The following is a 57,671-nucleotide window of genomic DNA, read 5'->3' on the forward strand; positions in this document are numbered from 1 at the left end:
GCCAGGCACACCAACCCAAAGGTGGTGATTCAGAAAATCTATCAGCACCTGGCTGGCTATCACACCGACGACCAGGCCGATGAGTTGGGAACAGATCCCATATTTACGACCCTGCTTGAGAAGAAGCACCTGGCTTCCCAACCGCGGCTGTCCCGCTTTAATCAACGCGTGGATGCCGACACCGTTCAATCGCTGGAAGCCGTCAATCAAGCTTACCTGGATCGACTCTATGCCCTCAGGCCCAGTCAGCAGGTAGTGCTTGACGTGGATTCAGCCAATTTTGAGACCGCCGGGCATCAGGAAGGCGCGGCCTACAATGCCCATTACCAGGACACCGGCTACCATCCGCTTCTCCTGTTTGACTCGCTGACCGGCTACTGCCTGAAAGCCGAACTACGTTCCGGCAATGTCTACACCTCCCGTGGTGTCGTCGATTTTATCCGTCCGGTGCTGGCACACTATCGCTCGCTCAATCCCGGACAGGATCTGGCCGTCCGGGGAGACAGTGGCTTCGCCGTTCCCGGGCTGTACAGCTTGTGTGAGGAAAAAGAGGTTTTTTACGCCATCCGTTTGAAGGCCAACCCCCGGTTGGCTGAAAAAGCACAGCGGCTTGTGGAAGCCCGTCAGAAAAAGCACGCCATGCCAGTCGGTTCTCCAGTCGTGTTTTATCGTGAATTTCAGTACCAGGCGGCTTCCTGGGATCAGGCCCGGCGAGTTGTTGTGAAACTGGAGCGCCCGGAAGGTGAGCTCTTTTTCCAACCGACCTTTATTGTCACGAATATGAGCCTTCCCGCTAAACGCGTCATTAAATTCTATCAAAACCGGGGCACGATGGAAAACCTGATCAAGGAAGGCAAGAACGGTTTTGCCTTTGATCAGCTGAGCAGCACCCGTTTTGAAGCCAACGCGGTGAAACTGCAGATTCGTATGCTGGCAAGCAATATTGAAGCCGGGTTTCGCCTGCTCTGTCTGCCGAAATCCGCTAAAAAGAAGCGGCTTTGTATGGATACTGTGCGCCTTCGCCTGATCAAGATTGCCGGCAGGCTCGTTCATTCCGGCCGTTCGCTCATTTTCCGACTCTGCAGTCACTGTCTTTACCAAAAGGCCTTCCGGCAGACGCTGGATCAAATCCATCGGTTGCCGGCATTGGCATAGTGTCCAGACCATCAATCTTAAAAAATTCAGAATTTCTGTTGGAAACGACGGGATTCGTCTGCCCTGAAAACGAGAAAATGGCTGTCCGCATGTTCCATGCGGGCCAACAGGCATTCAAAATCATCGTTAAGTTGTTCGCTTAGTAAAAATCTGTAAAATCCTTTGCGAAATTACCACCTAAACCATAGAAAATAAGCTGCTATGAATAATTCAGGATTACTTAATTAAATAATTCTTTGTATAAGCGGACATCTCCTTCATCAAAAACTTAAAAATTTGTCAAATAATTAAACTTTTTCAAAGGAAAAATGTTGTTATCGCTCGGTACTTCCTTTTTTATCCCGCAGTAACCCCCCACTGATTGAAGTTTCACTTTATTGACTCCAGAAAGGAACAAGGGACATCGACCCATAAAAGAAGCCCGGCATAGATGACCCATGCCAGGCGAAAAACATACAATGCAGCAGTCTGATGCCAGATTTGACAAATTAATTCACTGCCCTGTTTTTATCTTCCCTTCTTTTAATCCGAATCAAATCATATTGGACGAGTTTCATCCCCTGCGAGGAAACACGTTCAAAAAAATGTTCGGGAATTCCCTGATAAAGCGACCTGTCCAGTGTAAAGGAAAGGGGTACGTTACAATATATTTCTGCAAGTTTTCTCGATACCCGAAGCATGTCCAGGTTCGTGGAGATTTTATTTCTCTGGCCTTTCGGCAGAAGATTCAGCTGATTAAGGAGTGAGTCGATACTCCCGAACTGACGGATCAGTTTGAAAGCTGTTTTTTCTCCAATCCCCTGTACCCCGGGATAGCCATCGCTTGAGTCTCCCATCAGCGCTTTTACATCAATGAACTGACGCGGAGTCACACCATACTTATCCGAAAATGCGTCGAAGGTATAGCTTCTGTAATGGCCGTACCCTTTTTGAAGGATATGAACGCCAATGTGATTATCCAACAGTTGAAGTAAATCGCGGTCAACAGTAAAAATGGAGACATCTGCCATCTCCTGATATTTTTTTGCAAGCGTTCCTATACAGTCATCTGCTTCATATCCGCTCAAACCAATATTCGGTATGTGAAAGGCTTCTGTCATTTGTTTTGCCAGTGCAAACTGCGGAATCAGTTCGACAGGTGGCGCTGCCCTGTTTCCCTTGTACGCCTGAAACAAGTTGTGACGAAAAGTCTTTTCCTTCATATCCCAGCATACAGCTATATGTGTCGGTCTGCGATATTCTATAGCAAGAAGCAGATGACGGAGGTATCCCTGTACAGCATTTGTCGGCATTCCACGATCATTAAACATGAACTGTCCGGTTACAGCAGTGGCATAGAACGCCCGAAAAAGTAAAGCCATCCCGTCAATAATTACCAGTCTCGGTTTTTCAGTCAAAAAATCTCCCCATTCCTGCTCATCTATCGTTCATTATTATATCATGACTTCTGATGTCAGTTTTTCGGGAGGTCGCATCGTCATCTATGAATTACCTGACATGAAGGGTTACTGTGCCAACACCGTGGTCAAATGTTGCGACATAGTCACCTTTCTTAAGTTTCTCAGGAAGGCAGAATGTCCCGGTAGACACTGTCGTGCCTTTTGTCACTTTTTTCCCTTCGCGTGCCAGTCTGGTTACAAGCCATTTCAAAGCTTTCACCGGGTTCCCAAGCACTTCGGAAGAAACACCGGTCATGAATGGCTGACCATTGAACGTAGCGGACGTATGTATATCAGACAACTGATCCACCGTTAGTTCAGGCGCTTTCGGTCCGACGACAACCCGTCCGCAGACTGCACTGTCTGAGATAACCAGTTCCAGTGGTAATTTCGGAAACCAGTCTTTGAAGCGAGAATCAGGGACTTCGATCCCCGGTGCGATACTTGTTTTTTTCAGCAGTGTTTCTTCATCGTCATCATCAGACAAATCTTCCTCAGCTGTAAATTCCAGTTCAAGTTCAAGCAAGGGTTCGTTCAATTCAGAAAGGGAAAGTTCAGTACCATCATTCAGCACAGCCGATGCAACAATCTGCCCATAAAGCGGCGAATCAGAATGAAACATATCCTGTGTCTGTTTACTGGTCAGACTGATTTTATATCCTTTAACAGCTTCTCCCTTCCGGCTGTTAAAGGCATGCTGCACATCATAGGCACTTTCAGGATCGAGCCCGGATTGACGATAGTCCTCCCACCGAAGTGCCCTTCCTGTTTGATAAGCCTGATAGAGATCCTGTGCTAATTCTTCTGTTTTTTCCACCATGTGTAAACTTCCTTTCTGTTTTCTTTCTATATTTTAAATTTTTAGTGTATGGTTCATTATAGTACTTGAGCTTCATCTGTCAACGGAATCATAGAAATTGAGGGTTTTAAAAATCACGATTTTGAGATATGCTAAATTTAATTTCTTTGAAAATATAGAGAGAAGAGGATGAAGACAGAAAAGTGTTTACAGGGAGGCAATTTTCATATGTTTTTGCCATTCTTATTTTAAGTCTGTTCAGTGTTTTTGTAATAGTGGAGATCGTTGATAAGACGCGGCTATCCGATCCGGAATATGCTGCGTCTCAGTCTGAGGTCAAGGCGTACAATCAGGAGATACCCACCGTTTTTATTCATGGATGGAAAGGTTCAGAGCGTTCTTTCCAAACCATGTTCAACCGATTCTCTGCTCATTATCATGGACCGGAACGGGCATTTGTTGTCCGGATCGATCCGGACAGCTCGGTTACCGTCAGTGGAAATATGAAAAATAAGCGGATCCCGCTGATTCAGATCCTGTTCACCGACAATCATGCCTCGATGGAGCAGCAGGGTATATGGCTGCGTTCAGCCTTTCGCGTTCTGAAAGCCAAAGGGATTGACAGAATGAACGTTGTCTCTCATTCCATGGGCGGAAAAGCTTTTACCTGCTACCTTGAGACCGCCAGGAATCCAAATGCATATCCCAAAACGGAGAAGTTTGTCGCTATTGCTGCTCCTTTCGACTGGATCGGTGGCCCGAATAAAACAGATTTTTCGCTCGGCCAATTAAAATCGAATAGTGCACTTTATAAATATCGTGCACGAATTCCCCATGATCTCCATGTTCTTGCGATTGCCGGTGTGAACAATCGTCATACCGAGAGTGACGGCGTTGTGCGTCTTCAGAGTGCGTTCTTCGGAAAGTATTTTTTCAATCCGAAATATTACTCTGAAAAGATTATTTATGGAAGAAATGCACAGCACAGCAAACTTCATGAGAATCCGGCTGTCGATCAGCTGATCGCAGATTATTTATGGAAAATTAAACCAAAAGGATGAGTTGCATTGTGTACGTTACCTGTTGTTAACATCAAGAATTTGCGTTATAAAAATATCCTTTCAATCGACCGGTTATCGATAAGTTCCGGTGTGGTTACCTGTATCATCGGGGAAAGCGGAAGTGGAAAGTCAACACTTCTGAAAATGATCGATAACATGATCAGCCCCGAATATGGAACGATTGAGGTACTTGGAAAATCAATTGATGCATGGAACCCGATTGAACTCAGACGACGGATTGTCATGATGTCTCAGACTCCTGTTATGTTTCCGGGAGATGTGAGGGAGAATCTCCTGATCGGCCTTAAGTTTTCAGATATGCCTCCTGTTTCAGACAGTCGCCTGAAAGAATTACTTGATATGGTCAGGTTACACAAGTCTCTGGATGACGACAGTGATTCCTTGTCGGGCGGCGAAGCACAGCGCGTATCCCTGGCAAGAATTTTGCTGATTAATCCCCCGATCCTTCTGCTTGATGAACCATCATCAGCCCTGGATGAAGAGACAACTGCCTTTGTTCTGCAAAAGGTCGTCGATCATGTGAAAGCCAGTAAGAGTACGTTGATTATGGTGACTCATTCTTCCGCAGTCGTCCGGGAATTTGCTGAACAGGTCATTGAAATTGAAAATGGGCACGTGATTAAGGAAGGTGGAACAGTTGAACGGTAATGATCTGCCGCTCTGGCAGCTTGGTTCTGCCTATGTCTTTATTATTGTACTTCTGATCATCGTCAGGATCAGAAAAATTCCACGGGAAAAAGAAATTTTGATTGCCACAATCCGAATGACTATTCAGCTGATGATTATTGGCTATATCCTTGCATACATATTCGGTCATGCAAATCCCCTGTTTACGATCCTGATTCTGATTTTCATGCTGGTATTCGCCATCTACAATATTTACCGGCGCGTAAATGATCCGCTCGATCGGGAATTAAAGAAAAAAATAGCACTTTCAATGAGTATCGGTGTCGTTGGCACACTGGCCTACTTCGTTCTTGTTACACTCAGTGTCTCTCCCTGGTATAATCCGAGATTTGTGATCCCAATCGGGGGATGATCATCGGTAATACAATGACAGGCGTTTCACTGGGTGTAAACACCTTACTGGATGGAATGCGCACAAAGAGAAAGATGGTTGAATCTGCTCTTATGCTCGGAGCAACGCCAAAGGAAGCCGCACGTCCGATTATCAATCAGGCCTTCGACAGCGCCATGCTTCCGACCATCAATTCGATGGTTGGCATGGGTATTGTCTTTCTTCCAGGTATGATGACAGGACAAATTATTGCAGGTGCTTCTCCTTTGTCAGCCATCCGATATCAAATTGCCATCATGCTGGGTGTTGTCGGCGGTGCCTCGCTGACTGTTCTTCTATTTGTTCAGATCGGTTACAAAGCTTTTTTCAACGAACGCTGTCAACTGAAAGAGCGTTTGAAATAAGCAAGAGTTGAAGTAAAAATATACCGATTATCATCAAGTCGCGGGCAACGCCAGCGGCTTGTTTTTCTTTGCAAAAAACATAAAAAAAACGGTGGTCAGAAAACCGGAATTGATGTGAGCCCCAAAAGTTGGACACAGTTTTAAGCTGCTTGCTCAGGGATTTAGCCATCGGCATATTGCTTCGAGCTGCGGATGTTCGAAGAATACCGTTGGCAGTGTCCTGAGGCGGGCTGGAGAGAAAGGAGTCTCATGGCCACTGGATAAGGAAATGGATAATCCTGAACTTCAGAGTATTCTTTTTCCTGAAAAGCATCGATCTGAGATGAGACGTCCACCGGACTGTAACTATCTCCACCAGGAAATGGCTCGAAGCGGAGTGACCCTGTCATTACTTTGGCATGAATATGTAGAAACGTGCAGACAAAACAAGGAGATCCCTTACAGTTATCGGCAATTCTGTCGTTTTTACAACAGCTATGTGATAAAGACCAAAGCAACCATGAGAATTAAAAGACAGCCTGGTGAAGCCATGGAAGTGGATTGGGCAGGTCAAACTGCTTCAATTCAGGATTCATCACCGGACAGACCATTCCTGCTTACGTTTTCATATCTGTGTTACCTTGTAGTCAATATGCTTACGTCGAGGCATTTCTATCCATGGATACACCAAGCTGGATAACCGCTCATATCCATGCCCTGCAGTTTTTCGGTGGGGTTCCCCGAATGATTATTCGGACGTGCGGACGTTTTTCTGGACCAACACCGCGAACAGGAGGACGACCAGGCCCTGGGTGAGCTGTTCTACCTCATGGTCGATGAACTCACCGATATCACCTTTACCGAAGCGATCCGACAACTCATCGACTTATTCCAGGAGGCCTTCGAGAATGAACCCGTTTTGTCTGAGAAAGCCATGGATCAAATTATGGAAAGGTTTCTGAAAAAACTGCCGTCCAACTATCAGAAACAGCTGACCAAAGTGGCAGCCTGAGCTAATTTATCCAGGAAGAACATAGAACCAGCGAGAAATAGGGCCACTTTTCTATCCTTCAAGTTGTAGTTAAATAATATGAATCATCTGAGCTTGATTCAGGTGGGGATTATTTATGCAAGGTGTCGATTATTTGACGCTTACTCAGAATAGAGATCCATAATGGGTTCAAGATAGAGCCGTTCTTTGATGGTTTGGTGACCCCATCGAAATTCCGATACATCAGCGAACAGTTTCTGGTAAGGACGATCGGTCATAAACCGGCGTTTCAGGTGATTCTTAGCGATCTTACCAACGGTCCCCTCATAAGAATTGTATTTACGGATCCGTTTGGTGTACGCCATCGACTGAAGGCCTTCTGCTCTCATGATGCGTTGAACCTTTTTGTGATTCACCGTGAAATGGCGGCTGTTCAGGTCCAGAATCACACGCCGATAGCCATAATCCGGATTATCCAGTTTCACATTCATAATTTCGGCAGTGATTCGCCCCTCACTCATCTTCATCCTGTTGTTTGCGATAGAGCTGGTAGTAGTACACACTCTTAGACAGCTTCACCACCTGCAGAATATGGGTCAGAGAGTAGTTCTGCCTTAGCTCCGTAACGATTTGCGTTTGTTCCGCTCGCGTTGCGCTCTCTAGTGAACTAAGGTATCTAGTTTTTTTAAGTATTCATTCTCAATCCGAAAAGCTCATTTTCCAATTCAAGATCCTTGAGCCGCTGCGCGTCAGACTGAAGCGGATTTTTGGCCTTGTCGTTCTTACTGGCTGTACGGTCCAGGTGCTTATGTTTCCCCATTGGCGGGCGTCCTCGCTTATTTTTTAGTCCATCCACACCCCCTTGTTTCAAACCGTCGATCCCATTGATAGATCGTAAACGGTGAAGAGATATTGAAATGAAGAGCTGTACTTTGAGTGGTGAATGGTTCTCCCTCATTCGTTGTAATACTTTCAGCTTAAAATTGCAGGTATATTCCGGCCGTTGATCACAACTTTTAATTCCTGCCATACCTTTTGCCTGATAGCGATGCACCCAGCTTAAAACGGTTTTATCAGATGGAATATGACACTTATAACACAATGAGGCACATCCCATCCCTTCGAAATACTCACCAAACACTTTCACCTTAAAATCAATGGAATACTTGGTCATTGTAAAGCCCCCTGAAGTTGAATTTTGTTGTCCAACTTCAGGGGGTCAGTTCAAATTTTCGGATTTCCGTCACCGCATAAAGAGCATAAAAGACAAATCTGACTTTTGACGATCAGATCAATGCACTTTTTGGATTATATCTGTTTTTCGAAGTGTAATCGTTTATTGACAGCATAGAAAACAGCTGTCCCAACCAGCATGACAATGGCTTCGCCAGCCGCAAGCGTCAGCCAGTTGAGAAGAAAAGGAACATTTTCTGTCACACCGGCCAATGTCAGTTCCCATGCAATAATGCACATCGTGACGGAAAATACAGCCGTATTGATCAGCATTCTCGCTACCACGTTCTTCACCCTGCTAATCAAAAGGATTGAGATCAGAAGAGCCACAACGGATTGCCCGGTACCAAATATCAGATCATATGGAAGCAGAGGCGAAAAGAATAGATTAGCCATAAATACGCCGACGACAATACCGATAAAATACTTCTTATTAAATGCGATCAGGTGATTCAGCATTTCCGGGAGTCGCAGCTGAAGTGCATAAAAAGCAACCGGCTGGACAGCAAAAGTGAGAACAATATACACAGCTGCTACCAGCGCATTAATTGCAATAAATCTGATTTTCATTTATTAATCCCTCCTTAGTTTTTTGATAAACGTGGGATGGTTTCGAACCACGTGGGCATGCGCCCAAACCACTTCATTTTAATACAGTTTTAAAAAAAGTCAATGTAGAAAAACGTGCTAAATAACAAGTCGCGAGGCCCCGCCGGAGGATTATTTTCCCTGCCCCTTTTTCCACAAAAAATCTTTCTTAAAGCACAAAAAAACAGCCTGTTCCCGAATGGTACAGGCCGTTTCACAATCATCATTTAGTTTTCGCGATTATTTGCCAGGAAAATCATAAGAATGAAACGGATAAGTTCCATCGCAGAGACAAGTGCTGCGGCTACATAAGTCATTGCTGCAGCGGACAGAACTTTCTTAGCCCCTCTCCGTTCATCTTCCTGTATGATTCCGAGTGACACAACCTGTTTTAAAGCCCTGCCAGAGGCATCAAATTCTACAGGCAGTGTGACCAGCTGAAACAAGACAGCAGCAGCGAAGAAAATCACGCCAAGTGTAGCGAGTTGCATAGCTCCGAACAGGAACCCGGCGATAATCAGAAAATAGGATAGATTGGATCCCAGATTTGCAACCGGAACCAAAGCTGATCTCACGCGCATAAAGGTGTAATCATTTGCATCCTGAATGGCATGCCCGACTTCATGAGCGGCGACTGCAGTCCCGGAAATTGTTGCGCTGTGATAAATGTCGCTTGACAGATTGACTGATTTATCACGGGGATCATAATGGTCGGTCAGTGTTCCCTGAACTTCTCTGACAGTGACATCATACAACCCGTTTTCATCCAGAATTTTTCTTGCTGTTCGCGCACCGGTAAGTCCGGTCGAATTACTTACCTGTGCGAAACGGCTGTACGTTGATTTGACACGCATCTGCGCCCACAAAGGGATTAGCAGCAAGATGGCCATGTAAATTAGATATTGTAGCATGCACATTCCTCCAAGCTCTCTATAAAGTCAATTTTAGTCAGACTTTGCTGTTTTGTCAAAAACTTTTCGTTTAATGTTTAAAAAGTTCATCTCTTCTGTCTACGTACCACTGTTGCATGATACTTTCTCCAGGATACGTAAGTAAGAACAGCAATCAGGGCTCCTCCGGAAACGAAAACCAATAGATCAGATCCGGGATTTTCAGGCAGGCTTTCTTCACGAGTAAAAATCTGATTTAAATCTTTTTCAACTTCCGATACTTTAGCAAGCCATTCCTTCTTACTGATGTTTGACGATGTCTCCTGCGACAGTTGGGCAATATGTTCATCTGTCGTCATCAGCTTATCATTCGTGCTGTCAATGTAAAGTGAAGGATAAACTGAGTCATAAACATTTAGAAATTGATTAAATTCTTTGCGGATAACCGCCGGATCCCGGTCATTTTCTACCGCTTCTTTTATCGTGTTCATAAGCTGTGCTATCCGTGGATACATGTTTTTCCATAATGGATCACTGTTCGAGATAGAAGCATCAGTACCCAGCCGTAACGCCAGTGCCGCTTCTTCAGCTTCCTTATTATTTACGTCACTCCGAAGAAGAAGTTTCAGACGGCTGGACAGGGTCTCAAGAACCCGTCGCTCGTCTTCAGCAAATTGCTGCCTTTTATCGGCAAGTGCCACATGATACTGATCGAGTAAATTTTTCGATATCCTGTTTTGGTTTGCGGCGGTATATTGATAGATACGATCCGACAGCACGATCAGTTCTGCGTTATCCGTCTTCTTCTGTTTTTCATCAGGAATATAAAATCCGGAAATGAATATCAGAAACAGTATCAGGCAAAACAGAAAAGCTGTCTGTTCAGATTTCATAACCTGTCCTCCCCTGGAATCCTTGTACAACTATATGAGAAGACAGGAGCAAGTAGACCGAACGACAGCTGTGCACCATATTGTATACGCTTACATCAGATGATATAATAAATAATTGTCCGGCTCAGTGTTTATGTTTTTTCAGAGTTTGAAGCTTAGCTGTAAGGTGATAAAACCCTTCTTTATCACCCTGATCAAGTGTCTCATTAATTGCTTTATATAATCTTTTCTCAGCGCAGGCTTTTTCAGCAGCTCCTGCGACGTGTTCGGCAGCTTCTCCATATTTCTCATGAACTGATTGATGAACGCCCGGGGTATCCTCCAGCACGTCAATATATTCCGGCAATCCATGTATGGATCGACATTCCATTCTGATAAACACGGCCTCTTCCTGATTCAGTCTCAAATCATGGAATGTCTTTTCCGGATCGTGGGTAATAACATGGTGCTTAACATAAGTAAAAATTTCACCAGTTGGGTTGTCAGTAGAAATAGTGATCGTTCTGTTACAACCTGCCAGATTATCCGAAAAATGTATCAGTTCAAGTAATTGATCATGACCTGCTACATAATTGAGCAGCCAGATCGTTTCCCTGTTTTTTACCACTTTTTGATCCAGCAACCACTTTATAAACGTCTTCTTCTGAGTTACCGATACGATCTGATTCATTTGATCATCCCCTCTGATTGTCTCGCAAAGTGACAGAAAGATCTGATACAAATTTATTCGCCCTTTACAATGAATCATCCTGCTTCAGTCGCTCGATAAAATCGGCCAGTTCCTGATTTTCAGGATTTAATCTGACAGATTTTTCAAGAGCCTGCAATCCTTCCCTCCTTTTTCCCATATCTCTCAGATAGCCACCGTATTCTTCCAGAAATTCGGGATTATTGGAAAAAGAATCAGCACTCAACTGGTAGTATTTCCATGCCTTCTTCAGTTCATCAGTTTTGTTATATGCCGTTGCAAGAAACCAGATCAACATGGGATCGTCCGGTTCCTGTTTGCCAAGAAGTTCAATAATTCCGTCGTAATCCTCATCCTGAGACTTTAATTCAACAAGTCTGGTCAGTGCCTCAACATTTTCCGGATCCAGCTCATACCACTTTTTAAAAAATTCGCCAGCTTTATCCCGCTGATGAACCTTTATGGAAAGTTCCCCTGCTTCCCGGTATAACCGGTCATTGTATTGATCAAACTGAAGGCCTGCTTCTGTAATTTTCAGAGCCTTGTCGAGTTGACCTTCGTGTTCATAAGAATGGGCGAGAACCGGATAGAGTGTGCTGTATCCCGGATCCAGACCTCTCAGTTCTTCAAGCGCTTTTATCGCTGTTTTATCATGATGAATTTTAGCAGCCGTTACACCGTATCCAAAAAGACCGTCCAGTGTTTTTTCCTTTTTCAGCCCCTTTCGATAGGCTTTCAGGGCCCTTTCAAACTCGCCGTAAAGGCTGAGTGCCTCTGCCAGTTTCAAGGATACATTCTGATCAGCAAGCTTCGGTTCGTTTTGTACTTTTTCAAGATAAAGGACCGCTTTTCCGGCATCGCCGATGGACAGGTAAAATTCTCCAAGGGCAAAAAGCAGAACCGGTTCATGGGGTGCTATTTTGAGTGCACCAATGAGTTTATTCTCGGCAACCTCATCCAATCCTTCCTGCTGGTACAAATCAGCAAGCATCATCTGAGCGCTCAGGTAATTTTCGTCCAGTGGATGAATTTTTGACAGGTACTCGATGGCACGGTCTTCTTTATTCTGATCGATAAGTAAATCCGATATCTGCAAGAGAAGATCGCTGTCATTCGGATATCTTCCGAGCAGCATGCTGTAAACCTTTAATGCCTCATCCTGAAAGCCATAATCATGAAAGATGGCCGCGGCTCCATATAAAGTGTCATCATCTCCATGCTGAATCAGTTCACGAAGGACTTTTAATCCTTCGTCAGTCTGTCCGCTCTCCAGCAAAGCGTTTGCTGTTTCCAATTTATTCATTGATCCTGAACCCCCTGCGCGTCAGCCTGGACACATGTTCTCCTACTATCATATTAGTCAATGACAGGCCGGACATCAAGAAGTGAGCCCTGTAAATCGAGAAGAATTTCCGAACTTCATATGTTCACAGGAACCGTTTATACAGTGCGATCCAGGTACAGACTGAAATAACAGGAAAAGCAGCCTCACGTGTACAAGGCTGCTTAGAAATTTTTAAATGATCGGCCGTTTTCAAACGGTCCTTCTGCCCGCAACTTGTTCTGCTGCCGGCAGCGTATCCTGCAGATAATGTTTAATCTCATCCAGAGCTTCCTTGCGGTTTTCGCTGCGCAGCCCATCTGCTCTTTTCTCTATCTGAGATACAATAGCGCTGCCGACGATGAACCCATCGGCATAATTTCTGAGTTCATCGACCTGAGCCCTGGAGGAAATGCCGAATCCTACGGCAATGGGAAGGCTGGAAGCTGCCCGGACACGTTCCAGAAAGGGAAAGATATCGGGGTGAAAGTGGCTGCGTACCCCGGTCACACCAAGGGATGAAACACAATAAATAAATCCCTGTGCAGCCTGGCAGATGGCAGTCAGACGCTGATCCGATGTCGTTGGGGCGACGAGTGAAATCAGGCTTATTTGGTGTACCCGGCACTGTTCCGACAGTTCATGGCTTTCTTCAAACGGAAGATCTGGTACAAGCAATCCATCAACCCCGTTCTCTTTTGCTTCATGAAAGAACGTTTCAGTACCCAGCTGAAGCAGAGGATTGACGTAAGTAAAGATAATGACCGGAATCTTCACTCCGCTTTCACGCATCCGTTTAACAAGACGCAAAGCCTTTAGCAGGGTCATGTGATTCTCCAGTGCCCGTCTGGATGCCCACTGAATCACGGGTCCGTCAGCCAGCGGATCTGAATAGGGTATACCAAGTTCCAATGCACTTGCCCCGAAATCCTGAAGCACAGAAGCCAGATCCACTGTGGCTTCCGCATTCGGATCACCGGTTGTAATAAATGGTATAAACATCATGCCTCTTTCTTTATTCACATATTCGTTCATACGGCTCATTCTTCCAGCCCCCTTTCCGATTTTCTTTTTTCAAGTACATGCCATACGGTATGAACATCTTTATCCCCACGCCCCGACAGGCAGACCAGTATTGACTGAGATCTGTCCATCTTTCTGGCCACTTTCATGGCGAGCGCAAGGCCATGTGCACTTTCAATTGCCGGAAGAATACCTTCGTATTTACTCAGCTTCAGCAGTGCATCGATCGCTTCATCATCTGTAATTGCCTCATAATGAGCCCGCCCGGAATCCCTCAGAAAGGCATGCTCCGGACCGATTCCGGGATAATCAAGCCCTGCAGATATGGAATAAGGTTCAGTGATCTGCCCGTTCTTATCCTGAAGGAGATAAGTCATCGCCCCGTGTATAACACCTAAACTGCCCTTTGTCAGGGTCGCTGCATGTTCTCCTGTTTCCGTACCTTTTCCGCCGGCTTCTGCTCCATACAGTTTAACCTTATCTTTAAGAAAAGCGGTAAACAGCCCCATGGCATTGCTGCCTCCACCTACACAGGCACATGCTGCATCGGGGAGCCTGCCCGTCATATCCATCATTTGCTTTCTGGCTTCATCACCGATAATCCGCTGAAAATCACGAACAATCATCGGATAAGGGTGCGGACCGACAACTGAGCCGTCAATGTACGCCGTATCTTCGACATGAGCAGCCCAGTATCTCAGTGCTTCATTGATTGCGTCCTTCAAGGTTCCATTCCCATTTGAAACGGATACGACTTCAGCTCCAAGCAGTCTCATTCTGAAAACATTCAATGCCTGTCTTTCTACATCTGTCGCACCCATAAATACTTTACAGGGCATTCCGAAATAGGCAGCCACTGTAGCTGTAGCCACACCGTGCTGACCTGCTCCGGTTTCAGCGATCATATTTTTCTTTCCCATCCTCCTCGCCAGGAGTGCCTGACCAACTGCGTTATTTATTTTATGAGCACCGGTGTGGTTGAGGTCTTCTCTCTTTAAATAGATTTTTGCACCACCTGTTGCAGCACTCAGCCTCCGGCACAGGGTAACGGGAGTGGGACGCCCCGAGTATTCCTGAAGAATCTGATGGTATTTTTCCAGAAAGTGCGAGTCATGAATCGCCTCGTTAAACCCCTTCTCCAGTTCCAGCAGCGCATGCATTAATGTTTCCGGTACATACTGGCCGCCGAATTTTCCATAACGGCCCTTCCTGTTTATTGGCTTCATTGTCTCAGTCTGAGGCTGTTTGAGCATCGTTTATCCACACCTTTTCTTCGATTTTCCGCATCAGATGACAGTCTTTCCGAAAATGGCTTTCTATACCGGATGAGATGTCAATCCCCGAAGGCTGGAAAGCAAGAAGATGTTGGATATTTTCCGGCTTGACACCTCCGGCAATCAGACAGGGAACATGTTGTTCTTTTGCTTCAGCTTCATAAGCAGGGACACTGTTCCAGTCAAATGTTTTTCCGGTTCCGCCCATCATACCCTTCACTTTTGTATCGATCACAAATCCGTCGACCATTCCACTGTACGAATGCATCATTTCTACTGTATCCGGTCCGTGATGGATGGTTTTCCAGACGCTTACGCCAGTCGTTCTGCGTATATCAGCGGTTTCCCGCGGAGATTCATGACCATGCAGCTGGATCACATCCAATGCTACATATCCGAGCACGTCTGAAATCTTTTCTATAGAATCATCAGCAAATACGCCAACCAGCTTCTTCCCGCCGCTATCACCCAGTTCTTTCAGCCAGCGTGACACTTCCGGCGCCTGTACTACTCTTTCACTTCTTACCGTAAAAATAAAACCTATAAAATCTGCCCGGCTTTGCACTGAACATTTCAGGTCGCTGAATGAATGATTGCCACAATATTTAAGTAGAGGGCGCAATGTCGCTCACTTCCCCGCCGAACAGATCACGAATTTTATCAGATGGCGAATGGGCACGGATTAGAGTTTCTCCGACAAGGGCGGCATCCGCACCACACATTTTCAGATAGTTTACATCATCTGCCCGTCGTACACCGGATTCAGCAATGAAAATCACATCATCTGGAATCAGTTTGCGGATTTGCTCCGTCACGGTAAGATCCGTTTTGAATGTTTTCAAATTACGGTTATTAGCACCCATTATCTCCGGTGTGAAAAGGGACAGAACAGCATCTGCCTCCTCCGGCCGATGCACCTCTACCAGACATTCAATATGACGTTCCTGTGCAGCCAGATAAAACTCATGCAATTGGTTCGGATCAAGTGCGGCAGCAATTAATAAAATGGCATCTGCCCCGGCACGGTCCGCTTCCTCAATCTGCCGGTCATCGATGATGAAATCCTTTCTCAGAACAGGAAGTGAAACGGATTGTACGACTTTGACCAGATTCTCCAGCGAACCATGAAAATACGTTTGATCTGTCAGCACACTGATGGCATCCGCACCCGCCTGTTCATAGGATCTTGCGATTGCGTCCGGATCGAGCTGCTTTCTGAAAAAGCCTTTTGAAGGAGAGGCCTGTTTGACTTCGGCAATTAATCCGAGGGCATGCCGCGGATGACCGAGTGCCTTTTTCAGTGAACGCTTCTTTCGTCTGATTAACCTCTCCGGCATTTGAAACCGGGACAGCTCTTCTTTTTTGGTTGTCATAATCTTTCCCAGAAAATCTTCATGCATGAGTGGTCACACCTGCTTCATGACGCAGAAGATCAAGCTGTTTCATGCCTTTTCCTGAATCAATCGCTTCAGCAGCTTCATGCACACCTTCTGCAATTGAAGCAGTCTCGCCGGCAACAAAAAGAGCCGCTCCGGTGTTCAGCAAAATCGCATTTACTGCCGACTGGTTATCTGTGTTCCCGGACAGTACAGCTTCAATCAGCCTCGCACTTTCTTCCGGATTGTTGACTTTGATCTCATCCAGATGACCACGTTTCAGACCGACATCTTCAGGCGTCAGTGTAAAAGGACTTGCGGTATTTCCTTCGATCAGGAAACCGTTCGTGCGACCACCAATCGTCAATTCATCCATGCCATCCTCTCCGGTAACAACCAGGGTACGTGTTGATCCAAGATGAATGATCGCATCCGCATAGGCTTTGGCTGCGTCTCTGCTGTAAACACCCAGCAGCTGACGCCCTGGACCCGCCGGATTCGTCAGGGGACCAAGTAAATTGAATATTGTCCGGAAACCCAGCGCCTTTCGCGGCCCGACAGCATACTTCATCGAAGCATGATAAAGTGGAGCAAAAAGAAAACACATATGCGTCCGGTCAAGCAGTCCGGCCGCTTCTTCCGGAGCAGCCTGGACGGATATACCCAGCGCTTCAAGAACATCTGCTGCTCCGCTTGTTGATGAAACCGAACGATTGCCGTGCTTAGCTACATTCACACCGAGCGATGAAGCAAGAATGGCGCTTGCTGTAGAGATATTAAAGGTCGCTGTTCCGTCACCGCCTGTCCCAACGATATCAAGCAATTCCTTATTGTAGTGCAGGTGCCTGGCATGCTTTCTCATGCCTCTGACACACCCGGTCAGTTCATCTGTCGTTTCACCGCGCAGACTCAGCATAGAAAGAAATCCGGCAATCTGATCAGATGATGCCTTCCCTTCCATGAGTTCACTCATCATCTCTTCTGCTTCCCCGCTGTCAGTGTCCGTCCTTCCGCCAGATCCTTAAGTTTTTCCTGAAACATGCTCCCACTCCTCTTTTTTTTATGAGGAATGAGCATTGTGAGGTTATTGAGAGGCGAAACATAGAACATTCATTTATGCCTGCTGATCATATTAAAACCCGCAGACAGAGTGCCTGCGGGTATCATTATCGTTCATATTCACCCTCAACTCTGCTCAACTAAGCTCATTCTCTTCTGATCTTACTCTGTCGACGGTATCCTCCGATACTGTCCGGCATTGAAACTTTTCAAAGTGTAATCTCATCATAGTCAATTGATTCTGATCTGTCAATATGAAAGATGTATCATGGCTTTACAGAAGGCGCGTCTGTCACTGCATCTTTTCATAGAAGAACGTTTCCGCCGGACGCAATAAATAGTGTTCGGGATGGAATATCTGCTCTGTGCTTCCGACAAAAAGAAGGCCATCCTTACGGAGTGCACCACTCAGTTTAGGATAGATGAGCCTTTTTCCTTCCTCCGTGAAGTAAATCAGTACGTTGCGGCAGACGATAAGATCGAATGTACCCGGAGCCGGGTCACTCAGCAGATTATTCTGATAAAAGCGGATGGATTTTTTCATCGAATGATTTACTGTACAGGTCATACCGTTCTGCGTGAAATAGGCCCTGCGTTCTTTTGCAGACAGTTCCTTTAAAGCAGTAGACGGATACTGTCCCTCCGACGCTTTTTGTAAAACGTCACGGTCAATGTCTGTAGCAGTAATATGAAATGCATGATCCGGTAAATACTTCTTAAGCAGTATGACGAGAGAATAGGCTTCTTCGCCTGTAGAACAGGCTGCACTCCAGACATTTAATCTCGACCGTTCAGCTGCCAGCCTGCTTATTCTCTGTTCAAGCACTGCCCAGCGCGGACGATTCCTGAAAAATTCTGTGACATTGATCGTTATCCGGTTCAGACATTCATTAAGCAGCTTTTCCGATTGCTGTAATGCATAAAAGTAGCGGACAAAAGAAGAAAACCCCCTTTTTGCCCGCAATGTACTTAAACGTCTGCGCATCTGTTCTTCTTTATAGTACACCAGGTTTATACCCGTAAGTTGCAAGAAAAGGTTTTTAAACTGTTCATAATCCGGATCTGCCGCCTGTTTCATTCCGTATCACCTGCAGATTCAGTATGTAACAAGTTCTTTTTCAGAGAAGAACAGATGGATTTCACGTGATGCACTTTCCGAAGAATCGGATCCATGAATGACATTCCGGTTAACCTTTGTCGCAAAATCGCCACGGATAGAACCTGGTGTTGCTTCCTCCGGGTCAGTTGTTCCCATCATTAACCGGGAAAGTTTGATAATATTATCCCCCTCCCATACCATAGCAAAAACGGGGCCGGACGTCATAAAAGTGATCAGATCCTGATAGAAGGGACGGCCTTCATGTTCCTTATAATGCTTTCTGACGAGTTCATCAGATATGTTCATCAGTTTCCCCGCAACCATTTTAAATCCCTTCGCTTCAAATCGTGCGATAATTTGTCCTATCAGTCCTCGCCGGACAGCATCGGGTTTGATCATAAGAAAGGTTCTTTCCATCTTACTTAGATTCCTCCTTGTAGACAATACTTTTCTTTATGATGATTTTCATGTATGTATCCAGATTTTAAAAGCAGTTAATATTTTCTTTCACCGACATAAGCGGTCATTTCCCTTAATAATCCAGTCACCTTTTGATCCGGCAATTCGTCGAGTATTCCCTCCGCTTTTCTTAAATAGCGGTCACTGAGTGACTGTGCCTCCTCTATCGCCTGTGAATCTCTGATCTTTCCAATGACATCGTCCCAATCATCATCGGAGGGTTCAGCTTCAGTCAGCACTGAGACAATAGCATCATGCAGTTCAGGGTTTCTCAGAGCGTAAAATACAGGCAGGGTAATATTTCCATTTCTCAGATCACTGCCTGCCGGTTTTCCAAGCTGCCTTTCGTTACCGACAAAATCAAGGATATCATCAGTTATCTGATAACTCATACCGAGAAAATAACCGTAGTAGTAGAGTTTTCTTGACAATGAAGTGTCACATCCCGCTGCCATCGCCCCAAGCTGACAGCTAAGTGCCATAAGAATGGCTGTTTTTCGTTTAATACGGCGTAAGTATGTTCTGAGATTCTGCTTCCAGTTTCGAAGATGTCTGATTTGATCAATCTCACCAAGGCTCAGATCCCGGATGACCCTGGATATCTGCCGATGTGCTTCCGGATGGTCAAAAGCTGAAATTAATTTAATGGCACACGCAAAGATATAGTCCCCTGTAAAAATTGCGACACGATTATCCCATTTTGCTTTTACAGTGGGTCTTCCACGACGGAGTTCCGAGTTATCAACCACATCGTCATGAACCAGAGAGGCCATATGGATCAACTCGAGCATCACCGCGGAAACGCTTACTTCATGTCGACCCGGATCACCGTATCGAGAGGCCATCAAAGCGAGCATAGGGCGTATTCGCTTCCCTCCTGCACGGAGTAACTCGAGGCCCGCTTCATGCAGTAATGGGTGCGGCGCTTCAAGAGCCATTTCCAGATATTTCTCGATCGTTTTCAGCTCTTTTTTTGTTCCTGCATAAATTTGTCCAAGAACCATATCATTCACCCTTCATCCGGTTTCTCGGCACGATGAATCGCAGCGATACCGCCCATCAATGAACGGATCGTGACATGTGTAAACCCCGCCTCGTAAAACAAGCGCGCCAGAGTATCCCTGTCCGGAAATTTCATTGTTGATTCGTTTAGCCAGGCGTACTCTTTGTAACTTCCGGCAAACAGTTTCCCAAGAAGAGGCATGACGTACTTGAAATAAAAAAAGTACAATTGTCTGTATACAGGAATGTTTGGCTTTGATGTTTCGAGACAGACAAGTACACCTCCCGGTTTGAGCACTCTTCTGATTTCCCGGAGAACAGTCAGGTAATCCGGTACATTTCGCAGGCCAAACCCGATGGTTGCACGGTCAAACTGGCTGTCTTCATAGGGAATGGCCATCGCATCTCCGTTTACGAGTGTAATGTTTTCCAGCTGCGTTGCCATGATCTTTGATCTTGCCACTTTCAGCATATTGTCACTAAAATCAAGTCCGATGACATGGCCGTTCTTTCCAACATCCTCTGCAAGTTGCATCGTCCAGTCTCCGGTTCCGCAGCATACGTCAATACATGTCGAACCTGACTCCGCCGCTACAGCTTCATCTGCTATCTTTCTCCAGGTTTTGTGACGATTAAAACTGATCAGTGAGTTCATCGTATCGTATTTCCTGTAAATCGTCTGAAACACCTGATGGACCTTTTTGTGTTTCTGATCCTGTTCATTCATTTCCCCATTATTCCTCTCCTGCTGTACACCGGCAAATCGTGTTTAACCGACTGCTTAGATCTGTTATCAAATCAGAGAAGCCGCCACCGGGTATCATGGAACGTTTTATTCGTTCATTAAACCGGGCTTCTGCTCTTTTTATTTCCTCATTCATCAGCTGCCGAAGTACTGCCCGATCATCAGTTATATGATCAGACAGAAAACGGAATAAAAATGAATCATAACCATTTTTCTGCTGAAGCATATCATTCTTTGAAAGCAATTTACACAGAAAAAAGTCACTTAAGGCAGGGACGAGCCAGTCATATCCCAGTTTAGCAGCGACATGTGAAATAAGGGCACTCTCAATTCTTGCCAGAATCTGAACAGTTTGCGTCCAGCTGAGGCGGTGCGCAGGGTAATAGAGCCTGCACTTTTCCGTATTGTAGTTCTGAATGGCTTCAGCCACCCACTCCACAATTTCCATGTCACCCGTACGTGACAGGATGTAATAATAAAGGGCGCTGTAATAATCTCCGGCAAGTACGGTAAGCTGACTTTTCTTTATGGCATCTGCCTCACCCGGTAATGTAACAGCCATCTTATCATGTGTTTTTAATCCTGTCTCGGCAATCATGACACTTTTCGTGCATTTTTCCGGTTGTTCTGTACGTTTCTGATAACTGAACAGGAAATAATAAATCAACACTTTATCCTGGTCAATCTCTGGCCGGGATAAATAGCTGTCGACATATGGATGACTCAGGTCATGCTTCAGTTCACTCAGCAAAACTCCGATCCGGTTTGTATCAAGCATGGTACTCCCCCATTCCATGTACATTCTAAAATGAGTCATCTGATCATTCAGAATGGATCGTCCCGTGTTTTGTCTGAATCATTGCTTTTCCGTGAACCTTAATTGCTGAGGTATGTTCGGTGAATTGGGCGATCATCACTTCCCCCTGGTCCAGTTTTTCAGTGTGAAAGAATCGTGTCTCAGCCCCTCTTGTCAGGCCAATCACATTCACTCCGTCCTCTTCGGCTTTCACAACAAAATAATCACCCAGAACTTCCTCGTTCCTGATGTCCAAGATAAACACCTTCTCTTCTGAAAAATTCGCTCAAATAATATCGATTGATGCAAAAGTGACCGTTTTTATATGAATGGCAAACTTCAGATGTTATCCATTTAAACTGCTCACACATACGGCAGAAAGCCATCGTGCGACCGCTTCCACCAGGCACACAGGACAAGTTCTAAAGCGGAACAGGCAGCACCTGTTTCCATCTTTTCATGCGCCGCTGTATTATCGGACCTGCTCAGTCCGGATGAACGAAATTTGATTGCTGTCACTCATTAGAAAATTCTAGCATATAAAAACAGCAAATGTAAAGAAAACGGCATCATTCGTATGTAACCAGGTTTCTACATAAACTTTGTAAAAAAGGACCATCTTTGCGATGGCCCCCTCTCTCACGTCCTATGTATCCATCAGATCATTGGACGGCTTCTTTCAATGCCTTACCAGGCTTAAATGCCGGAACTTTGCTTGCTTTGATTTCGATTTCCTCACCAGTCTGAGGATTGCGGCCCTTTCGAGCTGCACGCTCACGAACTTCAAAGTTGCCAAATCCGATTAATTGAACTTTGCTTCCATCTTTTAATACATCTGCAATGGTTGACAGAACAGAATCAACAGCTTTAGTTGCATCCTTCTTGGATAATTCTGCGGATTCTGCTACAGCAGAAATCAATTCAGTCTTATTCAACACTTTCACCTCCTTAAAAAGGAATCAAGTTCCTTTTTGTGCTGGAAGAAACATCAACAACGCTTATATTATACGATGTGATGGAATAATTCAACAGCTTTTATTAAAATATTACCATATTTGAACGCTTTTAACCCCGGCAAGGTAAAAAACATGTACTTTCAACCATTCCATAGTTTCACCGTCTATTTCTCACACAGGAATGAGCAAAATAAAAAGCTCCGTTTCCGGAGCCTCTGACAGATCGTTCAGCTGTCCTACAGGATAATAGCGATCAGTCCGCCCGATCCCTCGTTTATTATCCGTTCAAGCGTTTCTTTGAGTTTATATCGTGCATTTTCGGGCATTAAGGCGAGCTTGGCAGATATGCCTTCACGTACAATAGAATTCAGTGACCGGCCGAATATATCTGAGTTCCATATGGACAGCGGATCATCTTCAAAATCCTGCATCAGATATCGAACCAGTTCTTCACTTTGCTTCTCGGTTCCGATAATCGGTGCAAATTCAGACTCCACATCCACCTTAATCATATGAATTGAAGGGGCAACTGCCTTCAGACGGACACCAAAACGTGATCCCTGCCGGATAATTTCCGGCTCATCGAGGCTCATATCATTAATCGATGGGGCAGCAATACCGTAACCGGTCTGTTTTACCATTTTAAGAGCTTCAGACACCTGATCATACTCTCTTTTGGCATGAACGAAATCCTGCATCAGCTGCAGAAGGTGATCTTTACCTCTGATTTCGACGCCGACGACTTCCTTCAGAACCTGGTCATACAGGTTATCCGGGGCATGAAGGTCAATTTCCGCTGTTCCCTTCCCCATCTCAATGCCGGAAAGCTGTGCATTTTCGATAAAGTCATATTCTCCGAATGTACCCACAACGCGATCAACATCACGAAGACGTTTAATATCTTTAACCGTATCCTTTACCGCGTCTTCATAACTCTGTCTCAGCCAGTGATCTTCCTTCAGCACCATCACCCAGCTCGGCAGGTTGACATTAACCTCCAGAACCGGGAACTCGAACAACGTTTCTCGAAGAATATTGTTGATATCATGCTCGCTCATATTCTCAACACTTTGTGAGAGAACCGGGATGTCATACTTCTCAGACAGATCTCTGCGTAATGCTTCTGTCTCAGGGTGGAACGGATGAGATGAATTAATGATCAGGATAAAAGGTTTGCCCACTTCTTTCAGCTCGTCGACAATTCGTTCTTCAGCCTCTACATAGTCCTCTCTCCCGATTTCTCCAATAGATCCATCAGTTGTGATCACAACACCCAGTGTCGAGTGTTCCTGAATCACTTTTCTTGTTCCAATCTCCGCTGCTTCCTGAAATGGGATCGGTTCGTCATACCACGGCGTATGAACCATCCTGGGCCCGTTCTCATCTTCAAAACCTTTTGCTCCCTTAACTGCATAGCCCACGCAGTCCACGACACGGATATTGACCTCAAGCCCTTCTTCTACGGTCACAGTCACCGCATGATTTGGGACAAATTTTGGCTCAGTAGTCATGATCTGCTTACCGGCAGCACTCTGTGGCAGCTCATCCTGAGCACGTACACGATCTGCCTCATTATCAATGTTCGGCAGAACGACCAGTTCCATAAACTTTTTGATAAAAGTTGATTTACCCGTTCGGACCGCTCCGACGACTCCAAGATAGATATCTCCGCCGGTTCTTTCAGCGATGTCTTTAAAGATGTCCACTCGTTCCAGTTTTTCTAAAGTTTGCACCCTCCCGCTCCTCCTTCTGTCGATGACTCTCCGTGATAGTTCTATGCATATGAATTTGTCCATCGATTATGCCAAGAAATTCATCACGGACCGAAGAAGTGAGGCGGTCATGTGCATGAAGAATGAAGAAAAGCCGGCCGACTTTTATACGTCGAAAGGCACCGCGGGAACTTCTTTTTTCTGAACCTCTTCCCCGCAAAAGTTTTATACTTTCTTAAAGTATGAATAAAGGCACAGTTAAAATGATCGGCAGATGGAAACGCCGCAAAAAAAGAAGGGGAAAACATGGAATGTTTTCTCCCCGGGTTTGACTAAGCCCTTCCACGCCATTCAGCTCTCACAGAAAAATTGACACACGCTATAGCTTATGCTAATCCTGCCCGGCATGTCGCTGACTCCGGCCCATTGTTACCTGTTCTGGCCGAATAATTTCGATAGTGTCGACAAATTGCCGGGTACATTGCCCGAAGTAATCGCTTTAACGAGTGCATCCTCTTTTTCCTTCGTTACTGCTACTCCGGCGGTCTTCCCGATCCGGTTAATCAGCTGCCGTACGACTTCGGGATTGCTGAAATCTGCGTTTGATACAGAATTTGCAATGTTTACAATATCCTCTTTCTTAACTTGAGTCTTTTTTTCAATGTTATCAAAGAATGAATGATTCGGATCCACTGAACGTCCTCCTTTACCCCGCTTTCTTTATATCGTATGCGCGAGAGGAGGTCATGTGCTCATTGCTCACGTTCTTCCGGCCTGCGATCTGGCAGGCTGTTATAAATGGCAGCGATCTCATCTTTCTTGTCACGGCCCATTAATTCATCCACAGCCTCTTTCGGATCTTTTCCTTCGAAAAGGACATTGAATATTTCCACAGTGATCGGCATCTCCACATGTTCTTTTTTCGAAAGGGTATAGGCGGCCTCAGCTGTACGTACGCCTTCGACAACCATTCCCATATGATCCAGGATCTCCTGAAGTTTCTTTCCCTTTCCCAGCATATTCCCTGCCCGCCAGTTCCTGCTGTGTTTGCTCGTACAGGTGACAATCAGATCACCCATGCCTGTCAGGCCGATGAAGGTAAGCGGGTGTGCTCCCAGTTTCGTTCCAAGTCTTGAAATTTCTGCAAGGCCTCTGGTAATCAGAGCTGCTTTCGCATTATCTCCATAACCGAGGCCATCTGAAATGCCTGCGCCAAGAGCAATAATGTTTTTCAATGCGCCGCCAATTTCAACACCGATGACATCTTCGTTGGTGTAGACACGAAAATAGGAATTAAAAAACAAATCCTGAACATGTTTTGCTGCCTCCGCACTGTCTGAAGCTACGGAAACGGTCGTCGGATGGCGAAGCGCTACCTCTTCGGCATGACTCGGACCGGAAAGAACAACAATTGCTTTTCTGAGTGAGTCGGGGATCTCTTCCTGAATCACTTCAGACATTCTCCTGAATGTGCCTGGTTCAATCCCCTTAACGCCGTGAATAAACAGTAAGGGGCGTTTGATGACCGTTCTAAGTTGCGTCAGTACTTCACGCATAGCTTTAGCGGGCACGACCAGTAAGACAGCCGATACTTCGTTAAGCGCTTCCACCATGTCTGCTGTCCCACAGATCTTTTCCGGAAGAGCAATCCCGGGAAGATATTTTTCATTAGTATGTTTTAATCGTATTTCATCTGCCTGATCCTTTCTGTGGCTCCATAATTGAACCGTGTATCCGTTGTCGGCAAGCACCATAGATAATGCTGTTCCCCAGCTTCCGGCGCCAATGACTGCAATCTTTTTCATACAGTTAACCACCTCTCCTGGTTTTTCACTTTACTCTGTTGTCGGATCAGACTCCGACCTTTTTATGACCTATTTTATTTTCCTTCCCATGTACAAGACGTGAAAGATTGGCTCTGTGCTGAAAGAAGGCAAGCGCCGTAATCAGTAAAGCAACAAAAATCACACTCCCAGGCAGATCGCCAAAGAGCCATGCCAGGATTGGCGTCAGGACCAGGAAAACCAGAGAGCCGACCGAAACGTATCGGGTCAGCACAATGATCAGTACCGCAGCCAGACCTGCGATCAATGCAAACAGCGGCATAATCATAAAAAATACGCCTATTGTTGTCGCAACACCTTTTCCTCCCTTAAAACCATAATAGAACGGAAAATCATGGCCGATGATGGCACAAAGCCCGGAAGCAACGACCGCCCACTCGGGTATGCCAAATGACCGGGCAATGAGAATACAGACAACACCTTTAAGGATGTCCAGTAACAGGACAGCAACAGCCGGCCCTGTCCCGAGTACACGCAGTGTGTTCGTTGCGCCTGCATTTCCGCTACCTGTTGAACGAATATCGATTTTTTTAATTTTCCTGGTTAGCAGGTAGCTGAAACTAACCGATCCGATCAAATAAGATAACACAAAAGAAACAATGCTAAGCACGTTGGTGGCACCTCTTTATTTTTCATTTTTCTTTCTGGATAATATCCGGATCGGCGTTCCGATGAAACCGAATGTGTCCCGAAAACGGTTTTTCAGGTGACGAACATATGAAAAATGCAGCAAATCCGGATCATTTACAAAGAGGACAAAAGCAGGCGGGCGGACAGCAACCTGTGCTCCATAATAGATTTTCAGCCTTTTTCCCTTATCAGATGGTGGCGGCGTCATTGCTACCGTATCCATAATACAATCATTGAGCAGACTGGTCTGAATCCGCAGGCTGTGATTTTCGGCAACGGTACAGATCATCGGCAGAAGCTGCGGCAGACGACTCCCTGTCAGCGCAGATAAAAACAGAATCGGCGCATAATCAATAAACTGGAATTCATCCCTGATCTTTTTTCGAAATGTATTCATCGTTTTTGAATCTTTCTTCACTGCATCCCATTTATTAACAATAATAATCATCGCGCGTCCGGCATCATGTGCATAGCCGGCAATTTTTTTATCCTGCTCAATAATCCCTTCTTCACCATCGATCAGTAATAGCACAACATCAGATTCTTCTATTGAACGATGTGCACGGAGGACGCTGTATTTTTCTGTTTTTTCGTAAATCCGGCCCCTGCGTCTGATCCCTGCTGTATCAACAATCACATAATTCTGTCCGTCTCTTGTAAATGGGGTATCGATGGCGTCACGTGTTGTTCCGGCAATATCACTGACAATCACACGCTCCTTACCAAGGATCGCATTGACTAAGGAGGATTTGCCGACATTCGGGCGTCCGATCACAGCGAATTTAATGATATCCTCACTTTGCTCATCCCTGTCACGATCAGGAAATTTTTCCGCGACTTTATCCAGCATGTCTCCGATTCCGATACCGTGGGCGCCTGATATGGCGAGAGGATCCCCCAGTCCGAGAGAATAGAACTCATACATCTGGTTCCTTTTTTTGTAATCATCCAGTTTGTTTACTGCAAGCACTACAGGTTTCCGTGATCGGCGAAGAATATGGGCCACTTCCTTGTCGGCATCAGTCAGTCCTGTTTGTCCGTCAACAACAAACAGAATGACATCGGATTCATCTATCGCGATCTCAACCTGCGCTCTGATCTGTGTCAGCAGAGGCTCATTGCTTATTTCAATACCCCCGGTATCTATGACGTGGAATTCATCGTTAAGCCACGTGCCGTTGCCATACAGGCGATCCCGGGTGACGCCGGGATGGTCTTCGACGATGGCCGTCCGTACGCCAACGATACGGTTAAAAATCGTGGATTTACCGACGTTAGGCCGGCCGACAATGGCCACAGTTGGTTTTGACATACTCTTCCCCCTCAACATGTATTCAGACAAAAAAGCGGAAAAAGAAGGAAATAACAGATTTCCCCCGTTTTCCGCTTTCTTTTACGTAAAAACAATTATTTGTATTTCTTCAGCTGATCGCCGATCATATCGCCCAGTGAAAAACCAGATGCGGAGTCGTCGTCGTTATTCTGAGCGTTCTGTGCGGATGTATTCTTCTGTCCGGAGGGCTGCTGCTCGCCTTCCAGTGCTTTAATACTGAGAGAAACTCTCTGATCCTCAAAGTTAACATCAAGCACTTTTACTTTGATCACCTGATTTTCAGAAAGGACTTCATCAGGGGTTCCGATATGTTCATGTGAAATCTCTGATATGTGAACAAGTCCTTCAACACCTGGAATCAGCTCAACAAATGCACCGAATGGAACCAGACGCTTAACTGTTCCTTCCAGAACATCACCGGGATGAATCTTGTCTTTTGCTGTTTCCCAGGGTCCCGGCTGCGTCGCCTTGATTGACAATGAAATCCGTTCACTTTCAGGATCAACGGAGAGCACTTTTACTTTGACCTTATCGCCTTCTGAAACGACTTCTGACGGAGTCTCCACATGATAGTGAGCAAGCTGTGATATATGGACCAGGCCGTCAACGCCGCCGATATCAACGAACGCCCCAAAGTCGGTCAGGCGCTGAACGGTACCTTCAATGACATCTCCCTCTTTAATGTTGCTCAGCGTTTCCGCTTTTTTCCTGTCCGCTTCTTCATCGAGAACGGCGCGATGTGACAGGATCACTTTACGTTTTTCCCTGTCAAGTTCAACAATTTTTACATCCAGGGGCTTGCCTTTATAGTCTGAAAAATCTTCTACGAAATGACGTTCAACAAGTGAAGCGGGAATAAATCCACGAACACCAAGATCTACGACAAGGCCACCTTTGACAACATCAGCAATTTCAACTGAGAAAGTTGTCTTGTCATTATATTTCTGTTCGAGATCATCCCATGCTTTGTCCGCATCAACTTCGCGCTTAGAGAGGACAAGTTCATCATCTTCAAGCTTTGTCACTTTAACGGTGACCTCATCACCCTCGTGAAGCATGTCGCTTACTTTTTCAACATGCAGACTGGACAGTTCACTGATTGGCAGGATACCATCCACTTTATATCCAACATCTACTAGTGCATGTTTTTCTTCAACTTTTGTTACTTTTCCGGTTTTTATGTCTCCCACTTTTAATGCGTCAAATGACGCCATTTCTTTATTTAAATCTTCAGCCATCATCCGGGACCTCCTTATTTAACGAAAACAATTACTCCTTCTTTTAACTTCTTACAAATGGGGGGTTTTGTCAAGCATATGGACCTGCCAGTGGTGAGTTATCATACTGATTTAATAAATCCTGGATATGCTCCATGATGATTTTCGAAGCTTCAGCAGATCTCATATTTTTCCCCTTCATCATATTCGTATCGATGGGTTTTCCAAAAACAACTTTGACCTTTTTTCGGAATTTGAATTTTCCTATAATGGCACAGGGGACGACTGCCGCATCAGTCTTTGTTGCAAAAAAGCCGGCACCGGACATCCCTTTTTTCAGATGCCCGTCACGATTGCGGTGACCTTCCGGAAAAATGAGAAGCGCATGTCCATCATTGAGCAAGTGGACAGCAAGCCGAATCGCTCCACGGTCCCCGGTTCCTCTTTTTATCGGAAAGGCGTGCAGTCTTCTGATCAGTCTTCCGAACAATGGAATTTGAAATAATTCTGATTTGGCAACAAAACTTAATTCTCTGGAAATAGAAATACCGACAAAAGGTGGATCAAAATCTGAAATATGGTTACTGCAGATCAGCACACCTCCATGATCAGGAATATTCTCAGTCCCCTCTGCACTTATTGAAAAACACAGTCTGTAAAACCACCGCACAAGCGGTTTTCCGAATGAGTAAAGGCTCAACGTGAACGCCTCTCCTTCACGATACTGAGAATTCGTTCAACTACACCATCAACTGTCAGTGAGGTTGTGTCCAGTTCGACTGCATCATCCGCTTTGACAAGGGGGGAAACCTTTCGTTCCGTATCCTTCTGATCTCTCAGGACAATCGCCCTTTTTAGAGACTCAAGGGAGGGGTGTCTGCCTTTTTGTTCCTCCTCTCTGAACCTGCGACTGGCACGTTCGTTCACTGATGCCTTCAAAAATATTTTAACCTGTGCATTCCGAAGAACATGCGTACCAATATCTCGCCCGTCCATAACAACATTTCGCTTCCCGGCAAGTATTCTTTGCCTGCGGACCATTTCCCTGCGTACTTCTTTATAAGAGGAGACAAGGGATACTTGTGATGAGACATCAGGATAGCGGATTTGCTCTGTCACATCTTCGCCATCAACCAGTACCCGCTGACCGTCCTCATGATGACAGAGACTGATCTCTGTTTCATCCAGTAATGCTTTCAGAGCCTCACCGCTGAGCAGATCTGTACCCGTCTTCAGGGCCTTATAAGTCAGGGAGCGATACATTGCCCCTGTATCGATATAAATAAAGCCAAGTTTTTTCGCTGCAATTTTTGCCACTGTACTTTTCCCTGCAGCGGCGGGACCGTCAATCGCAATCTGAAATAACCTTTCCATCGTCTGAATTTCTCCAATCTCCCGGGTCTTCTGTTTCTATCATTCAGCCTTATCTATTCTGATACATTCATGGTGCAATTTCAATGGTCTGAATCTGTTGCTGTCCAGGTATGTGGATGGTTTGTCTTCCATTCAAGCAATTTCCTGCGACTTTCAAGCTGTTTTTCAAAACAAAAGCGGATAATCGGCTGACGTTCTTTTTCAATTTCCGGAGCAAAGCAGATCGACGCCCTTTTCCCATGGGTTTCCTTATCGTAAAAAATCCTTACAACTTGTCCTCTGATACGGACATACCGCCTTCCATCTGAGCCATCAGGAAGGCAAAGCCAAGTAATGACACGCAGTCCCTCCGCTATTTCTGCCTCTTCAGGAAGGATAATGAGTGTCCCTCCACCGCCGATATCGCTGGTGAGTGTAATAATCGGAGGAAATTCATGTTTTTCACTGTGCACCGCTACATCCAAATTGGCTTCAACCCTGACAAAATTTCGCCTCTGCACCCTCTTGAAGTGGTCTTCACCTTCAAAGTTCAAGCATAACAGCGGGATATTCTGCCAGACTCTCCCAGACAGTCTCACATGGAAACGGAATACCTGCTCATCTTTAACATAACTGGCCATCCAATCGGTACCATTTGTCCATACGGGCTTCACTCCCGTCTTCTCATCTACTGGGTAATCGACCAGAAGCTGATGCTTCTTTATATCCGCAATCCGGCACCGGTACTCGTGCATACCATCATGCTCATTATGTTCCAGTATCAGGTGTTCTCCGATTTTTAACAGCATAAGGCTTACCTCGTCAATCCGTTTTGATCCGCCATCCTCCGGCCAAACGTTTTTATTCTTCCAGAAATATTATACATGAAAAAAGAGGAAGAAAAAAACGTTTTTCTCCCTAACTGCCAAGCAGCTCTACTTTTTCCTGATCACCGGTTGTTGCATTGAACAGGATTCGGTACGTATCGTTTCCTTTTGTAGCAAAAAACTCGTAGCAGAGAATGTTCTGTAATTTCTGGTCCTGAAAAATAACCAGACGGGATTCCTGAATGTTCATATTGTCATTCAGTTTTGCCGCAACCGTTTTTTCGGAAAGCTTCGGGGAGAGCGAAATGTCGTCATATTTATTATACAAAAAGTCAGTCTGATCAAAGGCAATGATTTCACCATTATCGAGAGCGACCTTGACGCGCAAAGATGCAGGATAGACCAAAACATTCCCCCTCTTCTGAACAAATGTCATAACGGCAACTTGATTGTATTGATCACGTTTTGTCACTGCCAATGCTTTGAACGAGCGTTTGTTCAGATATTGAGCAGCATGTTCCGCAGCATCATGTAAACTTATCTTTCCCTTTCCAATCGGCCGGCTGGACATAAACCAGACGATATGTCCTCCTCTTTTTGTCACAGCACCTGAAACGGTATGACCATCGCTGGACTTAAGAGAGATTTCGAAAGCATCCACATTCGAACCCTTTCTCGTCTCGGAGACCCTGTCTACTTTGGCTCCGGAAAGCCCGGTCCATTTTTTCAGTGTGTTGATCGCCTCTTTTTTGTCAATCTTTTTTCCAGTGAGAGTCTTGAGTTTCTTTTTTTCCAGAACAATATTTTTTGGATTTTCCGGGCTGAAACTCTGAGTATAATCAGTCGCCTGTCCGTCCACCTTTTTCATTCCATCAATGAGCTGATTATCCTGATTTTGTTTCTTAGACTTCAGCGCCCACTCGACATCCATCCAGCGCAGCCGATCAGACATCACTTTTCCCTGGACCTCTCTGAGTCCATCCTTGATCGTTATCGACTCCTGATAAAGTTTCTGCAGTTCCCCGTACTCCTTGTCTGTCACCGGCCGGTTATTCTCCGACTTAACCCCTGAGTGATAAGTGAATTCACCAACATGTGAAAGAAATTCATTCGTCCGGTTAAAAGGAAGAAGAGTCAGAGGAAGCTCATTTGCCGCCGCATGTGCCAGCGCACTTAACCGCCACGTCTCGACAAGTTGCGGACGCATGGTCTCTCTTGACCGCATAGCAAGAGACATACCCAGTGATTCTTCTAATGAATCTACATAATGCGTGAGTTCATGGAACGCCTGCTGGTAGTGATTTTCTGCATGAATGGTTATGGTATTCTTCATTTTCCGTTCCTGAAATCCCCAGACTGCAAGCGCAATAATCACTGCCGCAGCACATGAGAGAATGATCCAGTATTTACGTCTCATGAAATCCCTCCCTTATTTACAAAAGATGTGCTTTCCTATTTTCTGGATCTGCGGTCGTGTCCAGATCCAGGCAGAAGTGGCCGTTTCCGGATTAAAATAGTACAGCGCTCCCTGTGAGGGATCCCAGCCGTTGATTGCGTCCATAACTGCTTTTTTGGCTGTTTCATTGGGTGTCAGCCATATCTGTCCGTCAGCAACAGCTGTAAATGCCCCGGGCTGAAAGATGACATCTGATACATTGTTAGGGAAACGCGTATCCGCTACACGGTTGATAATGACAGCTGAGACTGCCACCTGACCGATATACGGTTCTCCACGTGCTTCTCCATAAACGGCATTCGCCATCAGATTAACATCTGCCCCGGAATAGCCACGTGGAAGTTTATCAGTCGAATATTTTACCGGACTCTTTTTTGGAGCATTTTCGCGCCTTGTTTTCGCTGCTGCATCCTTTTTCACCTGCTGGCTGAGGGGGGTACCTCCATAGTAGGTAAAGGTATTACCTTCCCGAAGATTCCGGTAAATATAATCTTTATCAAACCGGGAGGCCTTAACCAGTTTTTGTTTTGTCTGATAACCTGCCAGCCCATCTGCATTCAACCCGTATCTGCTTTGAAAATTTTTCAAAGCCCAATAGGTTCCGTAACCAAAAGAACCGTCAATTTTCCCTCTGTAGAAACCGATGTACTGCAGTCTCGCCTGTAGTTCAATGACATCATCACCGGTCGCCCCCTGTGTCATGATTTGCCCGGTGAATGCGGAAACCCCTCCGCTGTGAAAGGTGAGTCCAAGCACGACCAGAAATGAACTTATGGCGGTCAGAATCAGATGCCTGGCCAATGAATAACTCCTCCTCACTGAACAGCTCATTAAAGCAGCCCATTCAGTTTTTTTGTGAATCTCTTATAAAACACAATTATGTTTCCAAAAAATCAGTGGATTATTCAAAATTTGCAAATGAAAAACAGGGAGAGAGGCATTTTCAGTCTGCCTTTCTCCCTGTCTGTTTGCTGAGCAGGATTCGCTCATACCCATCCGCGATAACGTACAGCTTCCGCAAGACGTTCGATTCCGACCAGCAGCGCAGCTTTTTTCATGATGACTTTTCTCTCTTTTGCCGTTTCACTGACATCATGAAGTGCCCCCGTAAGAATCTGTGAGAGTTTCTTCCCGACTTCCTGGTCCGTCCAGATATTTCCCTGCAGATGACGTGCCCACTCAAGATAGGAAAAAGCCACATCACCGGCACCGGCAATGATTTCAGGAATAACAAGAATATTTTCTTCTTCGAGCATTTGCGCTCCCTTATCAGAAATGGCTCCCCCGGTTCCTTCGATGACCGCCCGTGCCCTGATCTTTTTCGCATTGGATTCAGTGATCTGATTTTCAATAGCAGCAAGAACAAGAATATCACATGGCTTCTCAAGAAGTTCTTTGTTTGTGATCGTATGTTCAAATAGTTTGGTCACGGTCCCAAAACTGTCCCGGCTGTTTAACAGCTCATCCATTTGAAGACCATCCGGATTATACAGTGCCCCATATGCATCTGAGATCCCAACGATTCTGACACCTGAATCATAAAGAGATTTGGCAATCAGACTGCCCGCACTTCCAAAGCCCTGCACAATCATTCCTGAGGACTTCAGATCCAGTCTTCTGATGTGAGCTGTTTCCCGTATAAACGAAACCATACCATCAGCGATTGCAGTATCTCTGCCTCTTAATCCGCCCAGAACAATCGGTTTTCCTGTAATAAATGACGCCGATTCTCCAGGATGTGTATTCCTGTATTCATCTGCCATCCATGACATCAACTGCGGACTGGAAAAAGGATCCATAGCAGGAATATCTTTTGCCGGTCCGATAACAGACGATATCGCACGTATATAGCCCCTCGTCAGATGTTCCAGTTCACGAAAAGACATCGTACGCGGATCACAGACTACCCCGCCTTTTGCACCACCGAATGGAAGGCTGAGAATCGAAGATTTAATTCCGTTCCACATGGATAAGGCTTTAACCTGATCCTCATTTACATCCGGATGCATCAATACTCCGCCTTTTGTCGGTCCCACTGCATCCATATACTGTGCCCGATATCCTGTAAATACCTGAACTTTTCCATGATCCATGCGTACCGGAATACGGACTTTCAGTATTCTTTTCGGTTCCTTCAGCAGTTCGAAGAGGTCTGAACCGTACCCCAGGATATCCATCGCATCCTGAATCATGTTCTGAACAGATGTTAAAATCTGATTATCTGTTTTTCCTCTGTTTCGGAATCCCTGCTCAGAGCGGGCCGCACTCATAAATAACACCCTTTCACCGAAATAAAATATAAATGCAGGTTCCGCCTCATAACTGCCGGATAACCTGCATATGGATGATTACAAAATAAAAGCTGAAATGCCGCATCAGGAATGTGACACTTCAGTAAAGTAATGATAAATAGTTTTAACTGCCCGGTTCTTTATCAGACATTTTCCATACTCTTCCAGCCGGTGAATAGTAATCATCGTCGTAGAACCAAATTCAGCAAGAAGCGCGATCAGCGTTTCGAGATCGACATCTTCACTAAGCTGATCCTCTTCAAAGTACAGATAATATTTATTTTCATACAGATACAGGCTGCCACCGTCAAGCTTCAGATTATGGAGCGTCGTCGATAACGAAATCACATCTTCAAAGGAATCAAACTGGTACAAAACATCCTGACTTTCGTCCATAGTGACCTGCATCTGGATATATTCGTCATCATCATAATCCTCTTGATCGTCTTCGCCATCTGACGATCTGCCGTGTGATACGATCACAACCATCCCCTGAGCGGGCAGTGAAAATACTTCCACATCGATTGGTCCGTTTGTTTCAAAACCCAGTTCATCCCCGGCTTCCAGCATCATATCACGGAAAAGCTGTTCCACCCGCGGCAGATCGTGCCACATATCTTCTTTAGAAATGCCGCGCTCTTTCAGATCGTCAAAGGTGAGAAAAATTTTTATCTTGTCACCATTCAAACGTTCCAATCGCATCGCAAACGTCCTCCTCACTGTCCAGCCTCATCGATCCGCAGATCCCTTTCTTTTTAATATATGTTTACCCGGATATTCGGTGTCTCCATAATAATGGACATGTACGGAAACAGCAATTATCAGGAACAGTATACTCTAGTGTAGTATACAACGCGGCAAGAAAAATGTACAAGTTTTTCATACCTCTGCCAGCTCTGAGGAGTAAATTTTTGTGAGGCCCTCCGTGTCATGCGAATAGCTGATCTGATTTTACATATATTTCCAATTCTGCTTTTCCGCTTTTTTTGAAAAAGGGACAAGCCAAATTTTGATGGCCTTTTTTAATTTTTTTTGACTGTAGCTTTGCCTGGCATTCCCCCTTTCTGATATACTGTTCTTAACCGGTGAACCGGACTTGCATCGGTTTCACCAGGCTAGCCATATCCTCCTCTGTTAATCTGCGTGTCCGAATCGCTTCTAACAGGGCTGAGGATATTTCTTTTGCCGTCTTTTTTTGCGTACGGAGCAGCTTTGACCCTTTTTCATATAACTGCATCAAAATATCCGCAATCTGTGTAAGAAGATAGTGATTCTTCATCGCCTGATGATTCTGGCTGTTCACGTGTTGAATGGCGTACTGTACGTGCTTTTGTCGATTAAACCCCTGATTTTCAATCTTCCAGCGCCTTCGCCCAACCGCTACCAACACCTCTGCCTTCTTCTCCGTGATAGGCAGATTGGTCAGAAACAGAAAGGTGTGTGTTTTTTCTTTTTCCTGAACCGTAGCCTCCAGAGCATTTAGTTTTCTTTCCTGGTAGGCGATATCATTCACCCAGTAGGTCGTTGCAGATTGTCCCCGATACTTCAGCGCTTTCAGCGCCTCGAATTCCTGCGCCACACTCGGAATACTGCCTGCTTTGAAGCGAAACATGTATTTCCAGCGGTTAGCCTCACATCGCTGAAAGACTGATTCACACGCATATAGGCTATCCGCCAGGATACAGATGGGCAGACGCTTGAAGGTCGCTTTCAATCGGGTGCTCAGGCGCTCGAAGGCGCGACGTTCACAGTCCTGTTTGGTCACGTCCTCGTGCTCGTTCTCTATAAATTCCGAGTCGATACTCAGCACCATGTCCCCAACGACCAGTTTGGCTTCCAGAACGTGATGCTGGTAATCCGTCCAGGTTTCTCCGGTCTTTTTGTGGGTATGTTCGCGTTTCAGGCAATGTGCACAATGCTTCTTGTTAAAGTGGAAAAGCCCGGTCCCATCAATGATAATCCCCCAATACTTCCCCTCGATCCGTTCGGCCTCAAAACACCGCTTTTTGAGGAGCTCCCGGATTAAACCGATGCGAATGTTTTCCAGTTCCTTCGGATCAAGCCGCGACAGGAAATCGTTGATCGTGTCATAGTGGGGCAGTTCATGAAGCTCCTGAGTAGCGAGCATCTTTTGCAGGTTATCGATACATTCTTCACGATTAAGTCCGTTGCTCAGGCTGCGCATGCTGGTGAACTGACAGACATTTTTCAGGATCATCATCCAGAGCATCAAGTCTGAATCATAGGTGACATAACTCTGATGTCTCGGATCTTTGACCTTTCTGAGCCTGTTGGTGAATCCTTTAAAGAAATGATGGCATATTTTCTGAAACTCGAGAAAATAATTGACGTTCTTCTCCTGCTCTCGTTTCTCTTTCCGTGTAATCATAAGAACCTCCTAAAAAATAGCACTATTATGGGATTTATTACTGTTAAATTATCTCATATATAGCATTATTTAGGGGGCTGTTGTTGATTTTATCGCGAAGAATTTTTACTCCTCAGAGCTGTACCTCTGCATTCTGAAGATAGACGCATCCCGGTCTATGGCCAGGCTGTAGCAGCATATATGAACTAAGAAAGCCGTACTCGATGCAGAAAGGAATGATGGTTTTGCCGACATATCGACAGTGGGTCACACGCTTTGTCGGTCCTTTCGACCCATGCCCGCCCCTTAATCCGATTGCTTGCGAAACGCCTGTACAGCTATTTCTGGGGTTTCAGCCGCCCGGAATGGAACAGTTCTCACCTGTTGAGGCCCTTTCACACGGGACACTCTGGCCGGGGCTCTATACACCTTACACAAGCCCTTATCGGCTGAACAGCGGGGAGGGATAATTTCTTATGGCAAATGTGAGTAATCTGCCGGACAGCTACTACCAGGATCTTCATGCACTCCAGGCGATTGATTTCACACTGGTTGAACTGACCCTTTACCTTGACACACATCCTGAAGATCTTGAAGCATTGAGGCAGTTCAATTCAGCAGCAAAGAAAAGTGAGGAACTTCGCGAGGCATTTGAAAGCCGCTATGGACCCCTGAGGCAGTTCGGACACAGCTATTCTGCATTCCCCTGGAGATGGAAAGAAGTACCCTGGCCGTGGCAGGTCTGAGTTTATTCGCCGACTGACAAGCCGTTAATTCTTTCCAATACAGGAAACGGGAGGAGATAGAGGTTGTGGTATTATGACAAAAAGCTCCAGTACCCTGTCAGGGTAAGCACATGCAACCCGGGTCTGGCTAAATTTCTGATTGAACAGTATGGCGGACAGGATGGAGAACTTGCGGCTGCTCTGCGTTATTTAAATCAGAGATACACCATTCCGGAACGGGTGATGGGATTGCTGAATGATATCGGAACTGAGGAATTCGCACATCTGGAAATGATTGCCACAATGGTATACAAACTGACAAAGGATGCCACCCCGCAACAGTTGAAGGAAGCAGGTCTGGGGGCACACTATGTGAACCATGGGAAGAGCGTTTATTATGAAAATGCCGCCGGTCAGGCATTTAACATTGTGGGTATTCAGTCTAAGGGAGATCCTGTTGCTGATTTATACGAAGACATTGCAGCGGAAGAAAAAGCACGGGCGACGTATCAGTGGATTATCAATGTATCAGATGATCCGGGTCTGAATGATGCACTCAGCTTTCTGAGGGAACGGGAAATTGTGCACTCACAGCGATTCCGCGAGGCTGTGGAAATTATCAAAGAAGATCAGCAGAAAAAAAGGGTATTCTGATGTATTGAGCCAAAGAAAAACTTGCCGGCGTGAACTCCCCCCTAAAGTTGGACGAATAAAATTCAACTTTTGGGGGTTTTACTATGACCAAATACTCAACTGAGTTGAAAACGAAGATAGTTGGTGAATACCTCAAAGGAGTGGGAGCAACTCCTTGTGATCTCGAACTGATTATGGATCTTTATGCGGACGAAATCCTGAGTTATAATCTTAGTGATCATCCAGCGTTTGCTTTTACGCTAACGCCCCTTCACGAGGCTTTAGAAAAGATGCCGGTGCATATCACTACCGCACTTACGTTCATACGGATCAGGGCTTCCGATACCAAACAGATGCTTGGCAATGTGAGCTCAAGCATCACCATGTTTATCAAAACATGTCCCGTAAGACACGAGACGAATTAGAAACGGCTTTGCGTGCTTGGATCAAGTATTATAATGAATCCAGGATCAAAGAAAAACTTGCCGGTCAAAGTCCGATTGACTATCGGATTTCAACCACCGGGCAAGTAGCATAAAATTATGTCCAACTTTTGGGATTCACATCAACGACGATGTCACGCGATGAACGCTTGATTTTAGTTGACTGGGATGATCCAGAACTTCCTATAGCGGATTTTCTCTCTCTGAATCGTTCAAGCCTCTACTACGAGCCCATTCCGCTCAGGGCTTCTCTGCGCTTTTTTAAGATTTTGCGAACACCCATTATTTTACTCGGGTTTTTCGGTAATTTTCAAGCCAAATATGTCTGAACATTATATTTACCAAATATTAGGACTAGTTAAGTAAAAATCTAATTAATATCCTTGTACCAAAGCATCTAAAAATTTTTTATTATAACAGTAAGTAATCGCTTATATAGACTTTTTCATCTTTATTTAGTACTGATCATAGATAAGGTGAGTGGGTGTATGAGTTCAAAAAAACGTCCAATTGTATCCATTTCGAAGACCACTTACGAAAAAATCCTTGATGTTACAGCAATGATGCTTTGGGTAGTGACTTATTCCTGTATCTTTTTTTTCTGGAATCATATACCTGATCGTATACCTGTCCATTTTAATGCATCCGGGGAGCCCATTAGGTGGGGTAAAAGAGAAAGCATTCTTATACCATCGATTATCGGTACTTTTGTTTATCTTCTCCTTTATACGTTGAGCTGGTTTCCTCACGTTCATAATTATCCAGTCGAAATTACAAAAGAAAATGCTCGGCAAATGTATATGACTTCCAGGAAAATGTTATCCACAATAAACTTTGTTCTGACCGTTCTCATAAGTATCGGTCTATTAGCCACAGTAACAGCAGGGTATAGCAGCGCTCATTTAATATTGTGGTTTTTACTTGTCTTGATTGTTTCTATAATGTCGGTAATTATCTATTATATATGTAAATTTGTTAGATTAATGAACGATAAAGGCTGAGCATAAATGCCTTTCTATTAATAAAAAGTAGGCCAAATAAAACTTGATTATCTCAATACGCAGAGTTTGCCAACACAAATAAAAAACGTTGATGTAGTAGGACTGTCGGGTGTTTTTGTCGAATTTATATGCAAGGGAAAATACTAAATTTCCGGGTAATCCCGGAAAAAACCTTAAAACGGACAGTCCGGCATTTTAGTACCGAGCTGTCCGTATTCATTATTGGTCAGTGTCAGACCTGTCTGTCAACTGGTTTGTCATTGGGAATTTCTTTTATGCGTTCAAGCGTAAACCAACCTTTTACTGAGTAGACGATTGTTGCAATCAGACCTATGAATCCAATTAGAATCAATAGATAGGTATATATAAGGAGCCGGTCAAAGAGAAACTCGGTGGTCAAAGTCCGATTGAATATCGAATTTCAATCCCCGAGCAAACAGCTAATGTTCAACTTTTGAGGTTCACATCAGCCAGCAAGTTTTTCTTTATCAGATTACTTATAAAACAGATTAATACCCTTTTCTTTCAGAAGATAATGGAGCACCCGAAATCGTGTGGAGCCGCCAGGTTCCCTGGGCCAAAGTTCGCCATTCCGGTCAATCATTTCTTCACGCAACTGGTCGTAATCGTTCTCCGCTTCTTCTGCCTGATTATGGGCGTGAACAAAAGAGATCGCCGTTAATGTAACGCCGGCGGCAAACAGCCAGTTTATCGGGTTATTCAGCAAACGATGAAATCCATCAAGAGTATTTAATTTGTCGATCTGCAGGAAAAAAATGAAAATGCAGAATGCTCCGGCGCTGATCATGAGCAAGATGCCGGCTAACGACTCTCGCTTCTTCCATTTATGCTCCCTGTTCTTACGCTTTATCAGTTCCTGCAATATTTCATTTGTGATTGGGGGTATGCTGCTGCCCAGGTCGGGAAAGGTTTCAGATGACACATGTCCACCTCCTCAGACCTACTTTATGCCTGTAATGATAAAAATAGGCCTTCCCCTTTATAAAGGGGCGGACAGATGTTTTTAGTTTCCTGCACCCGGGGTGAGCAGTCTGTACAGCCGCTTTTCCCAGTCCGTCTCCTCGCCGGGCTCATGGCGCTGTGACTGATCAGAAGACCGGAAGTCCTCGAGCTGTATACCACAGCGGTCACAGCACAGTTCAGGCTTTTGTCCCGGTGTCTCATCAAAATAATGCAGACACGCTTCTCTTCTGCAGCTTGTCGTCCTTATCCATTCACGCATTCTGGCAAGATCCGCCAGCTGGATGTTTTTTCGATTACGGATAAGCATCTGACAGTGAGAAAACAGCGACTCAAAAGTCGCATGCTCCGGCTTGTCAAGCGTTTGTTCCAGGATTAAGCGGGCAGCGGACTCACTCATTCCCCGTCCCTGAAGTTCACGAAGACAGGTCTCTTCATCATCACGATTGAGTACTTTTCGATCAAAATCACAGAGCGCCTTGTGCAGCTGCGTTTCCGTTGGATAATTACTGTCAATTAAAACGGCGGGAAGGCGATCGTCATGCGTCGTATGAAACAGTACAGACAGGCCCTGTTTCCCGTCTCTTGATGCGCGGCCGATTTCCTGCAAATAGGCATTCAGATTCCCCGGATAATGAAAATGCACCACAAGCCGGACATCAGGTTTATTTATTCCCATACCAAAAGCATTTGTGCAACAAAGCACATCGATTTGTCCGTACAGGAACTGATTCTGAATTTTTCTCCGGTCAACACGTGTCATACCGCCGTGATAGAAAGCAGTTCTAATTTTCAAAGTCTGTGCAAGATGATCAGACAGTTTTTCAGTCCAGACTCTTCCAGAGCAATAGACGATCCCCGGAAGAGCAACTTCTTTAACGAGTTTTGTCAACCGATTAATTTTATCCTCAGTGTCTTTCGCCTCGCAGACCATCATCGCTATATTCGGGCGATCAATATTCATTAAGACCTGTTTCGCCTGCTTCAGACCAAGATATCTGAATATATCTTTTCTTACTCGATGGTCAGCCGTTGCGGTTAAGGCAAGGCAGGCAGGATTGCCCAGACGTTTTCTTACTTCACCCAGATGCAGGTAATCCGGGCGAAATTCATGTCCCCATTGTGAAATGCAGTGTGCTTCATCAACAACAAAAAGAGAAAGAGGTATGTGCTGCAGCTTACGGATTACCTGCTTTCTCCTGAGCATTTCTGGCGAAACAAGCAGAAAACGCAGCGTGTCCGCATGGGCAAGAATACGGCTTCGTTCCATCGGAAGCAGCATGCTGTTCAATGCCCGTACCTTCTTTTCACCGATATGGCGTATGCCATCAACCTGGTCTTCCATCAATGAAAGAAGGGGTGAAACAATGAGTACAAGCCCGTGTAATATATAGGCAGGGATCTGATAACACAAGGACTTTCCGCCGCCCGTCGGCATCATCGCAAACACATCTCTGCCCTGAAGCAGGTTCTCGATCACTTCCTTCTGACCCTTTCGGAACGTCTTGAATCCGAATACATGATGGAGGACAGACTCTGCACGTTTCATTAAAATTCGTTTCTGGTTCCCGTTAACCTGTTCTTCTGTTGACATATCATGCCTTCTCTCGTAAGGCTTGTCTTGCCAGTGATAAACGTATTTGAAAATAGCTGGCCTTATCCCTCAGTTGATCTTTGATGGGCTTTAATCGTCTCGTTCTGAGAAGCAAAGCTGTACGGATAATCAACTGATCCAGTTCCTCTGTCAGAAAAGGACTGATATCAAAATCATCTACTTTAAGGGCAATTTCAACAAGATGATCTTCAATGGTCCCCTGTGACAGTTTTCTTTTTCGTGATAATGCGGTAAAGGGAAGCCCCTTTTTCAAATAAAAATAAGTCTGTTCTGCAGAATGTGACAGTCCGGCTGCTCTCCCGGGGAGTAGATCTGCAAGGATATAACCCTTGCTCTTATTCCGGTGAAAATAGTCCATCAGCTGGCGAAGGGCTGATTTAAACAGAAGAATCAGCCTGATTCGATCATATCCCGTGCTCGCTGCCAGCTGGTCCATTGTCAGTCCGGCATCTCCGGCACCGCTCAGCTGTGCAACAATAATATGGGCTTCTTCAGGAGATAACAATTGAAGGATGTCGTGAAGTTCTGTATAAACCTGATGTGCCAGTTTCTCCGGATCAAGCGACATGTTCAAAAGAAAATGACGCACAGATTGAGCCACGTCCGGACGGTTAGTTACAGGGAAAAATGAACGGTGTCCATGTACCATTTCCGAAAGAGTCTGAACCACGAGTTGGATCTTAAGCCAGAAAAGGGTTTCTTGCTGTGCATACTCCGTAAATTTCAGACCCCGCGGGAGCGGACATGTTTTTTTCAATTGATTTAAGTGTGATTTGCCTGATTCTGTGAGTATATAGCTTTCCTTCTCCTTATATCCTGCGATCCATCCCGAAGCCTGACACGATTTGGCAGAGCTCTGCCAGGCTGTACGGTCCAGGTGTTCCATAGTGTGGTAGAAAGGTCGGACATGAAAAAGGAAACTGTCCTGAATCGTTTGAACAGATTGTCGTCCTTGCAGAATATGGTAAATGCCGGAAATGGTTCGCTCGCCATGCATTCGGTCCACCATAAATAAAAGGATGTAATGTAAGAAAGGCAAGAAATCTCCCTCCCATAACCGCAGTTCATATGTCTTATTCTAGCTTATCTAAAACTGATTTTCGATAGTTGGTCAAGAAATCATTTCTGTCATTATTGAAACGCAGGGCACATTTTTTCTATAATAAACAATAGTTGTTGCTCTTCATGAGAAGGGAGCAAGGGAAAGGAAGTTCAAAATGAAAAGATATACACTGGTAGATAAAGAGACATGCATTTCCTGCGGCGCCTGTGCCGCATCTGCTCCGGATATTTTTGATTATGATGACGAAGGGCTTGCATTCTCACTGCTCGATGACAATAAGGGTGTCACACCGGTACCCGATGAATTGCTGGAAGACCTTGCCGATGCTTACGACGGCTGCCCGACAGAATCAATTCGTGTGTCGGAAAAGCCGTTTCACGGACATCCGGTTAAAGTTTCCGGAAATTAATGACCGAATCACACACACAGTCTGAAAAACCGGGGTTTAGATCAACCCCGGTTTTTCTATATCTTCGCCCTTTTCAGTTCTGAGGTTTACCGGTCGGCGGCAGGTTGATGATGAAGGCTGTTCCCTCACCCTTTCTGCTGTTCACCCTGATTTTCCCGCCGTGGGCATCGACGATATGTTTCGCAATAGACAAACCAAGGCCCGTACCGGATTTTCCTCTTGTTCTTGCCTTATCTTCTTTATAAAAACGTTCAAAAACAAAGGGAAGGGCTTCTTTTGCAATGCCCGTACCTGTATCCTGCACACGGATATGAAGATGACCGGAATCGATATCGGCAGATACAGTCACATGCCCCCTTCAGGCGTGTGACGGATTGCATTATCGATCAGATTGGTCATCACCTGTTCTATTCTGTCAGGATCCAGATTAAACTGGACCTTATCACCAATTTTCTGTACCAGTTGAAGGTGGATCCCCTTAGAAGCAGCATATCCGTAAAATTTTTTTACCGTGGAATCAAGATAAGCCTTCAGAGGGATCTTCCTGACATTCAACTGAAAATGGCCTGCTTCAAGTTTTGCCAGATCCAGTAATTCATTCACCAGCCTGCCAAGTCGTTTAGATTCATCAAGGATAATCTGTGCCATATCGACCTGTTCTTCTTTAGTACCTGCTATGCCATCAATAATCGCTTCGCTGTAACCCTGTATCATGGAAATGGGCGTCCGTAATTCGTGACTGACATTGGCCACAAACCCCTTTTTCATTTGATCAATATGTTTTTCTTCTGTCATATCGCGCAGAACGGCCACAGCTCCCCTGACATTCTTCATGTTGTAAAGCGGTGTCATGATGATGACCCAGAATCTGCCCTGAACACTGACTTCCCGAACCCGGTGTTCATTTGCCTCAGTCACCGAACTGAACAATTCAACAAGTTCTTGCGGTGTCCCTGTATCCTCTTTTTTATGTTCATACCGCCAGGATTGAAGGAAACGATCTGCCGGCGGGTTGCTTGCCCGGAGCTGTCCGCGACCATCCAGAAGGAGTACACCGTCAGCCATGTTGTTAACAATACCCGCAAGCTGTTCCTTCTCCTGGTTGAGTGCAGTGATATTCCCCTTCAGTTCTTTCCGCATCTTATTAAAAGCAACTGCCAGCTCTCCTACTTCATCACGGGTAATCACCGGTACATGCATATCGAAATTACCATGTGACACCTGGATGACCGCTGTTCGCATCCGTCTCAGGGGAGATCCGATTCTTGTTGATAGGAAAAAGGCAAAAAATGTTGTAAGAATAATGGCAATTCCTGCACTGATATAGATCAGCTTTTTAGCCTGGTCCAGAGCATGCTGCATCACTCTGAGCGGCTGATAAATATAGACGCCCCCGGTTCGGCCGTCCGGCATATGTATCGGAACCCCGACAACGATGATTCTTTCGTTGTTCGGTTGAATTGTCACTTGTCTGGATACCGTACGACCCCTGACGACTTTTTTCAGTTCAGGATCAGAGAGAAAAAAGTGCCGGCTGACAACCGGAATGCCATCCTTTTCAGGTGATCCTCTGAATGAATCATTTATGATCACTGCGCTTCCTGCCGAATAAACATCAGCTATATCATCTATTGATGACAGGACCGCCTGCTCCGGTCCTTCATTCTGAACAAGCGAAACCGCTTTATGACCGATTTTTATCATCTGGGTCTCGGTCTGACGGATACTGTTATTTTCAAAAAACTGCAGGAGTAACACCGTAAGAAACACCAGAACGAGTGAAACCAGGACGATAATCGTCGCCCATAGTTTACTGATCATGCTTTTCCAGATCATGCTTCAGTCTCTGCCTCTATCTTATAGCCTACACCCCAGACCGTTACGATCATATCGGCAGCTTTTTCAGAAACTTTGTTCAGCTTTTCCCGAAGACGTTTGACATGAGTATCCACTGTCCTCAGATCACCAAAAAACTCATAATTCCAGACATCCTTAAGCAGCTGCTCCCTCGAAAATACTTTATCCGGATTCTGGGCAAGATAATAAAGTAAGTCATATTCCTTCGGGGTCAGACTCACTTCTTTACCATCCACTGTTACGCGATGGGCATCATGATTAATCGTCAGATGAGGGAAGACAATATTGTTATTCGTTGTTGTCCCCGTTTCCATAAACATGGTTTTTGATGAGCGACGAAGGAGTGCTTTAACGCGAAGGACCACTTCTCTGGGACTGAAAGGTTTGACAATATAGTCATCCGTCCCTACTTCGAAGCCCTGAACTCGGTTTGATTCCTCACCCTTTGCCGTGAGCATGATGACCGGGGTTGCTTTCGTCTCCCGCAGTTTTTCACATACCTCTTCACCGTCCATGCCGGGCAGCATGAGATCAAGAAGAATTAAATCATAGTCATGTTTCAGGGCTTTGCTTAAAGCTGTATCTCCGTCTCCGGCCTCATCAATGATATAATTTTCTCTTTCCAGATACATTTTTAATAGCTTACGGATACGTTCTTCGTCATCCACGACGAGTATCTCCGCTTTCTTCTCTTCCATCCCGTGTTCCTCCCTTAACCATTTTACAATAGCTTTTCTTTCTCTCTCGAAATCATCTCTCTTATAACTGGCTTCATGTCTTTTTTGAAACAGGTTTGTGTCTATACTATGTCTTATTCTATACAATTTCATAAAAAAAAGCATCATCTCAGATTAATCTGTCTGAAAATGAAAAACATCTACCTGTCATCGTGCCCGTTATCCAGGTGTGTCATATGGTACAGAGTCTTCACCTCATGGGGTTTCAGAGATCTGGCATCACCGGGATGCAAGCCAGCCAGACTAAGGAAGCCATAACGTTCCCTCTTAAGCTTTCTGACATGAATGTCGAGTGCGGCGAACATCCGCCGTACCTGTCTGTTTCGTCCCTCATGGATGGTCAGACGGACCATGGCCGTCTTTTTCAGATAATCACTTTCTACCAGCTGAACTTTTGCCGGCGCCGTCATTCCATCATCAAGCCTGATCCCCGATGAAAGCTTTCTGAGTTGTGATGCTTCAGGGACAGGATGTACTGTTGCTATGTATGTTTTATCTATTTCGAATTTGGGATGCATCAGCCTGTTGGCCAATTTCCCGTCATTGGTCATCAGAATCGCACCCGATGTATCGTAGTCAAGTCTGCCGACCGGAAAAATACGCTGAGGAACCTGTTGAAAGAAATCAACGACTGTCGTCCGGTTTCTGTCGTCTTTCACTGATGAAATCACACCAGCCGGTTTATACAGTAAAAAATAGACCAGTATCTCTTTTTGGACAGGTACACCATCTACAGCTATTTTATCTTTTTCTGTTACTTTTGTCCCTAACACAGTCACTCTTTTTCCATTCACCTGAACTCTTCCGGACTGGATTAAGCGCTCTGCCTTCCTTCTTGATGCAATACCTGCCTGGGCGATGATTTTCTGAAGTCGCTCCATACCTTCACCTCTAGGATATCATAACGCGACAATGTTGATTTCTCAAGTATCACTGAATGCAGGCCAGTAGATTGTGATATAGCCGTATCTCTTCAGAATGCCATACTTGCAATCCATACAGCGCAGATGATACCGACGGCATCTGCAAGCAGCCCGACCTTCAGTGCATCACCGATACGACGTATGCCAACTGCACCAAAATAAACGGTGATGACATAAAACGTTGTATCCGTAGTGCCCTGCATGATTGACGCCAGGCGTCCAATAAAAGAGTCGGCACCATGTGTCTGAATCAAATCAGTCATCAGTGCCAGTGCACCGGTCCCCGAAATAGGACGGAGCAGCGCCATCGGAACAAGTTCAGAAGGCATGCCCGCTGCTGAAAGAACCGGCTTAATCGTATTGATCAGCGCATCCATCGCTCCTGAAGCCCGAAAAACCCCAATTGCCGTCAGCATGCCGACCAGAAAGGGCATGATAGAGACGGCGAGCTGAAACCCCTCTTTGCCCCCTTCCACAAATAACTCATAGGAGGCTACTCTTTTCAGACTGCCGTAGAATAAGATGACTGCGATCAAAACCGGTACAAGCCACATGGATACTGCGGAAATAAACGCCATATTATTTCCTGCCCTTCCTTTTCCGGGAATAGTAGAACAGTCGATCAATCGTCAGTGCGGCAATAGTTGTACATAATGTGGCAAGCAGGGTCGGTCCGACGATATCCGTGGGAGAGGCCGACCCATATTTCATTCGAATGGCGATCACCGTCGCAGGAATCAGAGTCAGACCCGAGGTATTCAGTGCGAGCAGTGTAATCATCGAGCGGCTTGGCATTGAGGAGCCGCCGTTCAATTTTTTTAACTCCTCCATCGCTTTTATACCCATCGGAGTTGCTGCATTCCCAAGGCCGAACATATTGGCAATGGTATTCGATAAAATATAGCCCATGGCCGGATGGCTGGCGGGGACCTCCGGAAAGACCCGTTTCATAACCGGTTTAAAAACCCGGGAAAGTTTCTCAAGAAGGCCTGATTTTTCAGCAATTTTCATCAGACCCAGCCAGAAAATCAGAACGCTGACCAGACCCAGACTGATGACTACCGCTTCCGAGGCAGATGTAAAAATGGCTTTATTCACCTCGTCCATTTTTCCATTGATGGCTGCAAATACAATGCCGATCAGAAATAAGGCGACCCAGATCAGATTGATCATCTCCGCGGACGCTCCCTTCCGGTGAAAGCTGCTTCAATAAATCCTCCGAACAGGGTCCAGAACTTTTTTTTCGCCTTTTTCTGATTCTTATAATATACAGGAACCGAGGTGACCACCCGACCGTTCAGTTTAAAAAGTAATCGTCCGGCAGGCTGAGCCGGCTTCCATTCCTTTGCCCGCTTTGGAGGACGGAGCAGGATCAGTTCTTTCTTTATTCTTCTTTTTTCTTCCACGGAGAGGGGAAGAACGATCGTGCTCTTCACAAACAGTTTTCCTTTGTAAAACGGATCAACTTTTGCATGAACCGGTCCTTTATCCATTAATTTTGTTCGCGTAAATTCTGAGAATCCCCACTCATACAGATTTTTATGATCACGCCAGTCATTTCCATCATTTAACGTGACAACAATCAGGTCCATCCCTTTTTTTGAAGCTGTTGATATCAGCGTCCGTCCTGCAGCCCTGGTAAATCCTGTCTTACCACCAGTAGTATATTTGTATTGCCGCAACAATTTATTTTTATTTAACCAGGATCTTGCTTCTTCCTTATTTGTCGCCCTGGCCCGATATATTTCTGTTCCGGTAATCTTTCGAAATGCAGAGTCAGTCATCGCATATTTTGTCAGTATCGCCATGTCATGAGCCGTTGAATAATGGTCGGGATGCTCCAGACCATTGGGATTCATGAAATGCGTGTCCGTCATGCCCAGTTCGGCCGCCTTCTCGTTCATCATCAGAACAAAACCCTGCTTGCTTCCTCCGACCGCTTCAGCAATGGCGAGTGAGGCATCGTTACCGGATCGAAGCATCAGCCCATATACAAGATCCCGCAGACTGATTTTTTCTCCTGACTTGAGATAGAGGGATGAACCTTCAGTTTTTACCGCTTCGCTGCTGACTGTCACCAGCTGATTCATCTTTCCTGATTCAATAGCCAGGACAGCAGTCATGACCTTAGTGATACTGGCAATTGGAAGCTTTTCTTCGCCGTTTCTGTTAAACAACAGGCGTCCTGTCGACTGGTCCATAAGTACCGCTGATTGAGCAGACACATCCGGCTCCGCACCACGGGCCTGTCCCGGGAAAAATGTGAAGCAAAAAGCAGTGCACAATAAAACAACCACTGCCTTAAACAGTGTTTTATTCATAAAAGACACAACCCCTGTCCTGGTGTTAATAAATGATTATGCCGGGACAGGCAAAATATGATTGCTTCAATAGAGACGATCAGACATAGAAACCGCTGATCTGAAAAATGATACACCAGACAACCCCTGCAAAGCAGGTGACACTCAGCCATGTTATTTTTACAGGTGTGGTCACTGATGAGCGCAACATCAGCAGAAACAAAGGCAAAACGATCCACAGAATCACGTAGAGGATCAGGATGATAAAGAGAGAAGAAGCAACGAAAAATGAACTGTTGATCATGAAGATGAACAGTAAGGACGGAAAGGCGGCGAACAAAGGGGTAAAAAGGACGAAGATCAGAATTTCCTTCCTGTACGTTTCTTCAAAAGCTGACAGACGACGTTTAAGCGCAACATAGAGATTCATCAGTTAATTTCCTCCGACTCTGTCAATCTGGATTCTTATAAATCTTTCACTGTCTCTTTATATCTATCATAAAACAAATCATAAGCATCCATTTGTTCTTTAGGCTGACCGGCTGCATCATGCAATGAAGGCATATCGTCGAGAGAGTGCAGACCAAAATAATCCAGAAAAGCTGTTGTCACGCCGTACAGAATGGCCCGTCCCGGACCTTCTGCCCTGCCCACTTCCTTAATCAGCCCTCTGACCATCAGAGTCTGCAATGCACGATCTGATTTTACACCACGTATCTCATCAATCGTAATCCGGGAAACAGGCTGTTTGTAAGCGACAATGGCGACGGTTTCAAGCGCGGCCTGCGAAAGTGGGGAAGATTTAGGAATCGCTGCAAATTTTTCTGCATATTCAGCCATAAATGGCTTCGTTGTCATACGGTATCCTCCGGGTATGTCGACAATCATCAGTCCACATTTATCATTTTTATATTCTTGTTTTAGCTTCGCGATGACATGAGTCAATTCCTGCTGACTGATGCCGGAAAGCGCGTGGGATAGTTCTTTGATCTGCACCCCTTCCTCCCCGGTCAGAAACAGGAGTCCCTCAATAATCGAATGCAGTTTCTCCGGTGTCAATTGAATCAGCTCCTTTATCCAGACTCACTAAGATTCTGGAAAAATTTTCTTTCTGTCTGGCTTTAACTGCATTTTTCTTCATCAATTCAAGAATCGCCAAAAAAGTCACAACGAGATGCAGGTTGTCCTTTTGGGTAAACAAGGTATCAAAAAAGAGTGGAGCCCCTGCCCTTTTCAGTTCAGTCAGAACGACATTCATCTGAACACCAACCGGGAGGGTCTGCCGGTCGATCTTTGTATCCAGCGGCCCTTCCATTTTTCTGCGTAAGAGCATGCGCTGAAAGGCGAGAAGCATATCACGCAGGGTAGCCCGTTCAGATTGGGGAATCACAGTCACATCTTCACGTTCATAACGGGAAAAATCGTCCGGAGGTTTAGAATAAAGGAGATTTCTTTTCGATTCACTGTTGCGCAGTGTTTCAGCTGCCCCTTTATATCTCCTATACTCCAGCAACTGTCTCATCAGCTCCTGACGCGACTCTTCCGGGTCTTCATAGGGCTGATCTTCATCATCATGATACACTTCGGGTTTAGGAAGCAGCATGCGACTTTTCATATCAATCAAAGTGGCGGCCATGACAAGATATTCACTTGCAACATCCAGTTCCAGTTTCTGCATTTGATGTATGTAATCCATATATTGATCGGTGATTTCTGCCACCGGAATGTCATAAATATTAATTTCAAGCGTCTTGATCAGATGAAGCAGCAAATCAAGAGGGCCTTCAAATGCATCAATTTTTACTTTATATTCCAAATCAGGTCCTCCTGTTTCAGGCGATTTCATGCACATATCATAGCATATTCCCGCGGGCCAGTGAATCCGGTCGTTTTGCATCGCGTTTTTACCATCTGAACGTGTGAAGAAAACCTGCCGACCGGTAAGTTGCCAGCTGTTTCAGAGACTTGACAGTCGGTGGGACTGTTTCAATCGAGTTTATGATCCTTTTTGCGTTTTTCTATTTTAGTACAAAAAAAAAGAAACCGATCATATCCCGGTTTCCTTCTCTTCATTATTCTGAAAGCAGCTGTCAAAATAGCCCTTTATTGAATCTGAAGGAAGAAGTTTCACCTGTTCTCCAAGTGCTTTGTCTACGGCACAGATCATTTTTTTACCGACACCTTCTGCACGATAGGATGGATTCACACTGAGATGTTTGATGACCGCTTCATCTGATCCTTCGTCCCGATAAATACCGATCACACCGATGACATCCTCACCATCTTTCCATAAAAACAGCTGCCAGGGTTCTTCTTCCTCATATCTGCTGATCGTTTGCTGAAGCACCCTGATATCTTTTTCTGACGGGATAAAAGACAAGAGTCCCATAGCGATTTTCTCATAACTTTTTTTATAATGAATCAACATTTCTTTTGACCCCTCATTACCATGATTGTTTCCTTCATAGATCACAGCTCAGAAAAGTTATCCATTTCTATTATAACCAACCCCATCCCGTTCTGCACCTGTCATGTCGATATCACAGGATAAATCAATTAATGACGCGAAAGAGACGATTTTAATGGAATGTCATGGCTGATCAGGTCATCGTAGGTCTCCCTGCGAACCGCAAGTTGAGCTTCCCCGTTTTCTACAAAGACAACGGCTGGATTAGGAAGACGATTATAATGGCTGGCCATTGAGTATCCATAGGCACCCGTGCAGAAAACGGCAATAATATCACCGCTTGTACCGGTCTTTGGCAATTTCGCATCTCTTATCAATACATCCCCTGTTTCACAGCATTTTCCTGCAATCGTGACAGGATCATCCGCGGGTTCATTTGCCCGTGTGGCACACAGAGCTTCATAATGAGCCTGGTATAGTGCCGGCCGGATATTATCGGTCATACCCCCGTCTGTCGACAGATATTTTCTGACACCCGGAATGAACTTTATTGATCCTGCAGTATACAATGTTGTTCCGGCTTCACCGACGATGGAGCGGCCGGGTTCGACCCATATTTCCGGTAAGGGAAGCGACCGCTTCCGGCATTCATCCTTGACGGCCGTAACAATATTTTTAATATAGATCTCAACAGGAAGCGGATGATCATCTTCCGTGTATTTTATGCCGAATCCTCCTCCGAGGTTCAGGACATGCAACTGAAAATGATAATTTTTTTGCCATTTCCCCACATATTCATATATTTTTCTGACTGCCTGAATAAACCCTTCCGGCTCAAAGATCTGTGATCCAATATGACAATGGAGCCCCGCAAGTTCCAGATGACTTGCCTGTATAGCCTGAACAACTGCGCGCTCCGCCATTCCGTTATCCAGATTGAATCCGAATTTTGTATCGTCCTGACCGGTCATAATAAATTCATGAGTATGGGCCTCGATACCTGGCGTCACGCGCAGAAGAATCTTCATTTTTTTCCCTCTTTCCGCGCAAAACTGTTCAAGACGAACAAGTTCATATTCATTATCCACAATGACCGTACCGATGTTTGCATCCAGAGCCATATGCAATTCCTCATCCGACTTATTGTTTCCGTGAAAGTTAATCTTATCTGCCGGAAAGCCTGCTTTCAGGGCTGTATATAATTCTCCACCTGAAACCACATCCAGAGAAAGGCCATATTCTTTAACCAGCTGAATCATCGCAATGGTGGAAAACGCCTTGCTGGCATATGCAACCTGCCAGGTCAGATTGCCGCATGCGGAAAAGCTCTGAATAAAAGACTCTATTTTTCTCCGGATCAGTTCGGTGTCGTATACATAGAGCGGTGTCCCATATTCGCGCGCAAGTTCTGCCGTATCCACGCCGCCGATATATAGATGATTATTTTCTCCGATTTGTTGTGTCCCATGCAAAAGGATCTCCCCTTCCCGGTCTGCCCGTTCTCTGTTTTATTCACCGGGTCTTCCGTTACGAATGAAAAGAGCCTGTTTGGACCAGCTCTATCTCATTTTATTGTCAAAAAATGACGACGCCCGACAGTGATCTGTTTGTAAGTGCCGGAATGCAAACGACGGGAAACAGAACCCTGGCTGAGTGCGTCTGCTTCTTATTTCCCGTACATTTTTAGAAATACTGTCAAATTAGGTGTAGTGTACCATGTTTATCTGCTGTTCACAAGAGATTAACTGTTTCCTGACTTTTTCGGTTGTCGATATTTATCTAATGGGCGCACAATACTCGGGCGAACAATCGATGTCGGCATGGCACGCCTGATCAATATATTATATAATCCGGTCGGGTTAAACGGGATGAACGGCCACAGATAGGGTGTATCCAAATTTTTCACGTGTGCAAGATAAATGATCATCCACGTCGTAAATATCATAAATCCGGGTACATGGAAAAAGGCAACTGCAAGAATAAGCAGCAATCTCATGATTTTATCAGCAAGCTGCAGCTCATAACTTGGCGTGGCGAATCCGCCAATCGCAGCAACTGAAGTATACAGGATAACTTCCGGAATGAAAACACCTGCCTCAATCGCAATCTGTCCGATCAGCACAGCAGCAATTAAACCGAGGGCTGTGGACAGTGAAGTGGGCGTATGTATGGCTGCCATTCTGAGCGACTCGATACCTGCTTCAGCAATCAGGATCTGGACGATGAGCGGGAGGTTGTAATCCGTCTTGTTCGGTCCGATAAAACTCAGCTGCTCAGGAAGCAAATGGTCCTGGACGAGAAGAAGCCACAGCGGTACAAGAAAAATGGAACTGAAGACCGCAATGAAACGGATCCATCTCAGAAGAGCACCGGTAACAGTCACCTGGCGGTATTCCTCAACATGCTGTAAATGATGAAAAAGTGTCGTTGGAAGGATCATCACACTTGGCGACGTATCGGATATCAGTACCACATGCCCTTCCAGAAGGTGACTGGCAGCAACATCCGGGCGACCGGTGTAACGGACCAGTGGGAAAGGATTCCATCCCTGTTTCATGATAAATTCTTCCAGTGCATTGTCAGCCATTGGAATACCGTCTACATTGATCGCCTTCAATTCCTGCCTCAACGTTTTCAGAATACCGGGGTTAGCCACATCCTTTAAATAACAGAGGCAGACATCCGTCCGGGATCGAACGCCTACCTGCATGATTTCGCTACGAAAACGCGGATCACGGATTCTTCTTCTGATCAGTCCTGAATTTTCAATAATATTTTCAGTGAATCCGTCTTTTGAACCGCGGACCACTTTTTCTACATCAGGCTCCTGCGGCTGCCTGCCCGGATAATGACGAAGGTCAATACTTAAACCGGTCGTTTCCCCATCGATGATGATGACGATCCGTCCGGTCAGCATTTTATCAATGACTTCATTCAGTGTCGTGATCTCTTCAACCTGATAATGAACAAGATGTTGTTTAATTTCCTTAAAAATATCCAAAGTATGCTCATTGTTATTCGTGATACGCATAAATTCACGCATCATGATAGTGATCATGCTGCTGTCTGCCAGACTGTTGGTATAATACATGCGACAACTACGGCCGAGGATACGAATGTCACGTTCACCGACATCAAAGTTTTCCGGCCCGATATCTAAAATGTTGTACATCTTCCGGACATTGTCATCTATAAATTTGCTGATCGGCTTTTTTTCTGTCTGGCTGGCCATGAAGCAACCTCCTTATCCTTTTGGCTTGAATACCAAAGCGACAAGGAATCCAAACAAAATAGCCGACGTAATCCCTGCCGATGTCAATTTGAAAATCCCAATGGCGATCCCAAGATACCCGTGCTCATGCCCTTCTGCCATGGCTCCGTGTAACAGCGAGTGACCAAAACTTGTGATAGGTACAGTTGCTCCGGCCCCGGAAAATGCAATCAGTCGATCATAAAGTCCGAATACATCGAAGGCAGCACCAAGAACAACAAATGACGCAACGACGTGAGCAGGTGTCAATTTAAATACATCCATTAAAATCTGACCGACTGTACAGATTGCACCACCAACAAGAAAAGCATAGAGAAAAATCATCGTTTCTCCTCCTTAGCCGATTCAAGAACTACTGCGTGAGCAATGCAAGGAATGGTATCCTTTTGTTTCGGTGTCACACTGTTCAGAAGTGCACCAGTTGCAACAATCAGTACACGCTTCATTGATCCTTCGGCCAGCCGCTGATAAAGATATCCGTAGGTCACCACAGCTGAACAGGCACATCCGCTTCCACCGGCATTCACCGGCTGGTCGGGGCTGTAAATCATCAGTCCTGAATCCTGATGTTGCCTGCTGATATCGAGCCCTTTCTCAATGAGCAGCTCTTTAAGAATCGGTGATCCGACACTTGAGAGATCGCCTGTCATAATCAGATCGTATTCATCCGGAGTCCTTCCAGTGTCCTGAAAATGTGTCCAAATCGTATCCGCAGCAGCAGGTGCCATCGCTGAACCCATATTATTTGCATCGGCAACTCCCCAGTCAATGACCCTGCCAATCGTAGCGCCTGCTACTCTTACCCTTCCTTTTTCTCTTGTCACCAGCGCAGCCCCCGCACCGGTAACCGTAAATGTCTGAGTCAGGTTGTTCGGTCCTCCATATTCAGTCGGATATCGGAACTGCCGTTCAGCGGTTGCATTATGGCTGCTTACCGCGCACAGCACATGCTCTGCATAACCGCTGTCTACAAGCAGCGCACCGGTAGCCAGTGTCTCCATCGAAGTGGAGCAGGCACCGAACAGCCCCAGAAAAGGAATACGATGTTCACGGGCGATAAAATTTGAAGTCACTGTCTGATCCATTAAATCACCGGCCAGGAAGAAATCAACATCCCCTTCTGCCTTTCCCGCTTTAGCCAGGCAGAAAGAAATTGAACGACGCAATAACGCACGCTCCGCTTCAACCCAGTCCTTCTCTCCGCAGTAAAGCGTCGGATATTCCTTATCAAAGGTTCCGGCAAGTGGTCCCTGTCCTTCAAGAGGTCCGACTACTGTACCCGTAGACAGCAGATAGACCGGATGTTCAAAACGCCATGTTTGTTTTCTTACTTTAGCCATGGTCTACTCACTCCTTTAAAGCAAATGTTCGATAAACAAACGAAGCATGCCCATAACTGCAGCAGAAACCACACCAAACACAATGACTTCTCCGGCAAGTGAGAATAGATTTGTCGCAATTCCGAGCACGATACCCTCATTCTTGTGTTCAAGCGCTGCACTGGTAATTGAATTGGCGAAGCCGGTTACCGGGACAATGGATCCTGCACCGGCATATCTGGCAAGTTTATCGTAGATACCGAATCCGGTCATCAGAGCGGATATGAGAATAAGCGTTGCAACCGTCGGATTTCCTGCACCTTCACTGGAAAAATGGAAAAAATGCATATAAAAAACCTGGATGCATTGTCCAATAACACAGATCAGACCACCAAAGAAAAAGGCTCTGAAACAATTAGCTACATAAGGAATTTTCGGCTGGAAGGGTTTTATGTTCTCGGTATAGTTTTTCGGATCATTAAGCAAGGTGTCTTCCCCCATCATAGGAAATCTGAAGCTTCCCGTAGTATTCACTGAAAGGCTGAAAAATATGTCCGGAAGAAATACTGCCGACGGGCACGTTCCGGGGCGCTGCCGGAGGTCTGGTTTTTTTGAACCCTTTTCCCACGAAAATTTTGTTCTTTTCTCAAATACAAAGAAAAAGCCGGACGGCTATTCGGCCATCTG

The 57,671-nt window shown here is 45.4% G+C and carries 63 protein-coding genes and 3 pseudogenes (2 of these 66 only partly in view); 12 read left to right on the top strand and 54 right to left on the bottom strand.

The genetic code is table 11. The features are described 5' to 3' along the window. Positions 1 to 1,155 carry the 3' portion of an IS1380 family transposase gene (locus tag ABNN70_RS11425; RefSeq protein ID WP_353947865.1) on the top strand. Its footprint begins 174 nt before the window's first position, so 1,155 of the gene's 1,329 nt are visible here — the last part of the coding sequence; the start codon falls outside the window, past its left edge; it ends in the stop codon at positions 1,153 to 1,155. Positions 1,156 to 1,643: 488 nt separating this feature from the next. Here ABNN70_RS11425 and ABNN70_RS11430 read toward each other — a convergent pair whose 3' ends face one another. After that, complete coding sequence (locus tag ABNN70_RS11430; protein WP_353947866.1) at positions 1,644 to 2,552, bottom strand: 5'-3' exonuclease; 909 nt, start codon at positions 2,550 to 2,552, stop codon at positions 1,644 to 1,646. 91 nt (positions 2,553 to 2,643) lie between these two features. After that, positions 2,644 to 3,414, bottom strand: coding sequence for a 2-keto-4-pentenoate hydratase (locus tag ABNN70_RS11435; RefSeq protein WP_353947867.1), 771 nt, complete (start codon positions 3,412 to 3,414; stop codon positions 2,644 to 2,646). A 182-nt stretch (positions 3,415 to 3,596) separates the two neighbouring features. Here ABNN70_RS11435 and ABNN70_RS11440 point away from each other — a divergent pair, with 182 nt between their 5' ends. The 4 genes and pseudogenes from ABNN70_RS11440 (at position 3,597) to ABNN70_RS11455 (ending at position 6,888) form a co-directional block, all read left to right on the top strand. Continuing rightward, positions 3,597 to 4,454 (top strand): alpha/beta hydrolase, encoded by an 858-nt coding sequence (locus ABNN70_RS11440; protein ID WP_353947868.1) that lies wholly within the window; start codon positions 3,597 to 3,599, stop codon positions 4,452 to 4,454. A 6-nt stretch (positions 4,455 to 4,460) separates the two neighbouring features. Beyond that, positions 4,461 to 5,123: an ATP-binding cassette domain-containing protein gene (locus tag ABNN70_RS11445; RefSeq protein WP_353947869.1), complete on the top strand. Its 663-nt coding sequence runs from the start codon at positions 4,461 to 4,463 to the stop codon at positions 5,121 to 5,123. Then, a pseudogene (gene fetB, locus ABNN70_RS11450) lies at positions 5,113 to 5,897 on the top strand (iron export ABC transporter permease subunit FetB). Before ABNN70_RS11445 ends, fetB begins: the two are co-directional and overlap by 11 nt. An 808-nt stretch (positions 5,898 to 6,705) precedes the next feature. Continuing rightward, positions 6,706 to 6,888: a hypothetical protein gene (locus ABNN70_RS11455; protein WP_129928965.1), complete on the top strand. Its 183-nt coding sequence runs from the start codon at positions 6,706 to 6,708 to the stop codon at positions 6,886 to 6,888. Positions 6,889 to 7,028: 140 nt separating this feature from the next. On the opposite strand, the gene ABNN70_RS11460 is transcribed toward ABNN70_RS11455, so the two are convergent. The 33 genes and pseudogenes from ABNN70_RS11460 to ABNN70_RS11620 form a co-directional block, all read right to left on the bottom strand. Beyond that, positions 7,029 to 7,388 (bottom strand): IS3 family transposase, encoded by a 360-nt coding sequence (locus tag ABNN70_RS11460; RefSeq protein WP_353947870.1) that lies wholly within the window; start codon positions 7,386 to 7,388, stop codon positions 7,029 to 7,031. 164 nt (positions 7,389 to 7,552) lie between these two features. After that, positions 7,553 to 8,041, bottom strand: coding sequence for a transposase (locus ABNN70_RS11465; RefSeq protein WP_353947871.1), 489 nt, complete (start codon positions 8,039 to 8,041; stop codon positions 7,553 to 7,555). A gap of 134 nt (positions 8,042 to 8,175) precedes the next feature. Further along, positions 8,176 to 8,670, bottom strand: coding sequence for a QueT transporter family protein (locus ABNN70_RS11470; RefSeq protein ID WP_129928963.1), 495 nt, complete (start codon positions 8,668 to 8,670; stop codon positions 8,176 to 8,178). 245 nt (positions 8,671 to 8,915) lie between these two features. Further along, entirely contained in the window at positions 8,916 to 9,599 is a 684-nt protein-coding gene (locus ABNN70_RS11475; RefSeq protein ID WP_129928962.1) for a zinc metallopeptidase, read from the bottom strand. A gap of 86 nt (positions 9,600 to 9,685) precedes the next feature. Beyond that, complete coding sequence (locus tag ABNN70_RS11480; protein WP_353947872.1) at positions 9,686 to 10,471, bottom strand: sporulation protein YpjB; 786 nt, start codon at positions 10,469 to 10,471, stop codon at positions 9,686 to 9,688. A 124-nt stretch (positions 10,472 to 10,595) separates the two neighbouring features. Beyond that, complete coding sequence (locus tag ABNN70_RS11485) at positions 10,596 to 11,141, bottom strand: YpiB family protein (RefSeq protein WP_353947873.1); 546 nt, start codon at positions 11,139 to 11,141, stop codon at positions 10,596 to 10,598. Positions 11,142 to 11,205: 64 nt separating this feature from the next. Beyond that, positions 11,206 to 12,462, bottom strand: coding sequence for a hypothetical protein (locus ABNN70_RS11490; protein ID WP_353947874.1), 1,257 nt, complete (start codon positions 12,460 to 12,462; stop codon positions 11,206 to 11,208). Positions 12,463 to 12,693: 231 nt separating this feature from the next. Next, positions 12,694 to 13,515: a tryptophan synthase subunit alpha gene (trpA, locus tag ABNN70_RS11495; protein ID WP_353949425.1), complete on the bottom strand. Its 822-nt coding sequence runs from the start codon at positions 13,513 to 13,515 to the stop codon at positions 12,694 to 12,696. A 5-nt stretch (positions 13,516 to 13,520) separates the two neighbouring features. Then, on the bottom strand, positions 13,521 to 14,756 hold the full coding sequence (trpB, locus tag ABNN70_RS11500) for a tryptophan synthase subunit beta (RefSeq protein ID WP_129928957.1): 1,236 nt from the start codon (positions 14,754 to 14,756) through the stop codon (positions 13,521 to 13,523). Then, positions 14,734 to 15,342 (bottom strand): phosphoribosylanthranilate isomerase, encoded by a 609-nt coding sequence (locus ABNN70_RS11505; RefSeq protein WP_353949426.1) that lies wholly within the window; start codon positions 15,340 to 15,342, stop codon positions 14,734 to 14,736. Before ABNN70_RS11505 ends, trpB begins: the two co-directional genes overlap by 23 nt. A gap of 40 nt (positions 15,343 to 15,382) precedes the next feature. Then, on the bottom strand, positions 15,383 to 16,177 hold the full coding sequence (gene trpC, locus ABNN70_RS11510) for an indole-3-glycerol phosphate synthase TrpC (RefSeq protein ID WP_353947875.1): 795 nt from the start codon (positions 16,175 to 16,177) through the stop codon (positions 15,383 to 15,385). After that, positions 16,170 to 17,194, bottom strand: a pseudogene (trpD, locus tag ABNN70_RS11515) (anthranilate phosphoribosyltransferase). Before trpD ends, trpC begins: the two are co-directional and overlap by 8 nt. Before the next feature lie 310 nt (positions 17,195 to 17,504). Further along, on the bottom strand, positions 17,505 to 18,290 hold the full coding sequence (locus ABNN70_RS11520) for a protein-glutamate O-methyltransferase CheR (RefSeq protein WP_353947876.1): 786 nt from the start codon (positions 18,288 to 18,290) through the stop codon (positions 17,505 to 17,507). 18 nt (positions 18,291 to 18,308) lie between these two features. Next, positions 18,309 to 18,728, bottom strand: coding sequence for a nucleoside-diphosphate kinase (gene ndk / locus ABNN70_RS11525; protein ID WP_129928952.1), 420 nt, complete (start codon positions 18,726 to 18,728; stop codon positions 18,309 to 18,311). Between the two features lie 77 nt (positions 18,729 to 18,805). Next, positions 18,806 to 19,774, bottom strand: coding sequence for a polyprenyl synthetase family protein (locus tag ABNN70_RS11530; protein WP_353947877.1), 969 nt, complete (start codon positions 19,772 to 19,774; stop codon positions 18,806 to 18,808). A 5-nt stretch (positions 19,775 to 19,779) separates the two neighbouring features. Then, positions 19,780 to 20,499 (bottom strand): demethylmenaquinone methyltransferase, encoded by a 720-nt coding sequence (locus ABNN70_RS11535; RefSeq protein WP_129928950.1) that lies wholly within the window; start codon positions 20,497 to 20,499, stop codon positions 19,780 to 19,782. Positions 20,500 to 20,506: 7 nt separating this feature from the next. Continuing rightward, positions 20,507 to 21,295: a heptaprenyl diphosphate synthase component 1 gene (locus ABNN70_RS11540; RefSeq protein ID WP_165364245.1), complete on the bottom strand. Its 789-nt coding sequence runs from the start codon at positions 21,293 to 21,295 to the stop codon at positions 20,507 to 20,509. A gap of 43 nt (positions 21,296 to 21,338) precedes the next feature. Then, positions 21,339 to 21,569, bottom strand: coding sequence for a trp RNA-binding attenuation protein MtrB (gene mtrB / locus ABNN70_RS11545; RefSeq protein ID WP_129928948.1), 231 nt, complete (start codon positions 21,567 to 21,569; stop codon positions 21,339 to 21,341). A gap of 406 nt (positions 21,570 to 21,975) precedes the next feature. Next, positions 21,976 to 22,248 (bottom strand): HU family DNA-binding protein, encoded by a 273-nt coding sequence (locus tag ABNN70_RS11550; protein WP_129928947.1) that lies wholly within the window; start codon positions 22,246 to 22,248, stop codon positions 21,976 to 21,978. A 257-nt stretch (positions 22,249 to 22,505) separates the two neighbouring features. After that, complete coding sequence (gene spoIVA, locus ABNN70_RS11555) at positions 22,506 to 23,984, bottom strand: stage IV sporulation protein A (RefSeq protein WP_129929080.1); 1,479 nt, start codon at positions 23,982 to 23,984, stop codon at positions 22,506 to 22,508. A 426-nt stretch (positions 23,985 to 24,410) separates the two neighbouring features. Next, entirely contained in the window at positions 24,411 to 24,674 is a 264-nt protein-coding gene (locus tag ABNN70_RS11560) for a stage VI sporulation protein F (protein ID WP_129928946.1), read from the bottom strand. 59 nt (positions 24,675 to 24,733) lie between these two features. Further along, a complete protein-coding gene (locus ABNN70_RS11565) occupies positions 24,734 to 25,786 on the bottom strand; it encodes an NAD(P)H-dependent glycerol-3-phosphate dehydrogenase (protein ID WP_129928945.1) in 1,053 nt (350 codons plus the stop codon). Positions 25,787 to 25,832: 46 nt separating this feature from the next. Next, positions 25,833 to 26,435: a glycerol-3-phosphate 1-O-acyltransferase PlsY gene (plsY, locus tag ABNN70_RS11570; protein WP_129928944.1), complete on the bottom strand. Its 603-nt coding sequence runs from the start codon at positions 26,433 to 26,435 to the stop codon at positions 25,833 to 25,835. Between the two features lie 15 nt (positions 26,436 to 26,450). Then, a complete protein-coding gene (gene der, locus ABNN70_RS11575) occupies positions 26,451 to 27,767 on the bottom strand; it encodes a ribosome biogenesis GTPase Der (RefSeq protein ID WP_129928943.1) in 1,317 nt (438 codons plus the stop codon). 95 nt (positions 27,768 to 27,862) lie between these two features. Then, a complete protein-coding gene (gene rpsA, locus ABNN70_RS11580) occupies positions 27,863 to 29,026 on the bottom strand; it encodes a 30S ribosomal protein S1 (protein WP_129928942.1) in 1,164 nt (387 codons plus the stop codon). Between the two features lie 70 nt (positions 29,027 to 29,096). Beyond that, entirely contained in the window at positions 29,097 to 29,705 is a 609-nt protein-coding gene (locus ABNN70_RS11585; RefSeq protein ID WP_129928941.1) for a lysophospholipid acyltransferase family protein, read from the bottom strand. Continuing rightward, a complete protein-coding gene (cmk, locus tag ABNN70_RS11590; protein ID WP_353947878.1) occupies positions 29,702 to 30,379 on the bottom strand; it encodes a (d)CMP kinase in 678 nt (225 codons plus the stop codon). The genes ABNN70_RS11585 and cmk overlap by 4 nt, the downstream gene beginning before the upstream one ends. 80 nt (positions 30,380 to 30,459) lie before the next feature. Beyond that, positions 30,460 to 31,167: a flagellar brake domain-containing protein gene (locus ABNN70_RS11595; RefSeq protein ID WP_353947879.1), complete on the bottom strand. Its 708-nt coding sequence runs from the start codon at positions 31,165 to 31,167 to the stop codon at positions 30,460 to 30,462. 109 nt (positions 31,168 to 31,276) lie between these two features. Beyond that, positions 31,277 to 32,602 carry a germination protein YpeB gene (gene ypeB / locus ABNN70_RS11600; protein WP_129928938.1) on the bottom strand — a complete coding sequence of 442 codons (1,326 nt, stop codon included), beginning with the start codon at positions 32,600 to 32,602 and terminating at the stop codon, positions 31,277 to 31,279. A gap of 12 nt (positions 32,603 to 32,614) precedes the next feature. Further along, positions 32,615 to 33,442, bottom strand: a complete 828-nt coding sequence (gene sleB / locus ABNN70_RS11605; RefSeq protein ID WP_353947880.1) for a spore cortex-lytic enzyme — start codon at positions 33,440 to 33,442, stop codon at positions 32,615 to 32,617. Between the two features lie 185 nt (positions 33,443 to 33,627). Then, positions 33,628 to 34,911, bottom strand: coding sequence for a Glu/Leu/Phe/Val dehydrogenase (locus tag ABNN70_RS11610; RefSeq protein WP_129928937.1), 1,284 nt, complete (start codon positions 34,909 to 34,911; stop codon positions 33,628 to 33,630). A 105-nt stretch (positions 34,912 to 35,016) separates the two neighbouring features. Continuing rightward, positions 35,017 to 35,634, bottom strand: a complete 618-nt coding sequence (locus ABNN70_RS11615) for a genetic competence negative regulator (protein WP_129928936.1) — start codon at positions 35,632 to 35,634, stop codon at positions 35,017 to 35,019. Between the two features lie 376 nt (positions 35,635 to 36,010). Next, on the bottom strand, positions 36,011 to 37,321 hold the full coding sequence (locus ABNN70_RS11620) for a transposase family protein (protein WP_353947737.1): 1,311 nt from the start codon (positions 37,319 to 37,321) through the stop codon (positions 36,011 to 36,013). 218 nt (positions 37,322 to 37,539) lie between these two features. On the opposite strand from ABNN70_RS11620, the gene ABNN70_RS11625 reads away from it, so the two are divergent. The 6 genes from ABNN70_RS11625 to ABNN70_RS11650 all read left to right on the top strand — a co-directional run bounded on the left by ABNN70_RS11625 (position 37,540) and on the right by ABNN70_RS11650 (position 40,102). Beyond that, entirely contained in the window at positions 37,540 to 37,770 is a 231-nt protein-coding gene (locus ABNN70_RS11625) for a spore coat associated protein CotJA (protein ID WP_353949427.1), read from the top strand. Between the two features lie 15 nt (positions 37,771 to 37,785). After that, positions 37,786 to 38,046 carry a spore coat protein CotJB gene (locus ABNN70_RS11630; protein ID WP_326407524.1) on the top strand — a complete coding sequence of 87 codons (261 nt, stop codon included), beginning with the start codon at positions 37,786 to 37,788 and terminating at the stop codon, positions 38,044 to 38,046. A gap of 63 nt (positions 38,047 to 38,109) precedes the next feature. Further along, on the top strand, positions 38,110 to 38,679 hold the full coding sequence (locus ABNN70_RS11635; protein WP_129928934.1) for a manganese catalase family protein: 570 nt from the start codon (positions 38,110 to 38,112) through the stop codon (positions 38,677 to 38,679). Between the two features lie 83 nt (positions 38,680 to 38,762). Continuing rightward, on the top strand, positions 38,763 to 39,083 hold the full coding sequence (locus tag ABNN70_RS11640) for a hypothetical protein (protein WP_353949470.1): 321 nt from the start codon (positions 38,763 to 38,765) through the stop codon (positions 39,081 to 39,083). Continuing rightward, positions 39,056 to 39,196, top strand: a complete 141-nt coding sequence (locus ABNN70_RS11645; protein ID WP_353947881.1) for an IS3 family transposase — start codon at positions 39,056 to 39,058, stop codon at positions 39,194 to 39,196. Before ABNN70_RS11640 ends, ABNN70_RS11645 begins: the two co-directional genes overlap by 28 nt. A 468-nt stretch (positions 39,197 to 39,664) precedes the next feature. Continuing rightward, entirely contained in the window at positions 39,665 to 40,102 is a 438-nt protein-coding gene (locus tag ABNN70_RS11650) for a DUF1648 domain-containing protein (protein WP_353949428.1), read from the top strand. A 493-nt stretch (positions 40,103 to 40,595) separates the two neighbouring features. On the opposite strand, the gene ABNN70_RS11655 is transcribed toward ABNN70_RS11650, so the two are convergent. The 3 genes from ABNN70_RS11655 to ABNN70_RS11665 all read right to left on the bottom strand — a co-directional run bounded on the left by ABNN70_RS11655 (position 40,596) and on the right by ABNN70_RS11665 (position 43,737). Further along, a complete protein-coding gene (locus ABNN70_RS11655; RefSeq protein WP_353947882.1) occupies positions 40,596 to 41,045 on the bottom strand; it encodes a DUF2663 family protein in 450 nt (149 codons plus the stop codon). Positions 41,046 to 41,126: 81 nt separating this feature from the next. Then, entirely contained in the window at positions 41,127 to 42,677 is a 1,551-nt protein-coding gene (locus ABNN70_RS11660; protein ID WP_353947883.1) for an ATP-dependent DNA helicase RecQ, read from the bottom strand. Position 42,678: 1 nt separating this feature from the next. Continuing rightward, positions 42,679 to 43,737, bottom strand: coding sequence for a helix-turn-helix domain-containing protein (locus ABNN70_RS11665; RefSeq protein WP_353947884.1), 1,059 nt, complete (start codon positions 43,735 to 43,737; stop codon positions 42,679 to 42,681). Between the two features lie 178 nt (positions 43,738 to 43,915). On the opposite strand from ABNN70_RS11665, the gene ABNN70_RS11670 reads away from it, so the two are divergent. Beyond that, positions 43,916 to 44,170, top strand: coding sequence for a ferredoxin (locus ABNN70_RS11670; protein ID WP_353947885.1), 255 nt, complete (start codon positions 43,916 to 43,918; stop codon positions 44,168 to 44,170). Positions 44,171 to 44,243: 73 nt separating this feature from the next. Here the strand turns inward: ABNN70_RS11670 and ABNN70_RS11675 are convergent. From ABNN70_RS11675 to sigF, 16 genes and pseudogenes are all read right to left on the bottom strand, one after another. Beyond that, positions 44,244 to 46,006: pseudogene (locus tag ABNN70_RS11675) on the bottom strand (ATP-binding protein). Further along, positions 46,003 to 46,725, bottom strand: coding sequence for a response regulator transcription factor (locus tag ABNN70_RS11680; RefSeq protein WP_129928926.1), 723 nt, complete (start codon positions 46,723 to 46,725; stop codon positions 46,003 to 46,005). The pseudogene ABNN70_RS11675 and the gene ABNN70_RS11680 overlap by 4 nt, the downstream one beginning before the upstream one ends. 179 nt (positions 46,726 to 46,904) lie before the next feature. Next, a complete protein-coding gene (locus ABNN70_RS11685; protein ID WP_353947886.1) occupies positions 46,905 to 47,645 on the bottom strand; it encodes a pseudouridine synthase in 741 nt (246 codons plus the stop codon). Positions 47,646 to 47,737: 92 nt separating this feature from the next. After that, positions 47,738 to 48,265 carry a spore maturation protein gene (locus tag ABNN70_RS11690; RefSeq protein WP_129928924.1) on the bottom strand — a complete coding sequence of 176 codons (528 nt, stop codon included), beginning with the start codon at positions 48,263 to 48,265 and terminating at the stop codon, positions 47,738 to 47,740. 1 nt (position 48,266) lies between these two features. Next, positions 48,267 to 48,860 carry a nucleoside recognition domain-containing protein gene (locus ABNN70_RS11695; protein WP_353947887.1) on the bottom strand — a complete coding sequence of 198 codons (594 nt, stop codon included), beginning with the start codon at positions 48,858 to 48,860 and terminating at the stop codon, positions 48,267 to 48,269. Beyond that, on the bottom strand, positions 48,857 to 50,008 hold the full coding sequence (locus ABNN70_RS11700) for a D-alanyl-D-alanine carboxypeptidase family protein (RefSeq protein WP_353947888.1): 1,152 nt from the start codon (positions 50,006 to 50,008) through the stop codon (positions 48,857 to 48,859). The genes ABNN70_RS11695 and ABNN70_RS11700 overlap by 4 nt, the downstream gene beginning before the upstream one ends. A 79-nt stretch (positions 50,009 to 50,087) precedes the next feature. Then, positions 50,088 to 50,417, bottom strand: coding sequence for a hypothetical protein (locus tag ABNN70_RS11705; protein WP_353947889.1), 330 nt, complete (start codon positions 50,415 to 50,417; stop codon positions 50,088 to 50,090). A 35-nt stretch (positions 50,418 to 50,452) separates the two neighbouring features. Continuing rightward, complete coding sequence (gene scpB, locus ABNN70_RS11710) at positions 50,453 to 51,046, bottom strand: SMC-Scp complex subunit ScpB (RefSeq protein WP_129928920.1); 594 nt, start codon at positions 51,044 to 51,046, stop codon at positions 50,453 to 50,455. Continuing rightward, entirely contained in the window at positions 51,015 to 51,803 is a 789-nt protein-coding gene (locus ABNN70_RS11715; RefSeq protein WP_353947890.1) for a segregation/condensation protein A, read from the bottom strand. Before ABNN70_RS11715 ends, scpB begins: the two co-directional genes overlap by 32 nt. A 231-nt stretch (positions 51,804 to 52,034) precedes the next feature. Continuing rightward, positions 52,035 to 52,415 carry a GNAT family N-acetyltransferase gene (locus ABNN70_RS11720; RefSeq protein ID WP_129928918.1) on the bottom strand — a complete coding sequence of 127 codons (381 nt, stop codon included), beginning with the start codon at positions 52,413 to 52,415 and terminating at the stop codon, positions 52,035 to 52,037. Positions 52,416 to 52,543: 128 nt separating this feature from the next. Beyond that, positions 52,544 to 53,872 carry a diaminopimelate decarboxylase gene (gene lysA / locus ABNN70_RS11725; protein ID WP_353949429.1) on the bottom strand — a complete coding sequence of 443 codons (1,329 nt, stop codon included), beginning with the start codon at positions 53,870 to 53,872 and terminating at the stop codon, positions 52,544 to 52,546. A gap of 263 nt (positions 53,873 to 54,135) precedes the next feature. After that, positions 54,136 to 55,626 (bottom strand): spore germination protein, encoded by a 1,491-nt coding sequence (locus ABNN70_RS11730; RefSeq protein WP_129928916.1) that lies wholly within the window; start codon positions 55,624 to 55,626, stop codon positions 54,136 to 54,138. A gap of 12 nt (positions 55,627 to 55,638) precedes the next feature. Further along, the gene (spoVAE, locus tag ABNN70_RS11735; RefSeq protein WP_129928915.1) at positions 55,639 to 55,989 is read right to left on the bottom strand and encodes a stage V sporulation protein AE; all 351 of its coding nucleotides are present in this window, start codon (positions 55,987 to 55,989) and stop codon (positions 55,639 to 55,641) included. Beyond that, positions 55,986 to 57,005 (bottom strand): stage V sporulation protein AD, encoded by a 1,020-nt coding sequence (gene spoVAD / locus ABNN70_RS11740; RefSeq protein ID WP_353947891.1) that lies wholly within the window; start codon positions 57,003 to 57,005, stop codon positions 55,986 to 55,988. Before spoVAD ends, spoVAE begins: the two co-directional genes overlap by 4 nt. A gap of 15 nt (positions 57,006 to 57,020) precedes the next feature. Beyond that, complete coding sequence (spoVAC, locus tag ABNN70_RS11745) at positions 57,021 to 57,470, bottom strand: stage V sporulation protein AC (RefSeq protein WP_353947892.1); 450 nt, start codon at positions 57,468 to 57,470, stop codon at positions 57,021 to 57,023. 186 nt (positions 57,471 to 57,656) lie between these two features. After that, positions 57,657 to 57,671: the final stretch of an RNA polymerase sporulation sigma factor SigF gene (sigF, locus tag ABNN70_RS11750; RefSeq protein WP_353947893.1), read on the bottom strand. It continues 744 nt past the right edge of the window; only the last 15 of its 759 coding nucleotides appear in the window; the start codon falls outside the window, past its right edge — the gene reads right to left on this strand; its stop codon occupies positions 57,657 to 57,659.

This window comes from Sporolactobacillus sp. Y61 (genome assembly GCF_040529185.1).
Classification (GTDB): Bacteria; Bacillota; Bacilli; order Bacillales; family Sporolactobacillaceae; genus Sporolactobacillus.

What these genes read in the sequence shown, in the direction of transcription:
- ABNN70_RS11435 (WP_353947867.1), bottom strand. Translation starts at nt 3,414, where the DNA reads ATGGTGGAAAAAACAGAAGAATTAGCACAGGATCTCTATCAGGCTTAT.
- ABNN70_RS11455 (WP_129928965.1), top strand. Translation starts at nt 6,706, where the DNA reads ATGGTCGATGAACTCACCGATATCACCTTTACCGAAGCGATCCGACAA.
- ABNN70_RS11460 (WP_353947870.1), bottom strand. Translation starts at nt 7,388, where the DNA reads ATGAGTGAGGGGCGAATCACTGCCGAAATTATGAATGTGAAACTGGAT.
- ABNN70_RS11465 (WP_353947871.1), bottom strand. Translation starts at nt 8,041, where the DNA reads ATGACCAAGTATTCCATTGATTTTAAGGTGAAAGTGTTTGGTGAGTAT.
- ABNN70_RS11470 (WP_129928963.1), bottom strand. Translation starts at nt 8,670, where the DNA reads ATGAAAATCAGATTTATTGCAATTAATGCGCTGGTAGCAGCTGTGTAT.
- ABNN70_RS11475 (WP_129928962.1), bottom strand. Translation starts at nt 9,599, where the DNA reads ATGCTACAATATCTAATTTACATGGCCATCTTGCTGCTAATCCCTTTG.
- ABNN70_RS11480 (WP_353947872.1), bottom strand. Translation starts at nt 10,471, where the DNA reads ATGAAATCTGAACAGACAGCTTTTCTGTTTTGCCTGATACTGTTTCTG.
- ABNN70_RS11485 (WP_353947873.1), bottom strand. Translation starts at nt 11,141, where the DNA reads ATGAATCAGATCGTATCGGTAACTCAGAAGAAGACGTTTATAAAGTGG.
- ABNN70_RS11490 (WP_353947874.1), bottom strand. Translation starts at nt 12,462, where the DNA reads ATGAATAAATTGGAAACAGCAAACGCTTTGCTGGAGAGCGGACAGACT.
- trpA (WP_353949425.1), bottom strand. Translation starts at nt 13,515, where the DNA reads ATGAACGAATATGTGAATAAAGAAAGAGGCATGATGTTTATACCATTT.
- trpB (WP_129928957.1), bottom strand. Translation starts at nt 14,756, where the DNA reads ATGCTCAAACAGCCTCAGACTGAGACAATGAAGCCAATAAACAGGAAG.
- trpC (WP_353947875.1), bottom strand. Translation starts at nt 16,177, where the DNA reads ATGCATGAAGATTTTCTGGGAAAGATTATGACAACCAAAAAAGAAGAG.
- ABNN70_RS11520 (WP_353947876.1), bottom strand. Translation starts at nt 18,290, where the DNA reads ATGAAACAGGCGGCAGATCCGGATTATGAACAGTTTAAAAACCTTTTC.
- ndk (WP_129928952.1), bottom strand. Translation starts at nt 18,728, where the DNA reads ATGGAAAGAACCTTTCTTATGATCAAACCCGATGCTGTCCGGCGAGGA.
- ABNN70_RS11530 (WP_353947877.1), bottom strand. Translation starts at nt 19,774, where the DNA reads ATGGTTCTTGGACAAATTTATGCAGGAACAAAAAAAGAGCTGAAAACG.
- ABNN70_RS11535 (WP_129928950.1), bottom strand. Translation starts at nt 20,499, where the DNA reads ATGAATGAACAGGATCAGAAACACAAAAAGGTCCATCAGGTGTTTCAG.
- ABNN70_RS11540 (WP_165364245.1), bottom strand. Translation starts at nt 21,295, where the DNA reads ATGCTTGATACAAACCGGATCGGAGTTTTGCTGAGTGAACTGAAGCAT.
- ABNN70_RS11565 (WP_129928945.1), bottom strand. Translation starts at nt 25,786, where the DNA reads ATGAAAAAGATTGCAGTCATTGGCGCCGGAAGCTGGGGAACAGCATTA.
- der (WP_129928943.1), bottom strand. Translation starts at nt 27,767, where the DNA reads ATGTCAAAACCAACTGTGGCCATTGTCGGCCGGCCTAACGTCGGTAAA.
- rpsA (WP_129928942.1), bottom strand. Translation starts at nt 29,026, where the DNA reads ATGGCTGAAGATTTAAATAAAGAAATGGCGTCATTTGACGCATTAAAA.
- cmk (WP_353947878.1), bottom strand. Translation starts at nt 30,379, where the DNA reads ATGGAAAGGTTATTTCAGATTGCGATTGACGGTCCCGCCGCTGCAGGG.
- ABNN70_RS11595 (WP_353947879.1), bottom strand. Translation starts at nt 31,167, where the DNA reads ATGCTGTTAAAAATCGGAGAACACCTGATACTGGAACATAATGAGCAT.
- ypeB (WP_129928938.1), bottom strand. Translation starts at nt 32,602, where the DNA reads ATGAGACGTAAATACTGGATCATTCTCTCATGTGCTGCGGCAGTGATT.
- ABNN70_RS11610 (WP_129928937.1), bottom strand. Translation starts at nt 34,911, where the DNA reads ATGAGTGCGGCCCGCTCTGAGCAGGGATTCCGAAACAGAGGAAAAACA.
- ABNN70_RS11615 (WP_129928936.1), bottom strand. Translation starts at nt 35,634, where the DNA reads ATGCGATTGGAACGTTTGAATGGTGACAAGATAAAAATTTTTCTCACC.
- ABNN70_RS11620 (WP_353947737.1), bottom strand. Translation starts at nt 37,321, where the DNA reads ATGATTACACGGAAAGAGAAACGAGAGCAGGAGAAGAACGTCAATTAT.
- ABNN70_RS11625 (WP_353949427.1), top strand. Translation starts at nt 37,540, where the DNA reads ATGGTTTTGCCGACATATCGACAGTGGGTCACACGCTTTGTCGGTCCT.
- ABNN70_RS11640 (WP_353949470.1), top strand. Translation starts at nt 38,763, where the DNA reads ATGACCAAATACTCAACTGAGTTGAAAACGAAGATAGTTGGTGAATAC.
- ABNN70_RS11645 (WP_353947881.1), top strand. Translation starts at nt 39,056, where the DNA reads ATGTCCCGTAAGACACGAGACGAATTAGAAACGGCTTTGCGTGCTTGG.
- ABNN70_RS11650 (WP_353949428.1), top strand. Translation starts at nt 39,665, where the DNA reads ATGCTTTGGGTAGTGACTTATTCCTGTATCTTTTTTTTCTGGAATCAT.
- ABNN70_RS11660 (WP_353947883.1), bottom strand. Translation starts at nt 42,677, where the DNA reads ATGTCAACAGAAGAACAGGTTAACGGGAACCAGAAACGAATTTTAATG.
- ABNN70_RS11670 (WP_353947885.1), top strand. Translation starts at nt 43,916, where the DNA reads ATGAAAAGATATACACTGGTAGATAAAGAGACATGCATTTCCTGCGGC.
- ABNN70_RS11680 (WP_129928926.1), bottom strand. Translation starts at nt 46,725, where the DNA reads ATGGAAGAGAAGAAAGCGGAGATACTCGTCGTGGATGACGAAGAACGT.
- ABNN70_RS11685 (WP_353947886.1), bottom strand. Translation starts at nt 47,645, where the DNA reads ATGGAGCGACTTCAGAAAATCATCGCCCAGGCAGGTATTGCATCAAGA.
- ABNN70_RS11690 (WP_129928924.1), bottom strand. Translation starts at nt 48,265, where the DNA reads ATGGCGTTTATTTCCGCAGTATCCATGTGGCTTGTACCGGTTTTGATC.
- ABNN70_RS11695 (WP_353947887.1), bottom strand. Translation starts at nt 48,860, where the DNA reads ATGATCAATCTGATCTGGGTCGCCTTATTTCTGATCGGCATTGTATTT.
- ABNN70_RS11700 (WP_353947888.1), bottom strand. Translation starts at nt 50,008, where the DNA reads ATGAATAAAACACTGTTTAAGGCAGTGGTTGTTTTATTGTGCACTGCT.
- ABNN70_RS11705 (WP_353947889.1), bottom strand. Translation starts at nt 50,417, where the DNA reads ATGAATCTCTATGTTGCGCTTAAACGTCGTCTGTCAGCTTTTGAAGAA.
- ABNN70_RS11720 (WP_129928918.1), bottom strand. Translation starts at nt 52,415, where the DNA reads ATGTTGATTCATTATAAAAAAAGTTATGAGAAAATCGCTATGGGACTC.
- ABNN70_RS11730 (WP_129928916.1), bottom strand. Translation starts at nt 55,626, where the DNA reads ATGGCCAGCCAGACAGAAAAAAAGCCGATCAGCAAATTTATAGATGAC.
- spoVAE (WP_129928915.1), bottom strand. Translation starts at nt 55,989, where the DNA reads ATGATTTTTCTCTATGCTTTTCTTGTTGGTGGTGCAATCTGTACAGTC.
- spoVAD (WP_353947891.1), bottom strand. Translation starts at nt 57,005, where the DNA reads ATGGCTAAAGTAAGAAAACAAACATGGCGTTTTGAACATCCGGTCTAT.